The 47,025-nt window shown below is 71.6% G+C and carries 41 protein-coding genes, 1 tRNA gene and 1 pseudogene; 19 read left to right on the top strand and 24 right to left on the bottom strand.

Annotated features, from left to right (window positions below):
* Positions 1 to 108 precede the first annotated feature (108 nt).
* Both IG62_RS0129100 and IG62_RS0129095 read right to left on the bottom strand, forming a co-directional pair.
* Positions 109 to 1,212, bottom strand: a complete 1,104-nt coding sequence (locus tag IG62_RS0129100; protein WP_037839578.1) for an aminopeptidase P family protein — start codon at positions 1,210 to 1,212, stop codon at positions 109 to 111.
* Between the two features lie 196 nt (positions 1,213 to 1,408).
* A tRNA-Thr gene (locus IG62_RS0129095) sits at positions 1,409 to 1,482 on the bottom strand.
* 180 nt (positions 1,483 to 1,662) lie between these two features.
* Here IG62_RS0129095 and IG62_RS0129090 point away from each other — a divergent pair.
* The 3 genes from IG62_RS0129090 to IG62_RS0129080 all read left to right on the top strand — a co-directional run bounded on the left by IG62_RS0129090 (position 1,663) and on the right by IG62_RS0129080 (position 4,249).
* On the top strand, positions 1,663 to 2,799 hold the full coding sequence (locus IG62_RS0129090) for an ABC transporter ATP-binding protein (protein WP_030809689.1): 1,137 nt from the start codon (positions 1,663 to 1,665) through the stop codon (positions 2,797 to 2,799).
* 221 nt (positions 2,800 to 3,020) lie between these two features.
* On the top strand, positions 3,021 to 3,437 hold the full coding sequence (locus IG62_RS0129085) for a hypothetical protein (RefSeq protein ID WP_030809687.1): 417 nt from the start codon (positions 3,021 to 3,023) through the stop codon (positions 3,435 to 3,437).
* Between the two features lie 83 nt (positions 3,438 to 3,520).
* Positions 3,521 to 4,249, top strand: coding sequence for a nucleotidyltransferase family protein (locus tag IG62_RS0129080; protein WP_030809685.1), 729 nt, complete (start codon positions 3,521 to 3,523; stop codon positions 4,247 to 4,249).
* A 211-nt stretch (positions 4,250 to 4,460) separates the two neighbouring features.
* Here IG62_RS0129080 and IG62_RS0129075 read toward each other — a convergent pair whose 3' ends face one another.
* The 8 genes from IG62_RS0129075 to IG62_RS0129040 all read right to left on the bottom strand — a co-directional run bounded on the left by IG62_RS0129075 (position 4,461) and on the right by IG62_RS0129040 (position 12,118).
* Complete coding sequence (locus tag IG62_RS0129075; RefSeq protein ID WP_158795138.1) at positions 4,461 to 4,799, bottom strand: hypothetical protein; 339 nt, start codon at positions 4,797 to 4,799, stop codon at positions 4,461 to 4,463.
* A 172-nt stretch (positions 4,800 to 4,971) separates the two neighbouring features.
* Positions 4,972 to 6,603 (bottom strand): DoxX family protein, encoded by a 1,632-nt coding sequence (locus IG62_RS0129070; protein WP_078872311.1) that lies wholly within the window; start codon positions 6,601 to 6,603, stop codon positions 4,972 to 4,974.
* A 210-nt stretch (positions 6,604 to 6,813) separates the two neighbouring features.
* The gene (rlmB, locus tag IG62_RS0129065; protein WP_030809678.1) at positions 6,814 to 7,767 is read right to left on the bottom strand and encodes a 23S rRNA (guanosine(2251)-2'-O)-methyltransferase RlmB; all 954 of its coding nucleotides are present in this window, start codon (positions 7,765 to 7,767) and stop codon (positions 6,814 to 6,816) included.
* 128 nt (positions 7,768 to 7,895) lie between these two features.
* Positions 7,896 to 9,290 carry a cysteine--tRNA ligase gene (gene cysS, locus IG62_RS0129060; protein WP_030809675.1) on the bottom strand — a complete coding sequence of 465 codons (1,395 nt, stop codon included), beginning with the start codon at positions 9,288 to 9,290 and terminating at the stop codon, positions 7,896 to 7,898.
* 142 nt (positions 9,291 to 9,432) lie between these two features.
* Entirely contained in the window at positions 9,433 to 9,837 is a 405-nt protein-coding gene (locus IG62_RS0129055; protein ID WP_030809672.1) for a PPOX class F420-dependent oxidoreductase, read from the bottom strand.
* 140 nt (positions 9,838 to 9,977) lie between these two features.
* Complete coding sequence (ispF, locus tag IG62_RS0129050; RefSeq protein ID WP_030809669.1) at positions 9,978 to 10,496, bottom strand: 2-C-methyl-D-erythritol 2,4-cyclodiphosphate synthase; 519 nt, start codon at positions 10,494 to 10,496, stop codon at positions 9,978 to 9,980.
* Positions 10,483 to 11,229 carry a 2-C-methyl-D-erythritol 4-phosphate cytidylyltransferase gene (gene ispD, locus IG62_RS0129045; RefSeq protein ID WP_030809666.1) on the bottom strand — a complete coding sequence of 249 codons (747 nt, stop codon included), beginning with the start codon at positions 11,227 to 11,229 and terminating at the stop codon, positions 10,483 to 10,485. The genes ispF and ispD overlap by 14 nt, the downstream gene beginning before the upstream one ends.
* Before the next feature lie 406 nt (positions 11,230 to 11,635).
* The gene (locus IG62_RS0129040; RefSeq protein ID WP_003953493.1) at positions 11,636 to 12,118 is read right to left on the bottom strand and encodes a CarD family transcriptional regulator; all 483 of its coding nucleotides are present in this window, start codon (positions 12,116 to 12,118) and stop codon (positions 11,636 to 11,638) included.
* 782 nt (positions 12,119 to 12,900) lie between these two features.
* Here IG62_RS0129040 and IG62_RS0129035 point away from each other — a divergent pair.
* Positions 12,901 to 13,542 (top strand): hypothetical protein, encoded by a 642-nt coding sequence (locus IG62_RS0129035; RefSeq protein WP_030809663.1) that lies wholly within the window; start codon positions 12,901 to 12,903, stop codon positions 13,540 to 13,542.
* Positions 13,543 to 13,688: 146 nt separating this feature from the next.
* Here the strand turns inward: IG62_RS0129035 and IG62_RS0129030 are convergent, their stop codons facing one another.
* Positions 13,689 to 14,369: a response regulator transcription factor gene (locus IG62_RS0129030; RefSeq protein ID WP_006603892.1), complete on the bottom strand. Its 681-nt coding sequence runs from the start codon at positions 14,367 to 14,369 to the stop codon at positions 13,689 to 13,691.
* Positions 14,366 to 15,634 carry a sensor histidine kinase gene (locus tag IG62_RS0129025; RefSeq protein WP_030809659.1) on the bottom strand — a complete coding sequence of 423 codons (1,269 nt, stop codon included), beginning with the start codon at positions 15,632 to 15,634 and terminating at the stop codon, positions 14,366 to 14,368. The genes IG62_RS0129030 and IG62_RS0129025 overlap by 4 nt, the downstream gene beginning before the upstream one ends.
* A 388-nt stretch (positions 15,635 to 16,022) precedes the next feature.
* On the opposite strand from IG62_RS0129025, the gene phoU reads away from it, so the two are divergent.
* Positions 16,023 to 16,700 (top strand): phosphate signaling complex protein PhoU, encoded by a 678-nt coding sequence (phoU, locus tag IG62_RS0129020; RefSeq protein WP_030809656.1) that lies wholly within the window; start codon positions 16,023 to 16,025, stop codon positions 16,698 to 16,700.
* 430 nt (positions 16,701 to 17,130) lie between these two features.
* On the opposite strand, the gene IG62_RS0129015 is transcribed toward phoU, so the two are convergent.
* A complete protein-coding gene (locus IG62_RS0129015) occupies positions 17,131 to 17,379 on the bottom strand; it encodes an SCO4226 family nickel-binding protein (RefSeq protein WP_030414360.1) in 249 nt (82 codons plus the stop codon).
* Between the two features lie 197 nt (positions 17,380 to 17,576).
* On the opposite strand from IG62_RS0129015, the gene IG62_RS0129010 reads away from it, so the two are divergent.
* The gene (locus IG62_RS0129010; protein WP_051798746.1) at positions 17,577 to 18,014 is read left to right on the top strand and encodes a DUF7144 family membrane protein; all 438 of its coding nucleotides are present in this window, start codon (positions 17,577 to 17,579) and stop codon (positions 18,012 to 18,014) included.
* Between the two features lie 1,684 nt (positions 18,015 to 19,698).
* On the opposite strand, the gene IG62_RS0129005 is transcribed toward IG62_RS0129010, so the two are convergent.
* Together IG62_RS0129005 and IG62_RS0129000 are read right to left on the bottom strand one after the other, a co-directional pair.
* Positions 19,699 to 20,946, bottom strand: coding sequence for a hypothetical protein (locus IG62_RS0129005; protein ID WP_030809651.1), 1,248 nt, complete (start codon positions 20,944 to 20,946; stop codon positions 19,699 to 19,701).
* A 160-nt stretch (positions 20,947 to 21,106) separates the two neighbouring features.
* Positions 21,107 to 21,442 carry a winged helix-turn-helix domain-containing protein gene (locus IG62_RS0129000; protein ID WP_234326799.1) on the bottom strand — a complete coding sequence of 112 codons (336 nt, stop codon included), beginning with the start codon at positions 21,440 to 21,442 and terminating at the stop codon, positions 21,107 to 21,109.
* Between the two features lie 215 nt (positions 21,443 to 21,657).
* Here IG62_RS0129000 and IG62_RS0128995 point away from each other — a divergent pair, with 215 nt between their 5' ends.
* From IG62_RS0128995 to IG62_RS0128975, 5 genes are all read left to right on the top strand, one after another.
* A complete protein-coding gene (locus tag IG62_RS0128995; RefSeq protein WP_158795136.1) occupies positions 21,658 to 22,728 on the top strand; it encodes a sigma-70 family RNA polymerase sigma factor in 1,071 nt (356 codons plus the stop codon).
* Positions 22,725 to 23,537, top strand: coding sequence for an HNH endonuclease (locus tag IG62_RS45365; protein WP_078872307.1), 813 nt, complete (start codon positions 22,725 to 22,727; stop codon positions 23,535 to 23,537). Before IG62_RS0128995 ends, IG62_RS45365 begins: the two co-directional genes overlap by 4 nt.
* 173 nt (positions 23,538 to 23,710) lie before the next feature.
* Complete coding sequence (locus tag IG62_RS0128985) at positions 23,711 to 25,156, top strand: ATP-binding protein (protein WP_234326798.1); 1,446 nt, start codon at positions 23,711 to 23,713, stop codon at positions 25,154 to 25,156.
* Between the two features lie 250 nt (positions 25,157 to 25,406).
* A complete protein-coding gene (locus IG62_RS0128980) occupies positions 25,407 to 25,646 on the top strand; it encodes a helix-turn-helix domain-containing protein (RefSeq protein ID WP_030809639.1) in 240 nt (79 codons plus the stop codon).
* Between the two features lie 427 nt (positions 25,647 to 26,073).
* Positions 26,074 to 27,309, top strand: coding sequence for a tyrosine-type recombinase/integrase (locus IG62_RS0128975; protein ID WP_030809636.1), 1,236 nt, complete (start codon positions 26,074 to 26,076; stop codon positions 27,307 to 27,309).
* A 78-nt stretch (positions 27,310 to 27,387) separates the two neighbouring features.
* On the opposite strand, the gene IG62_RS0128970 is transcribed toward IG62_RS0128975, so the two are convergent.
* Positions 27,388 to 28,149: a phosphoglyceromutase gene (locus IG62_RS0128970; RefSeq protein WP_030809633.1), complete on the bottom strand. Its 762-nt coding sequence runs from the start codon at positions 28,147 to 28,149 to the stop codon at positions 27,388 to 27,390.
* 248 nt (positions 28,150 to 28,397) lie between these two features.
* Here IG62_RS0128970 and IG62_RS0128965 point away from each other — a divergent pair, with 248 nt between their 5' ends.
* The 3 genes from IG62_RS0128965 (at position 28,398) to IG62_RS0128955 (ending at position 31,608) form a co-directional block, all read left to right on the top strand.
* Positions 28,398 to 29,798, top strand: coding sequence for an MDR family MFS transporter (locus IG62_RS0128965; protein WP_051798745.1), 1,401 nt, complete (start codon positions 28,398 to 28,400; stop codon positions 29,796 to 29,798).
* Between the two features lie 62 nt (positions 29,799 to 29,860).
* Positions 29,861 to 30,040: a hypothetical protein gene (locus IG62_RS0128960; protein WP_030809626.1), complete on the top strand. Its 180-nt coding sequence runs from the start codon at positions 29,861 to 29,863 to the stop codon at positions 30,038 to 30,040.
* Positions 30,041 to 30,219: 179 nt separating this feature from the next.
* On the top strand, positions 30,220 to 31,608 hold the full coding sequence (locus tag IG62_RS0128955) for an alpha/beta hydrolase family protein (RefSeq protein ID WP_234326797.1): 1,389 nt from the start codon (positions 30,220 to 30,222) through the stop codon (positions 31,606 to 31,608).
* Positions 31,609 to 31,671: 63 nt separating this feature from the next.
* Here the strand turns inward: IG62_RS0128955 and IG62_RS0128950 are convergent, their stop codons facing one another.
* From IG62_RS0128950 to mshA, 3 genes are all read right to left on the bottom strand, one after another.
* Positions 31,672 to 32,550 (bottom strand): class I SAM-dependent methyltransferase, encoded by an 879-nt coding sequence (locus tag IG62_RS0128950; protein ID WP_051798743.1) that lies wholly within the window; start codon positions 32,548 to 32,550, stop codon positions 31,672 to 31,674.
* Between the two features lie 221 nt (positions 32,551 to 32,771).
* Positions 32,772 to 33,359, bottom strand: coding sequence for a YbjN domain-containing protein (locus IG62_RS0128945; protein ID WP_234326796.1), 588 nt, complete (start codon positions 33,357 to 33,359; stop codon positions 32,772 to 32,774).
* A complete protein-coding gene (gene mshA, locus IG62_RS0128940; protein ID WP_030809614.1) occupies positions 33,352 to 34,722 on the bottom strand; it encodes a D-inositol-3-phosphate glycosyltransferase in 1,371 nt (456 codons plus the stop codon). The genes IG62_RS0128945 and mshA overlap by 8 nt, the downstream gene beginning before the upstream one ends.
* Positions 34,723 to 34,910: 188 nt before the next feature.
* Here mshA and IG62_RS0128935 point away from each other — a divergent pair, with 188 nt between their 5' ends.
* Positions 34,911 to 35,735 carry a class I SAM-dependent methyltransferase gene (locus IG62_RS0128935; RefSeq protein ID WP_030809611.1) on the top strand — a complete coding sequence of 275 codons (825 nt, stop codon included), beginning with the start codon at positions 34,911 to 34,913 and terminating at the stop codon, positions 35,733 to 35,735.
* Between the two features lie 29 nt (positions 35,736 to 35,764).
* Here the strand turns inward: IG62_RS0128935 and IG62_RS0128930 are convergent, their stop codons facing one another.
* The gene (locus IG62_RS0128930; protein WP_030809608.1) at positions 35,765 to 36,652 is read right to left on the bottom strand and encodes a helix-turn-helix transcriptional regulator; all 888 of its coding nucleotides are present in this window, start codon (positions 36,650 to 36,652) and stop codon (positions 35,765 to 35,767) included.
* Between the two features lie 184 nt (positions 36,653 to 36,836).
* On the opposite strand from IG62_RS0128930, the pseudogene IG62_RS42435 reads away from it, so the two are divergent.
* Positions 36,837 to 37,843: pseudogene (locus IG62_RS42435) on the top strand (aldo/keto reductase).
* 13 nt (positions 37,844 to 37,856) lie between these two features.
* On the opposite strand, the gene IG62_RS0128920 reads toward IG62_RS42435, so the two are convergent.
* From IG62_RS0128920 to IG62_RS0128910, 3 genes are read right to left on the bottom strand one after another with little or no spacing between them, the layout of a single operon-like run.
* Entirely contained in the window at positions 37,857 to 38,309 is a 453-nt protein-coding gene (locus tag IG62_RS0128920; protein WP_030809605.1) for an NUDIX hydrolase, read from the bottom strand.
* A complete protein-coding gene (locus tag IG62_RS0128915) occupies positions 38,306 to 39,595 on the bottom strand; it encodes a CHAD domain-containing protein (RefSeq protein WP_030809603.1) in 1,290 nt (429 codons plus the stop codon). Before IG62_RS0128915 ends, IG62_RS0128920 begins: the two co-directional genes overlap by 4 nt.
* The gene (locus IG62_RS0128910; RefSeq protein WP_030809600.1) at positions 39,579 to 41,861 is read right to left on the bottom strand and encodes an RNA degradosome polyphosphate kinase; all 2,283 of its coding nucleotides are present in this window, start codon (positions 41,859 to 41,861) and stop codon (positions 39,579 to 39,581) included. Before IG62_RS0128910 ends, IG62_RS0128915 begins: the two co-directional genes overlap by 17 nt.
* 416 nt (positions 41,862 to 42,277) lie before the next feature.
* On the opposite strand from IG62_RS0128910, the gene IG62_RS47425 reads away from it, so the two are divergent.
* Both IG62_RS47425 and IG62_RS42430 read left to right on the top strand, forming a co-directional pair.
* Positions 42,278 to 42,445, top strand: a complete 168-nt coding sequence (locus IG62_RS47425) for a hypothetical protein (RefSeq protein WP_158795135.1) — start codon at positions 42,278 to 42,280, stop codon at positions 42,443 to 42,445.
* A gap of 426 nt (positions 42,446 to 42,871) precedes the next feature.
* Positions 42,872 to 43,861 carry an ATP-binding cassette domain-containing protein gene (locus IG62_RS42430; RefSeq protein WP_051798741.1) on the top strand — a complete coding sequence of 330 codons (990 nt, stop codon included), beginning with the start codon at positions 42,872 to 42,874 and terminating at the stop codon, positions 43,859 to 43,861.
* Here IG62_RS42430 and mshD read toward each other — a convergent pair.
* Positions 43,821 to 44,741: a mycothiol synthase gene (gene mshD, locus IG62_RS0128895; RefSeq protein WP_078872306.1), complete on the bottom strand. Its 921-nt coding sequence runs from the start codon at positions 44,739 to 44,741 to the stop codon at positions 43,821 to 43,823. The genes IG62_RS42430 and mshD overlap by 41 nt on opposite strands.
* 218 nt (positions 44,742 to 44,959) lie before the next feature.
* Between mshD and IG62_RS0128890 the strand changes: the two genes are divergently transcribed.
* Positions 44,960 to 46,786, top strand: coding sequence for a bifunctional metallophosphatase/5'-nucleotidase (locus tag IG62_RS0128890; protein WP_051798739.1), 1,827 nt, complete (start codon positions 44,960 to 44,962; stop codon positions 46,784 to 46,786).
* The last annotated feature ends 239 nt before the right edge of the window (positions 46,787 to 47,025 follow it).

Raw genomic sequence — 47,025 nt, 5'->3', positions numbered from 1 at the left:
AGATGTGTATAAGAGACAGCCCCCCAACCGTTGATGCCCACCGAACCTGAGATCGCAGACCGACGGGGCCCGGTCCCGCCCCTACGCCGCCGGGCCCCACCCCTCCCCCTACCGCACCACCGCCATCCCCCTCGCCGTCTCATTCAGCCGTCGGCCGCCCGTCTCCGTGCACGTCACGATGTCCTCGATCCGCACCCCGAACCGCCCCGGCAGATAGATCCCCGGCTCGATCGAGAAACACATCCCCGGTACGAGCGGCAGATGTTCGCCCTCCACCAGGTACGGCGGCTCATGCGTGGTGACCCCGATGCCGTGCCCGGTCCGGTGGATGAAGTACTCGCCGTACCCCGCGCTCTTGATCACCCTCCTGGCCACCCGGTCGACGTCCTGGCAGGCGATGCCCGGCCGCACCGCCTCGAAGGCCGCCTGCTGCGCCTCCCGCACGATGTCGTGCACCTTGCGCTCCTCGGCGGACGGCTCGCCCACGTGAACGGTGCGCGACGTGTCCGACCCGTACCCGTCCTTCAGCCCACCGAAGTCGAGCACGACCATGTCGCCGTCCTCGATGACCCGCTCCCCCGCCTCGTGGTGCGGATTGGCGCCGTTGGGGCCCGACCCGACGACCGTGAAGTCCACCTGGCTGTGCCCGTGCTCGATCAGCAGCCGGGCCAGGTCCGCGGCCACCTCCGACTCCCGCCGCCCCTCGAAGCGAACGCCCAGGATCTTCTCGTACGTGGCGTCCGCGGCCGCCCCGGCCGCCGCCAGCCGCGCCACCTCGTGGGCGTCCTTGACGGCGCGCAGCATCGGCAGCACCTCCGTCAGCGCCGCGTACCCCGCCCCCGGCACCGACCGCTGGAGGCCCAGCAGATGCAGCGCCCAGGTCGCGTCCGACACCCCGTAACGCCCCTCCGGACGCATCCACTCGGCGAGCTCCGCATACGGGTCCGCACCATCACTCCACCCGGAGACGTCCAGCGCGGCCGCCCCGACGGAGTGCTCAGCATCCGGCTGCTCCAATACGGGCACCAGCAGCCGCGAACGCCGGCCCGGCTCGATCAGCAAAGCCGTCAGCCGCTCGGTGACCGCGGGCGGCCGGTAGCCGCACAGCCACACCAGATCCGGCCCCGGCGTCACCAGCAGCCCGGCCAGCCCGGCAACGGCCGCCGCCCGCCCCGCCCGCTCCAACCGCCGCTCGTAGTCCTCATGCGTCATCGAAGTCACCATGCCGGCGAACTTACGCCGCGAACCCCACCACCCCACCCCAAACCCGCCGCAACGAGCGACTCCTCGACGCCCCCGGGCCCCCACCCGACCGACTCCGGAAGCACCCCCCGACGAAACACACGAAGCCCCAGGCCACCACCGGCCCGGGGCTTCGTCCCGTTCATCCCTGTTCATTCACACTCAGAGCCCCCTGTCGGATTCGAACCGACGACCTTCGCTTTACAAGAGCGGTGCTCTGACCAGCTGAGCTAAGGAGGCGCGCCGGAAGAAGTGTACCCAGGCGCGCCGGGTGGCGGGTTCCTTAATTTGGTGGGGCTGGACTACTGACACGGAGGGCCGCCGCGGGTAGCGTCACGGGGAAGTCCGCATCAGTGGACTAAACCACTCCTTTTACTCGGATCGTCCGGCACGTTCCTGCCGGTGAAGGGACTCATCACCATGGCTACGGTCACCTACGACCAGGCATCCCGGATCTACCCGGGTTCCGACAAGCCCGCCGTCGACAAGTTGGACATCGCCATCGAGGACGGCGAATTCCTCGTCCTGGTCGGCCCCTCCGGATGCGGCAAGTCCACCTCCCTGCGGATGCTCGCGGGGCTGGAGGACGTCGACGGGGGCGCCATCCGCATCGGGGACCGCGACGTCACCCACCTTCCGCCCAAGGACCGGGACATCGCCATGGTGTTCCAGAACTACGCGCTCTACCCGCACATGACCGTCGCCGACAACATGGGCTTCGCGCTCAAGATCGCCGGCGTGCCGAAGGCCGAGATCCGGCAGAAGGTCGAGGACGCGGCGAAGATCCTGGACCTCACCGAGTACCTGGGGCGCAAGCCCAAGGCGCTGTCCGGTGGTCAGCGGCAGCGGGTCGCGATGGGCCGGGCGATCGTGCGGGAGCCGCAGGTCTTCCTGATGGACGAGCCGCTGTCCAACCTGGACGCGAAACTGCGCGTGCAGACCCGTACGCAGATCGCCGGGCTGCAGCGCCGGCTGGGGATCACGACGGTCTACGTCACCCACGACCAGGTCGAGGCCATGACCATGGGCGACCGGGTCGCGGTCCTCAAGGACGGGCTGCTCCAGCAGGTCGACTCGCCGCGGAACATGTACGACCGGCCGGCGAACCTCTTCGTGGCCGGGTTCATCGGCTCGCCGGCGATGAACCTCGTCGAGGTGCCGATCACCGACGGCGGGGTGAAGTTCGGCAACAGCGTCGTACCGGTGAGCCGGGAGGCGCTGACCGCGGCCGCCGACAAGGGTGACCGCACGGTGACCGTGGGCGTCCGCCCCGAGCACTTCGACATCGTCGAGCAGAACGGCGCCGCGGCGAAGTCGCTGTCCAAGGAGAGCGCGGACGCCCCGGCCGGTCTGGCCGTCACCGTCAACGTCGTCGAGGAACTGGGCGCCGATGGCTACGTGTACGGCACCGCGGAGGTCGGCGGCGAGATGAAGGACCTGGTCGTCCGCGTCAACGGCCGCCAGGTGCCGGAGAAGGGCACCCAGCTGCACGTCGTGCCGCGGCCGGGCGAGACGCATGTGTTCTCGACGTCGTCCGGGGAGCGCCTGTCCGACTGAGCCGGAGCCGGCAGCGGGCCGGAGTGTGAGTGGTGGCGGTGGCGGGTAGGACCCGGCGCCGCCACCGCTGCGTTCACAGCCGTACGGCGCCGCACCACTGGGGACAGAACGGGCTTTTCGTACCAGTGCGTCAACATCACTACTGGACCGACGAGGCATTACGTCGCTCGATAAGGTGACCAAATGTCGCCAAATCATCACTCCTCGCTACCATCACGACCGTGAACTCCGCAGCCCGCCGCATCGGCAGAACCCTCGCCCTCGTCCTCCCCGTCGTCCTCGTACTCTCCGGGACCCTCGCGGTCACCCGGGTCCCGTGGGCGACGACGGCCACCGACTCCCAGATGCTGACCGCGTCCTCCGGGAGCGCCTCCACCAAGGCCGACCCGGCCGCCCCGCAGGAGGCCCTGCGCAAGCGTCTCCTGGTGGAGCTCCAGGAGAAGGACCCCGGCGTCGCCCTCACCGACCTCCAGAAGGCGACCACCAAGCACCCCTCGCTCGCCAGGCACTGCGCCTCGATCGCACGTGACCTCGGCCGGGCAGCGGTCGCCAAGTACGGTGCCGCGCACCGCGCCCAGGCCTACTCCCGCCCGGTCTGCGACACCTCCTTCGCCACCGGTGTCGCGGCCGCCCAGTGACCGTTCCCGCCCCGCCCGGCCAATGACCGCTCCCCGCCCCGCTTAGCCACCGACCGTTCCGCGCACCCCATAAGGTGCGAAGCATGACAGGCGCCCAGCATTCGTACCCCACGCAGGCCGTGGTCCTGGCCGGCGGCCAGGGCTCACGTCTCCGCCCGTACACCGATGACCGCCCCAAGCCGATGGTCGAGATTCCCGGCACCGGAACCCCGATCATCGGCCATCAGCTGAACTGGCTGGCCGAAGAGGGCGTGACGGACGTCGTCATCTCCTGCGGCCACCTCGCCGAAGTGCTCCAGGAGTGGCTGGACCACGCACAACTCCCCCTGCGCGTCACGACGGTTGTCGAGACCGAGCCGCTGGGCCGCGGCGGTGGCCTCAGGTACGCGGCCGGCTCGCTGCCCCGCCCGGACGAACCCTGGTACGCCACCAACGGCGACATCTGGACCCGCTTCCCGCTGCGCGAGATGGCGGCCTTCCACCACGAACGCGACGCCGAGGCCACGCTGGCGCTGGCCCGCCCCCGCCTTCCCTGGGGAATCGTGGAGACCGACGCGTTCGGGCACGTACTGGACTTCATCGAGGCGCCGCCCTCCCCGTACCTCATCAACGCCGGCGTCTACGTCTTCTCCGCCGCCTTCACGGGCCTGCTGCCGGTACGCGGCGACCACGAGCGCATGACCTTCCCGCGCCTCGCCCGCGAACGCCGAATGGCCGGCTACCCGCTTCCGCACGGCGCGTACTGGCGCGCCATCGACACGGCCAAGGACCTCACCGAGGCCGCCAAGGAGCTGAGCGCGCAGGGCCGTTGAGGGGCTCACGGGCGGCCCGGTACGCCGCGGCTGACCCGCGCGGTGCCCTCAGGCAGCCTGAACGCCCCTGAGTGGCCGCTGCGGCCCTCAACGCCCGCCGGTCGACTTCCGGGGACTCCGGATGCTCCCCCTCACCGCGTACGGGCCCCTGACGGCCGTACGCGGCGCCCTGCGGGGCCCTGGGCAGCGGTTCGGGGCGGGCCGGCGCGACTCAGCCGTTCGCTTCGGACCAGGCGTGGAACGCGACGGCCCAGGCCATGATGTCCTGCGCCTTCTTCGCCGAGACCTTCACCGTTGTGCTGTCTCCGTCCGCCGCACAGACCACGACAGACAGTGCGCCGGTCTTCTTCTTCAAGGCGAAGGCGAACACGCCGGTCACGAAGAGCCGGGTCACGGTGACCCGCTTGCCCGTGCCGTCGATGGTCTGGACGGTGGCACCCCTCGCGGGGGCCCGCCACTGGTTGACCCTCAGGGTCCCGTCGCCGTCGAGGGATATCGGTGCACCGCGCGGCGGCCGAGGTGGCTTCGGAGCGGGCTTCTGAGACGACATGGCGGGCCCCATTCGCTGGTCGGTCAGCAAATGATGCCCGCGCCGCACAACCCCTGCGCCGATATTGCCGATCCGTGATCGCGGCCCCATATACCGCCGCCCACCTCCCGGAGGGGGTGGGCGGCGGCAGAAACCCAGGGGGCTGGGCGGCAAGGGGCCCCTGGCCAGAAGCTCAGCCCAGCAACCCGCCCAAGGTGCTCCCGCGGCCCCCGGAGTCCCCGGAGCCGGCCGAGCCCGTGGAGCCCGTGCCGGTCGTGCCGCCGCCGGTGCCGCCCGCGGAGGGGGCGTGGGACGGGACGGAGGGACGGGACGGGACGGTCTGCTGCGGGGCGCTGGTGGTCGCGCCGGGCTGCTGCGAGAGACCGGTCGTGGCGCCCGTCGAGCGGCCGGTACCCGGCGTGGACGCGGACGGGCGGGGCTTGTGGGCCTTGTGCGAGGCGCCCGCGGACGGCGTGCCGGCGCGGGAGGCGCCGCTGCCGGGGTGGTGCCGGCCCGGCCGGGTGGTGTTCTTCCCGGGGCGGGGCAGGGGCGAGCCGGGCAGGTTGTTGATCGCGGGCTCACCGGGCCTCGGCACGGGCGTGACCGTCGCGGACCGTACGGCGCCGCCGAGCAGCGAGCCGATGAGCAGGGTCAGGCCGGCCACCATCGTGGTCATCATCGCGCCGCGGCGCAGTACCCGGCGGCGCAGGTCGGCGACCTCCACGCGGGGCCCGAGCCGCCGCCACGCCTCGCCGGCCAGCCGGCCGTCCATGGAGTAGACGGGGGCGCCGGCGATGATCAGCGGGCTCCAGGCGGCGAGGTAGATGATGTCGGGCGCGTCGTAGGCGGGGACCGTGCGCCAGCTGACGGTCATCAGCAGTGCGGCGGAGAGCAGCGCACCGATCGACGCGGCGAGCCGCTGCCACAGTCCGCAGATGGTCAGGACGCCGACGACGACCTGGAGGAAGGCGACGGTCAGGCCGGCGCCCACGGGGTGGGCGACGGCGAAGTCGCGCAGCGGTACGGCCAGCGCCCACGGGTCGAGCGACAGCAGCCACTTGACCATCGAGCCGCGCTCCCCGCCGTCGAAGTAGACGGGGTCGCAGAGCTTGCCCATGCCGGCGTAGACGGAGATCAGGCCGAGGAAGATCCGCAGCGGGAGGAGGACGACGCCGAGGTTCATCCGGCGGCCCGGGTAGTAGGCGTGCCGGACGGAGTCGGCGCCACGACGGCGGGACCCGGTGTCGTACGGGTCCCGGGCCTCGAAGTGGTCGTCGTCGTAGCCGTCCTCGGCGGGGCCGCGGCCACCGTAGGCGTTGCGGTAGGGGGGCTCGCCGTTGTTGTCGGCGTAGGCGCTGCCCACGGGGCGTACGCCGCGCAGCAGGGTGCGGTCGGATTGGGCGGGGCCGCGCTGGCCGATCACGGTCGTCTGGGCGGGGGCGGACTCGTCGAGCCGGACCCGCGGCAGGACCTGAGTCGTGCCGACGTCGTCGCCCGGGCCGCCGTCGAGGCCGATGCCCGCGTTGCGCACCGCGTGCAGGAGTTGGGTGGTGGCGCCGGCCGTGCCGCCCGGTGTGGTGCGGCCGCTCCACACCACGGGTGCCCGGCGTCGGGCACCGGAGGACGGTGCGCGGACGGCGGGGATGCGCGCGGTGTCGGCCATGGCGTCACCCGCCGCGGGCGCGGCGAGCTGTACGCGGAAGCTGGCGTGGTTGACGATGACCTGCGCGGGATCGCACGGCACCTTGACCGAGCTCAGGCCCGGCTCGTCATCGAAGCCCGGCGAGCGTCCCCCCGTAGGCGTGCGGGGTGTTCTGGTGTCCACGCTCATCTAACCGAGTGACCCGCGGTTAAGACACTGCCTTGACCGGGTCGATCTGTCCGAGACCCGTCAAAAGATCACGGGATGCGGGATGAGCGCCCAAAAGGCCCACGGAGGGTCAGGTTGTGCCCCAGGGTGGCCGGGGACGGGACGCGCAGGCGCGGGCCTGGGGGCGGATACGCAGACGTACACGCCCCCGGGCCACGGGCCCGGTCAGGCGCGCCGGCGGGCCGCCTCCCACAGGACGACACCGGCCGCGACACCGGCGTTCAGCGACTCCGCGCCGCCCGGCATCGGGATCCGGACACGCACGTCGCAGGTCTCGCCGACCAGGCGCGACAGGCCCTTGCCCTCGCTGCCGACGACGATGACGACCGGGCCGTCCAGGACGTCCAGGTCCTGCAGCTCCAGCTCGCCGTCCGCGGCCAGGCCTACGACGGTCAGACCGGCCTTCTGGTACGACTCCAGGGCGCGGGTGAGGTTGGTGGCCCGGGCGACCGGGGTGCGGGCGGCGGTGCCCGCGGAGGTCTTCCAGGCGCCGGCCGTCATCCCGGCGGCCCGGCGCTCCGGCACGACCACACCGTGGCCGCCGAAGGCGGAGACGGAGCGGACGACCGCGCCGAGGTTGCGCGGGTCGGTGACCCCGTCCAGCGCGACGATCAGCGGGTCCTCGCCGGCGTCGAAGGCGGCCGCGGCGAGGTCCTCGGGGTGGGCGTAGTCGTACGGCGGGATCTGGGCGACCAGGCCCTGGTGGTTGAGGCCGTTGGTCATCCGGTCCAGCTCGGGGCGCGGCGCCTCCATGAGGTTGAGGCCGCGCTCGGTGGCGAGCTGCAGTGCCTCGCGGACCCGCTCGTCGCTGTCGATGAACTGCTGGACGTACAGCGTCGTGGCGGGCACGCCCTCGCGCAGCGCCTCGACGACCGGGTTACGGCCCACGACCAGCTCCGCGGTGCCCTTGGCGCCGCCGCGGCGGGGGGCCGGACGGCGTGCCGCGGCGTGCTTGGCCTTGGCGTTGGCCACCCGGTTCTTGACGTGTCCCTTGCGCTCGGAGGCGGGCGGGGTCGGGCCCTTGCCCTCCAGGCCCCGGCGCCGCTTACCGCCGCTGCCGACCTGGGCGCCCTTCTTGTTGGACGTGCGGCGGTTCCTGCGCTGGCTGTTGCCGGCCATGGGTCACCTGTTTCTTCACTGCTCTCGACGTCTCGCGACGTGGAGTGGGTACGTACGTATGGAATGAGTGTCGCCCGTGTCCGCCGGGAAGGGCGAATCCGGCGGCCCGCCCGCCGGCGCGACGGGGGTCAGGACAGCGACCAGCGCGGGCCGGAGGGGGTGTCCTCGATGGCCAGGCCGGACTGCTGGAGCTGGTCGCGGATGGCGTCGGCGGTGGCGTAGTCCTTGCGCGCGCGGGCCGACTGCCGCTGGTCGAGGACGAGGCGGACGAGGGAGTCGACGACGCCGTGCAGGTCCTCGCCGCGGTCGGTGTCGCCGCCGGACCAGCGCTCGTCGAGCGGGTCCAGGCCGAGCACGCCGAGCATCGCACGCAGCTCGGCGAGCCGGGCCACCGTCGATTCCTTGTCGTCGGCGGTCAGCGCGGAGTTGCCCTGGCGGACGGTGGTGTGCACGATCGCCAGCGCCTGCGGGACGCCCAGGTCGTCGTCCATCGCCTCGGCGAAGGCCGGCGGGACCTCGGCCGCGGGCTCGACGACGCCGGCCTTCTCGACGGCCCGCTGGACGAACCCCTCGATCCGGGCGAATGCCGCCTCCGCCTCGCGCAGCGCGTCCTCGCCGTACTCGATCATCGAGCGGTAGTGCGGGGTGCCGAGGTAGTAGCGCAGCACGATCGGGCGCCAGCGCTTGACCATCTCCGAGACCAGCAGGGAGTTGCCCAGCGACTTGGACATCTTCTCGCCGCCCATGGTCACCCAGGCGTTGTGGGTCCAGTACCGGGCGAAGTCGTCCCCGTACGCCTTGGCCTGCGCGATCTCGTTCTCGTGGTGCGGGAAGACGAGGTCGACGCCGCCGCCGTGGATGTCGAAGGCGGAGCCCAGGTACTTGTGGGCCATCGCCGAGCACTCCAGGTGCCAGCCCGGACGGCCGCGGCCCCAGGGCGTCTCCCAGCTGGGCTCGCCCTCCTTGGCGGCCTTCCACATGGCGAAGTCGCGGGCGTCGCGCTTGCCCGTCTCGCCCTCGCCGGACGGCTGGCGGAGTTTGTCCAACTCCTGGTTGGAGAGCCGGAGATACTCCGGGAAGGACGCGACGTCGAAGTAGACGTTGCCGTCCGCGGCGTAGGCATGGCCGCGCTCGATCAGGCGGCGCATCATCTCGATCATCTCGGGGATGTGGCCGGTGGCGCGCGGCTCGTAGGTGGGGCGCAGGCAGCCGAGGGCGTCGTACGCCTCGTTGAAGGCGACCTCGTTCTCGTAACCGATCGACCACCACGGGCGGCCCTGCTCGGCCGACTTTGCGATGATCTTGTCGTCGATGTCCGTGACGTTCCGGACGAACGTCACGTCATAGCCGCGGTACGCGAACCAGCGGCGCATGATGTCGAAGTTCAGCCCCGACCTGATGTGCCCGATGTGCGGGGCAGCCTGCACGGTCGCACCACACAGGTAGATCGAGACGCAGCCCGGCGTGAGCGGGGTGAAGTCGCGAATCTGCCGGGCGCTGGTGTCGTACAGGCGAATCGTCACGGAACCAGGGTAGTCGGAACCTGGCAGTGCCCCGCGACGCATCGGCCACGGGGACACAGAACCGTCATATCCGTCCGATTTGCCGGAAGTAAGGCCTGAAGTCGAGGCTGCTCGCGGTCGCTTCCGTCCTCCACGGGCGGCGTCAGATACTGCCGACCACCTTGCGCGGCGTGATCCGGACCACCACGCGCTCGGCGTCCTCGCCGGCCGCCGGGTTGAACTCGGCGTAGGGCTTGCCGGTGTACTTCCGCGACAGTTCGTCGATCAGCTGCTGCCCGCCCTCGGTCGTCAGCGACGCCGTACCGCGGATCTCGGCGTACGTATAAGGGGCGTCGAAGGGCTGGACGACCACGGAGACCCGCGGGTCGCGGCGGAGGTTCTTCTCCTTGCGGCGGCCGACCGTCGTGGAGATCAGCAGGTCGTCGCCGTCCCGCTTGACCCATACCGGCGAGAGCTGGGGGCTGCCGTCGGGCTGGATCGTCCCCAGCGTCACGAAGACGGGGGTGTCGAGGAGCTTCTTGAGTTCGCCGGACAGGGTGGCAGTCACGAGGGGTCCTTCCCGCAGGCCGTTCCGAGGGACACGAATACCCCGATCCTGCCTCAACACCCGTGCGCCGCCCGGCATTCCGCCGGCCACCGCGGGTCCGGCCGCCCGCTGGGGAGCCGGCCGGACCCATACCTTCCGTATTACGCCGTGCGGAAGACGATCGCGGTGGCGACCGCCGCCAGGCCCTCGGCGCGGCCGGTCAGCCCCAGCCCGTCCGAGGTGGTCCCGGAGACCGAGACCGGCGCGCCGACGGCCGCCGAGAGCGCCTTCTGGGCCTCGTCGCGCCGCTTGCCGACCTTCGGGCGGACGCCGATGACCTGCACCGCGACGTTGCCGATGGTGAAGCCCTCGGCGCGGACGATCCGGGCGGCCTCGGCCAGCAGGGTCACCCCGGAGGCGCCGGACCACTCGGGACGGCTCGTCCCGAAGTGCGCGCCCAGGTCGCCGACGCCGGCCGCCGAGAACAGCGCGTCGCAGGCGGCGTGCGCGGCCACGTCGCCGTCGCTGTGACCGGCCAGCCCGTAGCCGTCGCTCTCCGCGGCGTCCCACAGGAGCCCCGCACACCACAGCTCACGGCCCTGCTCAAAGGCGTGCACGTCGGTGCCGATGCCTACGAGGGGGACGAGCGGGCCGACGGGGATCTGCTCAGACGTAGCCATCGGTGGCCCTCCTCCGGGCGAGTACGGCCTCGGCCAGGACCAGGTCCAGCGGCCGGGTCACCTTGAACGCCTCCTCGTGACCGGGGACGACCACGACCGGTACGCCGAGCCGCTCCGCCAGTCCGGCGTCATCGGTGGCGCCCTCGCCCTCCACCACGGTGTCGTGCGCCTTGCGCAGCATCGCGAGGTCGAAGCCCTGCGGGGTCTGCACGGCGCGCAGCAGGGACCGCTCGGGGGTGCCGACGACCGGCTCGGGGGTGCCCTGGGGCTGCGGCTCGACCTGCTTGACGGTGTCGGCGAGCGGCAGGGCGGGGACGACGGCGGGCGCTCCGGCGCGTACCGCCGCGATCACCGCGTCGACCGTGTCGACCGGGACCAGCGGGCGGGCCGCGTCGTGCACCAGCACCACGTCGATGCCCTCGGGCAGCGCGGCCAGGCCGAGCCGTACGGATTCCTGGCGGGTCTGCCCGCCCGGGACGACGACGAGCTCGGTGCGGTCGGCGAGCGGGTACTCGTGCAGCAGGCGGTCGACCTCGGTGGCGCCGTCGGACGGGGCGACCACGACGATGTGGGAGACGGCCCGGGAGGCGGCCATCGCGCGGACGGCGTGCACCAGCATGGGGGTGCCGCCCAGCGCGCGCAGCGCCTTGGGGGTGCCGGGACCAAGCCGGACACCGCGGCCGGCGGCCGGGATCACCACGGCGGTGCGGATCGGGCGGGTGGGATCTGACATCGATGGCTCCGGAGTCCGGGGCGAGCCCGGAATTGGGGCAGACAGGTTTGTTTCCTCGGACGGGGTGGGTATGGCCTGGGAGAACCCCGGCCCGTAAGAGCTGGGGGAGTGCCGGGTGCGACGCCTTGACCGGACCCTTCCGTGACATCGGTCGGGGCAGCTGCCCGGACTCGGCACACCTGGGTGGGCCCGGCGTTACGCCGGCAGCCCGCCTTTCACGGCCCGGCCCGTTTCACCGCCGGTCCGTCACAGCGCGATATTCACAGCAGGAATCACCGTCAGCGTTCACAGCCAGATATGCCGCAGCGCCCGGCAACAGACCCTCCACAGGGGACGGTCGTCACTCGGGCACCGCGGCATTGCTACGTCGCTCGTCGCTGCGTCGGCGGGGTGCCGGACAGCGTCGTCAGGACGCGAGGACCTCGTCGAGCAGGGCCTCGGCCTTGTCTTCGTTGGTGTTCTCAGCGAGGGCGAGCTCGCTCACCAGGATCTGGCGGGCCTTGGCGAGCATCCGCTTCTCACCTGCGGAGAGTCCGCGCTCCCGCTCGCGCCGCCACAGGTCACGCACAACCTCGGCGACCTTGATCACGTCGCCGGAAGCAAGCTTCTCAAGATTTGCCTTGTAGCGACGGGACCAGTTCGTGGGCTCTTCGGCATACGGTGCGCGCAGCACCTCGAAGACCCGGTCCAGCCCGTCCTGACCAACCACGTCGCGTACGCCGACGAACTCCGCATTGTCCGCTGGCACACGAACAGTCAAGTCGCCCTGGGCGACCTTCAGCACCAAGTAGGTCTTGTCCACGCCTTTGATCTGGCGAGTTTCGATGGCCTCGATCAGCGCGGCCCCGTGATGGGGATAGACCACGGTGTCGCCAACCTTGAACGTCATGTGACAGGTACCCCTTCCGTGGCTATCCATGCTAACACGGGAACGGACCGTTCTGAATGGCGTTTTCGCAGGTCAGGGCATATCTCGGGGCTTGACAACAGCGACCGGAACGTGCTTCGAGGGGGTCCAGGATGCGGGTATTCGCAGGTCGGAGGGGCTTCTCGGGTGAGCGGAAACGTGCCCGTCACGCGCCCGGGAGCCCTTGATCGACAGGTCGAAAGTACCGTTTTGCACGGATCCGCATGAGCGAGTTCCGCTACTCCGTTCGGCTGCTCAGGGCCTCTCCCGACCGATTCCCGAATTGATCACCGTCCGGCGGTCGAACGATGTGATCAATTCCGCGGGGCCTTCACATTCCCTTCGAATACTCCTTTTCGGCCGGGGAAAGTGGCGCGGATTCGGCGGGCCGGGACCCGAACGGCCGCCCGGGATATTCCGACGTGTTGTCGGTGTCCCTTCATCGCGGTTGTCGTCGGGTGTTCCGCGCCCGCGTGAGTGTTCCGCACGGGCGGCTGCGGATTCCCGCCCCTTCGCCGGCCGGGGCCCCGAACCACGGCCGTCGATCCCCGGGCCGCGCGCAGCCTGAGGGCCCATGATCCCGCTGGGGGCGGGTCGGGTGCGGCGGCGCGGGGACGGCTCGGTAACCTAGCGGCGCTGACACACCCTTAGGGCGGCTTTACGTGCCCGTCGTCATGACGCGTACGCAAGCCCGCCCCAGCCGTCCATCCGCGACCGGGCACGAACGTTCGGCCGCCGTAGCTCGTCAAGGAGATGCCGCCGCCGTGAGCCGCAGCCTTCGACGCGGCGTCCTCGCCGCCACCGTCCTTTCGCTCTCGATCGCCTCGCTGTCCGCCTGCGCGGCCGGGAACGACGCCCAGACGCTGCAGGTCAAGCCGGACAACGCCGCGACCTCCGCGGGCGACATCAAGATCCAGAACGCGTCCGTGGTCACCCAGCCCGACCTGAACGCCAAGGGCCCGGCCGTGGTCACCGCGACGGTCTTCAACAACGGCGCGACGGACCAGAAGCTGACCGCCATCTCCGTCAACGGCACCGGCCAGTCGGCCAAGCTGACGCCGGCCGGCGGCTCCGCGGGCGCGATCACCGTGCCCGCGGGCGGTTCCGTCGTGATCGGCGGCCAGGGCAACGCCTCGGCCGTGCTGGCCAGCGGCCGGGAGGCCGTCCAGGACGGCAACCTCCAGCCGCTGACGTTCAGCTTCAGCTCCGCCGGCAAGGTGAAGCTGGGCGCGTACGTCGTCCCGGCGAAGGACTACTTCCAGGGCTACGGGCCGGCCGTGGTGCCGCAGCCGTCCGGCTCGGCCTCGCCGTCCGAGTCGGCCTCGCCGTCGGAGTCCGGCAAGCCCAAGGCCGGAGCGAGCTCCCTCTCCCCCAAGCCGTCGGCCTCGGTGCACGGCGCGCACTGAGCCACGGCCCTCAAGGGGCCCGGACAACGCGTCAGGGGCGCCCATCCCCCCGGATGGGCGCCCCTGACGCGTACTCCGGCACGCCGCCGCGCGCACCTGCGTGCGGCGGCCACCGGCGCCCCCGAGAGGGTGTCTCTACGGTGTCTCTACGGCTCGAACTTGTAGCCCAGCCCGCGGACCGTGACGAGGTAGCGCGGCGCGCCCGGGTCGGGCTCGATCTTGGCCCGCAGGCGCTTGACGTGCACGTCGAGGGTCTTGGTGTCGCCCACGTAGTCGGCACCCCAGACCCGGTCGATCAGCTGCATGCGGGTCAGCACCCGGCCCGCGTTGCGCAGCAGCATCTCCAGGAGGTCGAACTCCTTCAGGGGGAGGTCGACCTTGCCGCCGGAGACCGTGACGACGTGGCGGTCCACGTCCATCCGGACCGGGCCGGCCTCCAGGGCCTGCGGGGTGACCTCCTCCGGCTCGCCGCGGCGGCGCAGCACGGCGCGGATGCGGGCGACCAGTTCGCGGGAGGAGAAGGGCTTGGTGACGTAGTCGTCGGCTCCTATCTCCAGGCCGACGACCTTGTCGATCTCGCTGTCCTTGGCGGTCACCATGATGACCGGGACGTTGGAGCGGCCGCGCAGCTGGCGGCAGACCTCGGTGCCGGGCAGGCCCGGCAGCATCAGGTCCAGCAGGACGAGATCGGCGCCGTTGCGCTCGAACTCGTCGAGTCCGTCAGGGCCCGTAGCCGCGATGGCTACCTCGAAGCCCTCCTTGCGGAGCATGTACGACAGTGCATCGCTGAACGATTCCTCGTCCTCGACGACGAGCACTCGGGTCACGGAAGGACCTCCGGGGCTGGGTGGGCAGGGAGCGGATCGTTGAAGGTCTCGTACGGGCGGTCCTCGTCGTCGAGGCCCTCCGCGGAGAGGTCGTCGGGCCGTTCGCGGTCGCGTACGGCCCCGGCTTCCGGGAGACGCAGGGTGAAGGTGGAGCCCTGTCCCTCAGCGCTCCACACCGTGACCTCCCCGCCGTGCGAGGCGGCCACGTGCTTGACGATGGCGAGGCCGAGGCCGGTCCCGCCGGTGGCGCGGGAGCGCGCCGGGTCCACGCGGTAGAACCGCTCGAAGATGCGGTCCCGGTCCCTTTCGGATATCCCGATGCCCTGGTCGGTCACGGCGATCTCGATCAGGTCGCCACCGGGCGCGGAGATCCGCCGGCCGGCGATCCCGACGCGGGTGCGGGCCGGGGAGTAGTTGACGGCGTTCTCGACGAGGTTGCCCAGGGCCGCGGCGAGCTGGCCGCGGTTGCCCCAGACGCTCAGCTCGGCCGTCCCTCCGGTGGCCATGGTGATCTGCTTGGCGCCGGCCTGCTGGCGGCAGCGGTCGATCGCCTCGGCGACGAGCTCTTCGACGCGGACCGGCTCGGCGTCCTCCAGCGGGTCGTCGTTCTGGACCCGGGAGAGGTCGATCAGCTCCTGGACGAGGTTGGTCAGGCGGGTGGCCTCGTTCTGCATCCGGCCGGCGAAGCGGGTGACCGCCTCGGGATCGTCACTGGCGTCCATCACGGCCTCGGAGAGCAGCGACAGCGCGCCGACCGGCGTCTTGAGCTCATGGCTGACGTTGGCGACGAAGTCCCGGCGGACCGCCTCTATGCGGCGGGCCTCGGTGAGGTCCTCGACCAGCAGCAGGACGAGCCGGGAGCCGAGCGGGGCGACCCGGGCGGAGACCGCGAGCGCCTCGCCGCGGCCGGTGCCCCGGCGCGGGAGGTCCAGCTCGACCTGGCGTATCTCGCCGTCCCTGCGGGTGTCCCGGGCCATCTGCATCATCGGCTCGACGGCGAGCTTGCCGCCGCGGACCAGCCCGAGCGCGTACGCCGCGGAGCTGGCCTTGACGACCGCGTCGGCCTCGTCGAGGACCACGGCGGAGGAGCGGAGCACCGACAGGACGGTGTCGACGCCGGGCGGCAGCACCGCGTCCGTGTGGAGCGAGGAGCGGGTGGGCTTGGCCTGGTCGCGCTCGCTCCAGCGGAACGCCAGCATGGCGAAGACACCGGTGCACAACCCGGCGATCGCTGCCACTGCGGCGACGGCCGCATCCACGTTCATGACTCCAGAGTATGTGCCGGGTCCGACACTCCCCCAGCCTCGCGAGCCGCTGCTCGGACAGCCGTCGCCCAGAGTTCACCGTGGCGTCCGCACGGGTTCACTCCGGATGCCGGCGCCGGGCGGGCGGCCGCCCCGGAGGCGGTGGCCGGTCGCCCAGAGTTCACCTTGGCGTCGGCACCGGTTCACCCCCGGTGGCACCGCAGGTCGCGATCCGGCCGCAGGGTGAGGGTGCGGTCCGGGTGACGGGCCGGTGCCGCCCGGGAGTGGACCCGCGCGGACACGGACCGTGAGAGCGTGGACACCGGACCACCGCCGGGACCCACCGCCGCACTCCCCCCACCCCACGCGACACACGACACCCGACACTCGACGCGAGAGAAGGACACAGATGCGGGACGCGTACCACGAGGAGCTGGATTCGATCGGCGAGGGCCTGGTCGAAATGGCCCGGCTCGTCGGCTCCGCGATCGGGCGCGCCACCACGGCGATACTCGACGCGGACCTGAAGCTGGCCGAGCACGTCATCGCCGGCGACGAGAAGGTCGACGACCTCCAGCGCGACCTGGAGGCCCGGGCGATCGCCCTGCTGGCGCGCCAGCAGCCGGTCGCCACCGACCTGCGGATCGTCGTCACCTCGCTGCGGATGAGCGCCGACCTGGAGCGCTCCGGCGACCTGGCCCAGCACGTGGCCAAGCTGGCCCGGCTGCGCTTCCCGGAGACGGCCGTGCCGCGCGATCTGCACGCCACCATCCTGGAGATGGGGCAGCTGGCGCAGCGCCTGATGGCGAAGGCGGCCGAGGTCATCATCACCAAGGACGTCGACCTGGCGCTCCAGCTGGAGCAGGACGACGACGCGATGGACCTGCTGCACCGCGCGCTCTTCCAGCACCTGATGGACGACCGCTGGAAGCACGGCATCGAGACGGCCGTGGACGTGACCCTGCTCGGCCGCTACTACGAGCGCTTCGCGGACCACGCGGTGTCCGTCGCCAAGCGGGTGGTCTACCTCGTCACCGGTGAGCACGCCGACGAGATCGCCCCGCCGACGCCGGTCGAGGGCGCGTAGATCCGTGCCGCCGGTCGGGGCGCGTGGAGCTGCCGGGCCGGCCGGGGGCGCATAGGCCCGCGGCCCCCCCGGTACGCCTGCCTGTGCGCCACCGTGCGCCGTTGCGGTGTGCCTCCACGCGCCGTTGACGCGCCTCGGCGTGCGGGCATGCAATGGCGTCAGGTGACCCCTAGGAGGCAATGCATGGCACTCATGGCGGACTCTCCGAACCCCGCGTCCCCGCACACCCCGACGGTCGGCGACCGTCCGCAACTCCCGCTGCTCGCCGGGTGCAGCTGCGGTCCCGGTTGTAGCTGCGGCTGCCAGTCGGGCGGCGCCTGCCAGTGCGGCGGCGGCTGCTAGCGGCCCGTCACGACGGACTTTCGTCACGACAGCACGGCGCCACCCGGGCCCCGGCCGGCAGCGATACCGGCCGGGGCCCGTTGTGCGGTCACACGCTGAGCGTCAGCCGGTGGACCTCGTCCGCCTTGTGTCCGGCGCGCTCGTGGATGCGCTGGACGGCCTCCGCCGAGGGCGCCTCCGACAGGCAGAACACCTCACCGGAGTCGGTGTCGGCCCAGGCGTGCTCGAACGTCACGCCCTCCTCGCCCTGGATGTCGAGGTCCGCCTGGTGCGCCTCTCTGAGCTGATCGGCCGTGAGGCCCTTCATATTGCGATGGATGTCCATGAACTTGGGCATCGCTCTCATCCTTCCCGTCGCGGATGAATACCGCCTGCCCCACCCCCGGCACCCCTCCTGTCCGCCCCATCCCTTCCATGCTGCCCCCGCCCGCCCCGGACGTCCCCCGGGACGCCGCCCGCGCCTCGCCCCAACGGCTCGCCCCAACGGCTCGCCGCCGGTTGCGCCGCCGTCCTCCGCCCGGCGAGATGGGACGCATGGAGTCGAGTCAGCCCCCACCGGAAACCCGTCGCGTACCGCCCGCCGAACGGTCCCACTGGGTCGCGTTCGCCGGCATCCTGCTGATGCTGAGCGGCCTGTTCGACCTCATCAACGGTTTCGTCGCCCTGCTCGACAAGGGCTACTACTCCACGACCGCCAACCACGGCAACCGCCTGCTGATCTTCGACTTCGCCGTCTGGGGCTGGGTGTGGATCGTCACCGGCGTCGCCCAGGTCCTGGCGAGCCTGGGCGTCTTCCTCGGGGCGCGGGCCGCGCGGATCACCGGCATCGTGCTGGCCTCCGCCTGCCTCGTCGGCCAGCTGATCTTCCTGTCGGCGTTCCCGTACTGGTCGATCTTCGTGATGGCCATGTCGCTTTTGGTCATCTACGGCCTGGTCACGGTCCCCCGGCGCCTGCCGGGGGAGCGCGTCTGAGGACACCCGTACGCAAACAAGCCCCCTACCCGCGCGAAAACCGCAGGTAGGGGGCTTGATCGCGCGGGCTTACTTCTTCTTGCCCTGGGTCTGGAGGGCCCGTTTTTCGCCCCTGGTCAGCGGGCCGCGCACACCAACTGACCTGCGGTCGGGCGGTTGTTGTTGGTCGTTGCCTGTCGTCCTCGGTCGTGCTCGGAGGGCCCAGAGAGGGCCCGGCCGGGAGCCCGATCTGCCGCTATCGATAGCGGCCCGACTCGCTAACGTTAGCAGCCCCGATAGCGGTCAAAACGGTCGCTGACCAGCGCGATAGCGGATAGCAACTGCCGCGACGGAACGCCCGAAAACGGGCCTGGACGCCCTTGTGCCCTCTGCGGGGCCTCGCTATCAGGCTGGCCACTCCGGCCCGCCAGCGCTATGCCTACGAGGGGCTCACACGCGCCCGGGTCGAGGCGGCCATCGAAGCACCGGAAGGCACCACCGAACGCAACGAGAGTAGTCACAGACTGATGGAGGAAGGTGGTGGAGGCACCGGGACCTGATGGAGAACTCCACCAGACGGTCCACCACCCACCTCCACCGGCCCCCAACTGCGCAAACGACACATCGATGGACCTGGTGGCCCTGATGGAGGCGTCCTCCAGCGGCCCCAGAAGCCCGGCTTTCGGGTGCTGGCCCACGCGAGATCACCCGCCGCCAGCCCCGGCGAACATCTCCTCGCCCGCGCGGCAGGGAAAAGAGCAAAGAAGGACCGCCCTTCGGGCGGACGACTCATCGGCCGCCCGCCCGAGATGCTTCCTCCGCGCCGCACGCGACCGCGGCGCCACCAGATGCGGCTCAGGACGGCTTTTCACCAGGGGGCGCCCGGTGAAAAGCCGTCCTGCTGTGCCTTCCCAGGGGCGGCCGGCAGACGTGGGCGTGTGCCGGCCGCCCCTACCGCTTCGAGTGGCGCGCCAAGGCTTTTCAGGGGGGCGCAGCCGCAGCTCTCTGAAAAGCCGTCTCCAGCCGTCCTAGAGAGTTGAGGGAAAACAGCGTCCGCAGCGTCCGCCGGGCTGCTCGCACCCTTCCTGAGCTGCACTGTTCCCGCGGACGCTAAACAAATCGTTTAGCGTCCGCCAGCGTCCGCAGCGTCCGGTCACGCTCCCCTACTAAGAGCCGCCTTGGGGCTGGTCAGGACCGCTCTTAGCAGGGGCTGGGTCGCGGACGCTGCGGACGCTGGCGCCGGGGGAAGATGCCACGCCCGTCGGGGGCAGGGTGGTTTCTTCATCCGTCGACGAGTGCCAAAGAAGCTGGAACATGCGGGGGCAGTCCTACCCTCGTACAAGCAAGAAGAGCACGCCGGGCCGTGGTGCTCTTCTTGTTTGTGCGCGGTAGGGCCGCATGTGCGCCGCGGCGCCTCAGCACGCACAGCGGCCGTCGCGCGCGAGCGGAGCGAGCTGCCAAGGGTCGCGCGGCCTTCGGCCGCTCCTTTTATCGCTCTGCGTAGCCGATGCATCAGTACACGACGTTGCTAGGTCTAGCAGCCCGGGTTGCTAGACCTAGCACCCTCGCTAGCAGCTCCAACGCACCCTGAGCAGGTACCTAGCATCTAGCAGCTGATACGCGAGAACCCCGATTTCGCCAGGAAATCGGGGTTGCGGGCAGGAGCCCAGTCGCTAGGCCAGCAGCACCAAGACGCAACGGAGAGTCACTGAGGCAGGAATCCGGGCTTCTCCTGTCCAAGCTGCCGAAGGTGGGCAAGGTACTCCTGAGCAGCGGGCTCGGACGCGTAACGACGCTTCATCTCAGCAGCCAGTTCACGGCTGGTCATGATGAGCGAGGGGACCGACTGGCGTTCACCCTCAAGGGCGCGTTCGCCCATGATGAGCGCCTGGTCGAGGTCGCCCTCGCGGGCAGCGGTGACGCCCAATGTGACACGGGCCTCTGCGTTGCGCATGGGCATCCGCTCCATGCCGTCGAAGTCCGTGCCCGCGCGGAGTACCTCCTCCGCCAGCGTCCGGGCGAGCTTGTCCTCCCCCACCAGCCGATAGCAGTCCATCGCGTAGAAGTCGAACTTGGCCGGGTCTACGACGAAGTGGTTGTCGAGGTTCTCGGGATGCGGCATCCCCTCCAGCAGCCGGCGCCCCTTATCGAGAGCCACCTCGACCTGGCGGCGGTCTCCCAGCCGAGCCCATGCCTTCGCCTCTTGTGCGGCAAGCTGTACAGCGACGCCGTGGTGCGCCGCCAGTTCGCCCCCTGCCTGTGCCGCCGTGACAACACCGCGGTAGTCGCCGGTAGTGAGAGCGAACCACGCGCGCATCTCATGGGCCCATCCACCGATCTCGGCGTGTTCAGCCTCGGTAGCGAGCGACAGCGCGGCTCGCCGAGTCGACTCAGCGGCATGGCGGTCGCCCGTGTCGTACTCGACGCAGCCAACCAGGAGCGCGAGCCAGCCGGAGAGCGCAAGCACTTCCCGGTGCTGTGCGAGCGTGAGGCTCTTGGAGTGGAGCTCCACGACGCGACGCAGCCACTGCCGCCCCTCAATGAGGAGCTGCTCGCTCGGCATGTACGGGTACTCCGAGCAGAGACGATCTGCCGTCATGCGCAGAGCATCGAGCGTGGCAGCGTCTACGTCGGAACGGTTGAGGCGACTCACAATCTCCAGCGTCTCCATGCCGCTGGCGGCGAGAATCTCGCTATTGCCGTCCCGGCGTGCCGGCGCGGGGAAAAGCGCGTGCGTCACGGTGCCGAACACGGCTGCGAGGAGTGGACGGTAGAACTCGTTCGGGATCTGCCCGGACTCCCATCGCTTCCACTGGCGAATCATGCTGTCGTCGCCGGGGAGCTCTTCCGTGGCGTGGGCCCGGAGCGCCCTCACGGCATCCCGCTGTGACCAGTCGCGAGCTGCCCGCTCGGCTGCGATGCGTCGCGCCCATGCGGGCCTGTCGTCGCTCATGCGCCCTCCTCCGAGTGCCTACGTGCCGAGTCTCGCGCGGGAACCGTGGGGACAGGCAAGGGGACAGCGAGGTGACACCGGACATGTCCCCCGCTCTACTCCACTGCCCCCTTGGTGTCACTTACTTCACGTGCCCTGTTCCTCGCATGCTGGTTGCAGATCACGCACCACTTGGGACGGAGCGACCTTCGAGCGCTGCGACCCGTTCAGTCAACGCCTGAATCTGGGAGCGGAGTTCTTCGATGTCGTCGTGCACGTCGTTATTCGCGCTGGAACCGTCGCTCACGAAGTTTCCGAGGTTGCCGGCCGAGACGATTAGCCCCTCGGTGCGCAGTGCAGCCAGCCCGTTCTGGATGGTCTGGCTCGCGTACCCGAATCGGTCCATGAGCTCTCGCTGCGACGGCAGGCGGTCGCCCGGCTTCATCTTCTTGATGTCCTCGCGGAGCGCGTCCGCTACCTGCACAGCCTTCGGCTTGGGCCCTCCTGTGACAGTCATGCTCTGAGGGTACCCACCACAGCGAACTAGAGCGCAGCACCGCACGGGGGTTGTGCATCACAGCAGACTAGTGCAGGCTAGTCAGCAGCGGGGCGCCCAATCCGGGGCGTAACTTCCGTGAAAAAGCCCTGGTCAAAGCCAGGGTTTCGACAGGGAGCGGCGCTAGCCGCCAAGCACAGACACCGCTCCCCGACCCACGAAGGGGCACTTCCATGATGCCTGGAATCGTTGCGAAACGGTCCACCGAGCAGGGCACGACGCTGCGTGCGGCCCGCGTTGCGCGGGGCTGGAGTGTGGCGCAGCTGGTGATGCGGATGCGGCAGGTCGCGTTCGCGCAGGGAATCGAGCTGGCGAGCAAGGCGAACGCCGTCGAGACCTGCGTCCGGAACTGGGAGCGCGGCAAGTACGTACCGAACGCCGTCTACCAGGGCATCCTCATCGAGGTCTACCAGATGACCCGCGAGGAGCTGGGGCTCCCCGAGGAGCGTGTAGCGCAGGCCATCGACGCGGAACGCTGGGGCCGGATCTTCGAGAAGTACCACGTGTGGACCCTGCGCCGGATCCGCTTCAGCGTGCAGGATCACGCGCTCGCGGAGGACCTGGCGAGCGAGGTGTTCGAGCGCATCGGCAAGAATCTGCACAACCTCCAGACCGAAGACGACGCCCTGCACGGCTACCTGGCCGTCCAGGTGCGTTGGGTGATCGCGGATCACCTGAGGTCGAAGCGGGTGCAGCGTGAGCTGCTGGCACTGCCGGCGGACGAAGACATGCCGCGCCATGACCCGGTTGCGACGGACGCCCTTTCTCAGCCGGAGACGTTCGTGTTGGACCGCGCCGACCTGGAGGGGATGCTCGGTCTGCTTCCCGACCAGCAGCGGTCTGTGGTGGCCTTGCGCGTCTTCCACGGCCTGAACATGAACCAGATCGCGGTACAGCTCGGCATGTCGCAGTCCACCGTGTGGAGGCGGTACACGGAAGGTATCGCCACTCTGCGCCGCCACCTGGAAGGCGGTCAGGCGCCGGAGCCGGTCACGGCCGAACGGGAGTGGACGGTGCAGGCTCGTGCAGCCCTGTTGGCGGCAGCCTCCAGCGGTCGGCGGTTCACCATCCGGGACCTGATCTACCAGTACGGGGCGCCGGAGCCGGACACCTACTTCCAGTGGCGTCCGCTCTTCGAAGAGCTGAAGGACGACGGCGTCATCCAGCGGGCGGGCTACGCGCACGGCAAGCGTCAGGCGTGGATCGGTATCGCCGAGGAGCCGGCCGCCATGGCGGTTGCAGCATGAGCTACCCCAAGCCGCACCTGAATGCGGCCCGTCGCCGGGCGAGGAAGCGCACCCTCGCCCGGCGGGACGGGGCCCTGTGCACCTACTGCCGCATCCCGTTCACCGACCTTCGGCAGGCCACCATGGATCACGTCGTGCCGCTCTCGCTGTACCGCACCTGGCGGGCGGCGGATCTGGTCCTCGCCTGCCGGCCGTGCAACACGGCCAAGAGCAACCGACTCCCGCTGCTGATGGCGCTGCTGCTGTGCGCCACGGTCGACCGTGACGCGGAAGTCACGCAGGTCAGCTCCCAAATGCCCCCCGTCGCAACGCCTGTTGTGACGACCGTGACGCCTCGGTGCGTCACGCTCCTTCGGGAGCTTCCGGCTGGTGTCCGTGAACACCTGACCCGCCGCCGTGAACACTCGGCGGACGGCGTTCACGGACGGCCGATCGGTGCCGTTCATGAACAGCCGATCGGAGCTGTCCGTGAACACTCGCGTGAACACGTTCACGGCTCGATCGGGGAGGCGTTCACGCCCGACTGGGCGTTGCTGGCCCGACTCGCCCACGCCCGACAGACAGCCGACCGATCGACCGCGGCGAAGGCTCTTCAGGAGCGCACGCCCCTTGGGCGTAAAGGGGAGCAGGCACCCGACCGTACGCCGAATCGATCGATGTGTGACCTGCCCGTACGCACCGCCGCCTCGGCCGTGCGGGGGCGTACGGATCGACCGTACGCAGGTGTGCGCATCGGCCGTACAGGTGCGTGCGGACCGGATGCTCAGACGCGTACGAGTCGGCCGACCGATGAGGCGGTGTGCGCATGACGACCCGAACCGATCGACCCGTCAACGGCCACGCCCAGCCTGGCAAGAGTCGACCCAACCCGGCCGCCACGGCCGCGCCCCGATCGACTCGCGGCGCGAACGATGGCGAGGGGAAGAAGCCGTCGGCTGCCTCCCGGCTGGTCGGTCTCGCCCGTGAGGGGTACCGGTTCGTGATGTCCACCGACGGCCGCCCCTACGCAGTCGCCCTGGACGGGGCGAACCTCGCCCTACCGATGCGGGGCAAGGCGGGCCTGCGCCAGCGCCTCGCGCGGCTGTACGCGGACACCTACGACGGCGAGGTTGCTTCGCAGTCCGCCCTCGCCGACGCGATGACGGTGCTGGAAGGCATCGCCGACGCGGACGACCCGGTACCGGTGAGCCTGCGGGTGGGCAGTGCGCCTGCCGGCGGCATCGTGGTGGACCTGGGCACGGCCGACGGCCGCGCGGTGACCGTGACCGAGACCGGCTGGGAAGTTGTCGAACGCTCCCCGGTGCTCTTCCGCCGCTCCGGTGCCATGGGACCGATGCCGACCCCGCACCTGGACGGCGACGGTCTGGCCAAGCTGCACGCGCTGCTGAACATGGACGCACCCACCTTCCGCCAGCTCGCCGCTTGGCTGGTCGCTGCGTGGATCCCGCACATCCCGCACCCGGTGCTGACGTTCAAGGGCGAGCAGGGCACGGGCAAGTCCAAGACGGCCGAGATGGTGGTGAACCTGATCGACCCGTCGCCAGCCAGCAAGCGCAGCCAGCCGCGGGACATCAAGGCGTGGGCGGCGCAGGCGTTCAACTCCTGGGCGCTGTGCCTGGACAACGTCAGCACCATTCCGCCGTGGCTATCGGACACCCTGTGCAAGGCGGTGACCGGTGACGGCATCGTGGACCGGGCCCTGTACACCGATGACGACGTGGTGGTGCTGACCTTCCGCCGGGTGCTGGCCATGACCACCATCGACGCCGGTGCCCTCGCCGGAGACCTCGCCGAGCGGCTGCTGATGCTGGACTTGCAGTTGATCGAGGAGGACCGGCGCCGGACCGAGGAAGAGCTCAACGCCGCGTTCGAAGCGGTCCGCCCAGCTGTACTGGGAGCTCTCTTCGACCTGCTGGCCTGCGTCCTGGCCGTCCTGCCGTCCATCAAACTGGACACCCTGCCGCGCATGGCGGACTTCGCCCGGGTGCTGGCGGCCGTCGACCAGGTCATGGACTGGCACACGCTGGACGACTACCTGGCCACCTCCGCGAACGTCGCCACGGACGCGCTGGAGGGCGACCCGTTCGGCGCCGCCATCGCGGCCCTGGTCGACCGGGACGGCGAATGGTGCGGCACGGCCGCCCAGTTGCTCGATGCCCTGCCCATCCCGGGCCTGGTCCGGCCGCAGGGCTGGCCCAAGGACGCCACCCGCGCCGGCGGCCGGGTCAAGCGCCTCGCGCCGCTGCTGCGGTCCATCGGGATCACCGTGGACGACACGCAACGTAGCCGGGACCGGCACCGGCACAAGCTGCTGATCCTCTCCCGCGCACCCGACGCACAACAGCCAGCGTCCGCGTCCGAGCAAGCCTCTCTCTGGCCTGAGGTGGCCCCCATCGGGCAGGCAAGAACGCCACCTGACCAGCCCTGACGTAGCCGGAACACCCACCGGGCCGGGCCGCACACCAGCGGCCCGGACACGTCGAAGCTGCGGACGCTACAGCCGTCCAGCGTCCACAGCGTCCGCACCAGCGTCCACACCCCTCACCCGCACTGGCCTGCGGCAACGCGGCCGTGCGGACGCTGGAACGCTGCGGACGCTGAAATACACCAACTCTCCAGGACGGCGACCGGCACCACTCCCACGCACCGCACCACGGACACGAGGAGTCACCCCAGCCATGGCCACCGACAAGCCCACCGACCGGCGCGCCGTCCTGCGCGACGGGCTCCCGGACCGCTACCTGACCCCCGAAGACCTCGCCTCGATGTTCCGCCTGCCGAGCGTCGAGACCGTCTACGCCTGGCGCCGCAAGCGCGTCGGCCCGCCGGGCTTCCGCGTCGGTAAGCACCTCCGGTTCGACCCGGCCGCCGTCCGCGAATGGGTGACGCAGCAGACCACCCTCACCGACGCCGCCTGACCCTCTGCCGCGGGGAGAAAAGTCACGCTCAGTGCAGGGAGGCAGCGGGGGAGGCGCCAGGGAGGCAGGGAGTTCTCCCTGACCGCCTCCCCGGCCAAACTCCCCCGCCTGACCAGCGCATAAGGCCTCTCAGGGAGGCAGGGAGGCACCTGCTCAGCAGCCCCGAAAAGGGCTCCAGAAAGCCTCTCCGGCCCCCGCCCCTGCCTCCCTCCCCGGCCCAAGTGATTGCTACCGGTAGCGACCCCACCCGCTACCGGTAGCACCCCCGCTAGCACCCCAAACCCCCACCGACCAGGCCCGCAGCAAGTAGCAGGCCCGGCCCGGCACACCCCGAAACCAGTCGAGCGGGTGCCCCGGTACCCGCTGGCCCCCTGCTACCGGCCGCGCACTGCGGCCGTCACTCGCCTCTGAAGGGACTTTCCTCACCATGGCAGGCAGCATCCAAGACCGCTGGTACAAGACCGTCACCGACGCCGACGGCAGGAGCGTCCGCGTTAAGACCGACCGCCACGGCACGGGCATGCGCTATCGGGCCCGCTACTTCACTCCCGACGGGAAGCGGAAGGCCAAGTCCTTCCCTGATGGGCAGAAGCGCCTCGCTGAGCAGTGGCTGAGCAGCATCACGGCGGACGTGGCCCGCGGCGACTTCATCGACCCGAACGCATCGCGTACGACGTTCCAGGACTTCGCGGAGAAGTGGCTCACGGGTCAGAGCGGCGACCCGAATACCCGGGCGTCGATGGAGTCTCAGCTCAAGCTGCATGCTTTCCCACGAATCGGAGCACGTCAGTTGGGGTCGTTCCAGCCGAGTCACATCCGTGAGTTCGTGACGCAGCTCGAAGCATCGGGTATGTCCGGTGCGTACGCGCGTGTGATCTTCTCCAACGTCCGCGCCGTGCTCTCCGCGGCTGTCGAGGATGGGTGCCTGCGCCGGAACCCTTGCAACTCGCGCACGGTGACGCCGCCCGTGATTGGCACGCGTCGCGTCGTCCCCTGGCCGCCGGAACGCGTCTTCGCGATGCGCGCCGCCATGGTCGAGCGCTTCCGGCCCATGGTCGACGTGGGCGCCGGCTGCGGCCTGCGGCAAGGAGAGATCCTTGGCCTGTCCGTCGATGACCTGGACTTCGAGGGCGGCACCCTGCACGTGGTGCAGCAACTGAAGCTGAGCCTGAGCACGCCTGTGTTCGCACCGCCCAAGGGCGGCAAACTCCGCGACGTGCCCCTTCCCGACCCCGTGGCAGAAGCGCTCAAGGAGCACGTCAAGCGCTTCCCGCCGGTCAAGGTCACGTTGCCGTGGCTGCGAGCGAACGGCCAGCCCGTGACCAGGCAGCTCATCTTCAGCGGGCCCAACGGCGGGCACGTCTGGCGTACCTCGCTGAACGAGGACCACTGGAAGCCCGCTCTCGCAAAGGTCGGGGTCATCCCGACGGCCAAGAGCCGGGAGCACGCCGCCGCTCGCGAGCACGGCATGCATGCCCTACGTCACTTCTACGCGTCCGTTCTGCTGGACGCCGGGGAGAGCATCAAGGCTCTTGCGGAGTACCTCGGACACTCCGACCCGGGTCTGACCCTGAAGGTGTACGCGCACCTCATGCCCAGCAGCCGGGAGCGCGCCCGGAAGGCTCTCGGGCTCGCGCTCCGGCCGCAAGATCCGAGGCACTGAGGGCCCAAAGTGGGCCCAGGCCGTGAAAACGCCCCCGACCCGCGCCGTAAGCGCAGGTCGGGGGCATGATCACGAAACTTACTTCTTCTTGCCCTGGTTCTTCACGGCCTCGATGGCGGCCTTGGCGGCCTCCGGGTCGAGGTAGGTGCCGCCGGGGGTGACCGGGCGGAAGTCGGCGTCCAGCTCGTAGGAGAGGGGGATGCCGGTGGGGATGTTCAGGCCGGCGATGTCCGCGTCGGAGATGCCGTCGAGGTGCTTGACCAGCGCGCGCAGGCTGTTGCCGTGGGCGGCGACCAGGACCGTCTTGCCGGTGAGCAGGTCCGGGACGATGCCGTCGAACCAGTACGGCAGCATGCGGACGACGACGTCCTTGAGGCACTCGGTCTGCGGGCGCAGCTCCGGCGGGAGCGTGGCGTAGCGGGGGTCGTCGAACTGCGAGAACTCCGCGTCGTTGGCGAGCGCCGGCGGCGGGGTGTCGTACGAGCGGCGCCAGAGCATGAACTGCTCCTCGCCGAACTCGGCCAGGGTCTGCGCCTTGTCCTTGCCCTGCAGCGCGCCGTAGTGGCGCTCGTTCAGGCGCCACGAACGGTGCACGGGAATCCAGTGGCGGTCGGCGGCCTCCAGGGCCAGCTGCGCGGTGCGGATGGCGCGCTTCTGGAGGGAGGTGTGCACGACGTCGGGGAGCAGGCCGGCCTCCTTGAGCAGCTCTCCGCCGCGGACCGCCTCCTTCTCGCCCTTCTCGTTGAGGTTGACGTCCACCCAGCCGGTGAACAGGTTCTTCGCGTTCCACTCACTCTCGCCGTGGCGGAGCAGGATCAGCTTGTACGGTGCGTCGGCCATGCCGTCGAGCGTAATCGAAATCCGGATACCGCCTTGCCCAGGTCCAGGACCTGGTCTTCCGCGTGACGTTTGACGCTTTTCGTCAAATGACTGGTGGCCGGGACCGGGTGATATGTAGGTTGCGCATACGGCGGGCGCCACTTACACATCGTCACTTACGCGTCCGGCTGGGAGCCGATCGCCGTCCGCCATGCACCCACCACACGACACATCACACGGCACCGCACCGCTCGGGGGAGTTCACTGTCATGCCCACGCCCACTTCGCCCTATGCGTCCCGCCCGGGCCGGTGGTCCGCCCTCCGGCGGGCCGCCGTCGACAGCGTCTCCGGGCTGCCACGGCAGTTCTGGTGGCTGTGGACCAGCACCCTGATCAACCGGCTGGGCGCGTTCGTCGCGACGTTCCTGGCCCTCTACCTCACCGTCGAACGCGGCTACTCCGCCTCGTACGCGGGCCTGGTCGGCGCGCTCTACGGGCTCGGCGGGGTGATCTCCTCGGTGGGCGCGGGGGTGCTGACCGACCGGCTCGGGCGGCGGCCCACGATGCTGATCGCGCAGCTGTCGACGTCGGTGTCCGTGGCGGTGCTCGGCTTCATGGAGGACCCGGTCGCCATCGCGGTGGTGGCCGGCGTCGTCGGTATGGCGACGAACGCCTCCCGCCCCGCCGTCCAGGCGATGATGGCCGACATCGTCGCCCCCGAGGACCGGGTGCGCGCCTTCTCGCTCAACTACTGGGCGATCAACCTCGGCTTCGCCGTCTCCTCCACCGCCGCCGGCCTCATCGCACAACACGGCTATCTGGCCCTCTTCCTGGGCGAGTCGGCGCTCGTGCTGACCTGCGCGCTGGTGGTCTTCGTCAAGCTCCCCGAGTCCCGGCCCTCGGCCGACACCGCGGCCGGCCCGCAGGACCCCGCCGGCCGGGGCGCGTCAACCGCACCGGTCTCCATGCTGACCGTGCTGCGCGACGGCCGTTTCATGACCGTCGTCGGCCTCAACCTCCTGCTGGCCCTGCTCTTCCAGCAGGCCTACGTCTCCATGCCGGTCTCGATGGGCCGGGACGGCTTCTCCAGCGCGGACTTCGGCGCCGTCATCGCGGTCAACGGCATCCTGATCGTCCTCCTCCAGATCCCGGTGACCCGCTTCATCGAGCACCGCAGCCCCGCGACGCTCCTCGTCGGCTCGGCACTGCTCGCCGGCTACGGCTTCGGGCTGACCGCGCTGGCCGGCTCGGTCGCCATGTACGCGCTCGCGGTCGCCGTCTGGACGCTCGGCGAGATCATCAACTCCCCCACCCAGATGGGCCTGGTGGTACGCCTCTCCCCCGTACACGGCCGCGGCCGCTACCAGGGCATGTACGCACTGTCCTGGTCCATCGCCTCCCTGACCGCCCCCCTGATCGGCGGCACGGTCATCGACCACTACGGCGCGGACACCCTCTGGGCCGGCTGCGCGGTGGTCGGCACGGTGGCGGCCCTGGGCTACGGCCTGCTGCTACGGAGCCTCCCGGCCCGGACGGCCACGACCACCGCTTCCCCTTCCTCTTCCGCTTCCCCTTCTGCTCCTCCGGCTCCGGCTCATGCTTCTGCTTCCGCTTCTGACTCGAACGCCGCACCGGCGGGTGCTCCGGCGACGGGGGAACAGGTTGCGTAACGGCGGGCCGGGGCGCCGGAAACCCGTCGCTCTGCCCGCCCTCCGGGGCTGGCCTCGCGGCCATGTCACACGCCGAAACCGCGGTCCGGTGCAAGACGTCGTACGTCTGCCTCCCCTGCCGGGCCTCCTACAAGCAGCCGTACCAGGGCGACCACGAACGCCGGTGCCCGCGCTGCGCCCAGCCGTTGATCCACGTCGGTTCCGCGTTCACCCGCGCTCTGGTGCGCTGCGAGGTGCCGTGACCCGACGCCGGGCGACGAGGCGCGCCGGGCCCCCGGCCACGCGATGTTCGTGGTAGCCCCACCCTCAAGAGACGTGGCTGCACGGTCGAGCCAGGCGCGGCGTTTCGGGACGCTGGTGGTGTGTACGGGCGGGCCGGCGAGCGGTCCGATTATCCGGCGGAACGGACGGGGAGTTGGGCATGGGCACGGGTGCGGGGCGACGGGGGGCGCGGTGGCGCGCGGCGGTCGGGGTGCTGGTGATGGGTGGGGTGCTGGTGGCCGGAGGGGCGGCCGCGTCGGCAGGGACGACGGCGGGGGAGCCGTCCACCACGACGCGGACAGCATCGGGGGAGCCGTCCACCACGGCGGTGGCGCGTTCCGGCGGGGTCGGCGCGCATCGTTCGGCGGCGGCCATGGCCCTTCCCGCGCCCACCGGTCGTCATCAAGTCGGCACGGTGGCCCTGCATCTGATCGACCGTCGGCGGCATGATCCGTGGGGCGGTGGGACGCCGGGGCACCGGTACCGGGAACTGATGGTCAGCGTCCGGTATCCGGCCGGAGCGGGGGCCGGGCAGTACCCGCGTGCCGCGCAGCTGACGCCGCGTGAGGCGGCCGCGTTCGACCGGATGAACAGCTTCTCGGAGCACGTGCCGCCGGGGAAGGTCGCCTGGCAGGCCACCCGGACCGCCGCGCACACGGGGGCGCCGGTGGCGGCGCGGCGGCCCGGGCAGCGGCTGCCGGTGGTGCTCTACTCCCCTGGCGCCGGCGATCCGCGCGGGTTCGGCAGCACGCTCTGCGACGAACTGGCCTCCCGCGGATATGTGGTGGTCACCGTCGACCACACCTACGAGGCGCCGGCGGTGGAGTTCCCGGGCGGACGGGTGGCCCGCAGCGTGATGCCGGCGGAGATCGCCAAGGCCAAGAAGACCGGGCGGATGACGGAGCTGCTGCGGAAGGTCGCCGCGGTGCGGGTGGCCGACACCCGGTTCGTGCTCGACGAGTTGGGCCGGCGGGGGGACGCCTCCCCGTTGCCGCGCGGGCTGCGCGGGGTGCTGAACCTGGGCGCCGTGGGGATGTTCGGGCAGTCGGCCGGCGGGTTCACCGCTGCGCAGACGATGCATGACGACCGGCGGATCCGGGCCGCGGCGAACCTGGACGGGGTGATGGGCTACACCCAGCGGGACGACGACCCGTCGAACCCGTCGACGGTCGGCCGGGACGGTGTCGACCGGCCGTTGCTGCTGATGGGCATGGACGGCGACACCCACCACACGGTGGCCTCCTGGGGCGCGGTCTGGGAACACAGCCGGGGCAGCGACGGCGCCTGGCTGCGCGACCTGATGCTGCACGGCAGCCGGCACGCGACGTACACGGACGCGGAGACGCTGATCCCGCAGGTCGCCCGGCAGGTGGGGCTGTCCCGGGCCGAGGTGACGAAGATGATCGGGTCGGTGAGGCCGGCCCGGGCGGTCGCGGCCCAGCGGGCGTACGTCTCGGCGTTCTTCGACCGGTGGCTGCGCGCACGGGGCGACGGCGGTCTGCTGGACCGGCCGTCGGCGCGCTACCCGGAGGTGCGGTTCGTACCGTAAGCGCACCTCAGCTGCCCGGCCGGTCCGCAGGGACCGGCCGGGCAGCTCCTCTTCCCGGTCCGCTCACTCCGGCGACGACGCGTAATGCACGGTCTTCGCCGTCAGCAGGAACAGGTCCGGGCGCCGGTCGACGCCCGCCGGGTCGGCGGGGTCGAGGAGCCGGTCCAGGGTCGCGAGGTCCTCGGCGTCCAGGTGGTCGGCGAGGGTGTCCCGGCAGCGCTCCAGGGACCGCCGTACGAACTGCCGGGTGCCGTCCGCCAGCGGAGCCGGACGGTCCACGAGGAAGGTCCGGCTCCGGGCGCCGGTGAGCCCCGCGGCCCGCAGCATGCCGGGCCAGTCCTCGACCACCGCCACCGAGCCGGGCAGTTCGTCCCGCATCCGGCCGAAGCGGAGCGCGGTCGCGCCGTCGAGGCGTTCCTGCAGGCCGGGGCGGCCGAAGCCCAGGTCGCGCGGCAGCCAGCGGGGCGGCAGACCGCCCTCGACGATGGCGAGGACGCCGCCGGGGGTGAGCAGCCGGGCCAGCCGGTTCAGGGCGTCCTGCTGGTCGCCGACGTGGTGCACGACCTGACCGGACCACACCAGGTCCGCCGGTCCCAGGTCGGCGAGGCCGGCCGGGAATTCGGCGACCTTGGTCCGCAGCGCTACGCCGAGCCGCTCGGCCCGCTCCCGGGCGCGGACCAGCAGCTCCGGCGTGCCGTCCACCGCGGTGACCTCGGCCTGCGGGAACAGCGCCGCCAGCCGGCAGGCGGCGACGCCCGGGCCGCTGCCGATGTCCAGGACGCGGCGCGGGCTCAGCTGCTTCAGCTCCTCGAACGCCTGGCGTACGTAGGGGCTGTGGATCTCGCCCTCCAGCTCCAGCAGATCGGCCATCGCGGCCCAGTCGAAGTCGTCGCCGTGGCCGAGGTTGTGGCCGTGGTGGTGCCCGTGGTTGTCGCCACTCATCGCTTCCGTCCCTCCGGTTGGTGTGGGGTCAGCCGTCCACGGCCCGACGATGCGACCCCGCCATACGGAAGGGCAACCTTTGTTGCCATTCCCGCAAGCCGACCGGGTCTCGGTGGTCACACACGGGCAGCGAAGCGGCCAGGCACGCCCCCGCTCAGCCCTCCCCCACTCACGGGCAGAGGGCGAGCGACGGCGAGCAAGCCCCGCGGCGGGACAGCCGGCTACGTGGGCTGCTCGCCCTTGCGCGTGAGATGCGCGAACGCTTCCAGGTTCCGCGTCGACTCTCCCCGCGAGACCCGCCACGCGTACTCCTTGCGGATCGCGGTGGCGAAGCCCATTTCGAGGAGGGTGTTGAAGCTGCCGTCGGCGTTCTCGAGGACGGTGCCGAGGATGCGGTCCAGCTCGTCCGGCGTGACCGCGACGAGCGGCAGCTTGCCGACGAGGTAGATGTCACCGAGCTTGTCGATCGCGTAACTCACGCCGTAGAGGCGGGTGTTGCGCTCCAGGAGCCAGCGGTGCACGGTCTCGTGGTTCTCGTCGGGGCGGCGGACGACGAAGGCGTTGATGGACAGGGAGTGCCGGCCGACGATGAGCGAGCAGGTCGTCGACAGCTTGCGGGTCCCGGGGAGCTTGACGACGTAGGCGCCGTCGGACGGGGACTCCCAGTCCAGGCCGGCGTCGGCCAGCGCCGTCTCGATCACCCGTCGCGCGTCCGCGGGGCCTGCCTCCGCGACGGGGCGTCCGTCGTCCACCGGTCGTACGTCGTCCACCGGTCGCGCGTCGTCAGCCTGGGGCAGGTCGTCAGCCATGGGCCGATCGTAGGTGACGCCGCCGCTCCTGCATCGCCGCGGTGTAGACGTCGCCGGTGGCCGCGGCGGCGGTGTCCCAGCCGAAGGACTGGGCGTGCCGGGCGGCGTCGGCGCCCATGCGGGTGGCGAGGTCCGGGTCCCGGAGGAAGCGCTGCAGGGCGCGGGCGTAGTCGGCGGGGTCGTGGCCGGTGACGAGGAAGCCGCTGACGCCGTCGCGGACGGCCACCGGCAGGCCGCCGACCGCGGCGGCGATGACCGGGGTGCCGCAGGCCTGGGCCTCGATGGCGACCAGTCCGAAGGACTCGCTGTACGAGGGCATGACCAGGACGGAGGCGGCGCGGTACCAGTCGGCGAGCTGTTCCTGGCCGACCGGCGGGCGGAACCGCACGAGGTCGGCGATGCCGAGCCGGGCGGCGAGCTTCTGCAGTCCCTCGGGCTTGGCCAGGCCGCTGCCGCTGGGGCCGCCGACGACCGGTACGACGAGCCGGGAGCGCAGCGAGGGGTCCTCGGCCAGCAGGGCGGCGGTCGCGCGCAGCAGGATGTCGGGGGCCTTGAGGGGTTGTATGCGGCCGGCGAAGAGCGGGATGACCGCGTCCTGGGGAAGGCCGAGGCGGGCGCGGGCCGCGGCGCGGCTCTCGGCGATGCCGTCGCTCGTCGGCCGGAAGCGGTCGAGGTTGACGCCGGGGTGGACGACCGCGACCCGGCCGCGGTCGGCGTCGTAATGCCGGATCAGCTCGTCGGCCTCCTCGGCGGTGTTGGCTATCAGGCGGTCGGCGGCCCGGACGACCTGGGTCTCGCCGATGACCCGGGCGGCCGGCTCGGGGGTGTCACCGACGGCCAGGGCGGCGTTCTTGACCTTGGCCATGGTGTGCATGGCGTGCACCAGCGGGACGCCCCAGCGCTCGGCGGCCAGCCAGCCGACGTGGCCGGAGAGCCAGTAGTGGGAGTGGACCAGGTCGTAGTGGCCGGGGCGGTGGCCGGCCCAGGCCTGCATCACGCCGTGGGTGAAGGCGCACAGCTGGGCGGGCAGGTCCTCCTTGGCCAGGCCCTCGTAGGGGCCGGCGTCGACGTGACGGACGAGGACGCCGGGGGCGAGGTCGACGGCGGGCGGGAGGGTGCCCGTGGTGGCGCGGGTGAAGATCTCCACCTCGATGTTGATCGAGGCGAGCTTCTTGGCGAGCTCGACGATGTAGACGTTCATGCCGCCGGCGTCGCCGGTGCCGGGCTGGTGCAGCGGGGAGGTGTGGACGCTGAGCATCGCCACCCGGCGCGGGCGGCGCGCGCCCCCGGGCAGACGCAGCCGCGACGGTCCCGGGAACGGCCCATGGGGACGGCTGCGGAGCCGGGACACATATGGGCTCACGTCGAGCTACCTCCTAGCCGGGGCGCGGCGGCACGCCACCGACCTGCTGCAACAACACATCCGGGCCATCCATTTCCGTCCGGCGGCCCATCGTCGTACTTTGCCAAAGTGTGACCGTTCGGTGCACGTGACCGATCGCACGTGACCGCGGGGCAAGGAGGTCTCCGGCTCCCCATACTCTCGAAGCCATGCCCCGCCGCCCCGCCCCCGCTCACCCCGCGCCGACCCGGCCCGTCGGCAGCGCGACCCGCGGGACCACCAACCCCAACCGGCTGCGCCGGATGGACCGCTGGATAGCCGCGGAACACGGCGCCGCGCTGCGCCGCTCGGCCGACCCGGTCGCGGTCGACCTCGGCTACGGCGCCGCGCCCTGGACCGCGGTCGAGCTGCTCGGCCGGCTGCGCACGGTGCGCCCCGACGCCCGGGTCGTCGGCATAGAGATCGACCCGGCGCGGGTGGCGGCCGCCCGCCCGTACGAGAAGCCGGGGCTGGACTTCCTGCACGGCGGCTTCGAGGTGCCGCTGCCCGGCGACCGGGGGCGGGCGCCGGTCCTGATACGGGCCGCGAACGTGCTGCGGCAGTACGACGAGGACGAGGTGAGGGCCGTCTGGCGGCGGCTCTGCGCGCGGCTGGCCCCCGGTGGGCTGCTGGTCGAGGGCACCTGCGACGAGATAGGGCGCCGGCACGTCTGGGTGGCGCTGGGCCCCGAAGGCCCCCGCACGGTCACCTTCGCGGCCCGGCTCGGCACCCTGGAAACCCCCTCCGACCTGGCCGAACGCCTCCCCAAGGCGCTGATACACCGCAATGTGCCGGGCGAGCCGGTGCACGCCTTCCTGCGCGACTTCGACCGGGCCTGGGCGGCCGCCGCCCCGCTGGGCGCACTCGGTGCCCGGCAGCGGTGGCGGGCCGCTGTGGCGTCCCTCGCGGCGGACTGGCCGCTGGCCGGTGACCCGCGGCGGCGGCGCCAGGGCGAGGTCACCGTGCGCTGGGAGGCCCTGGCGCCGCGCGGGTAGCGCCCGCGCGCATCAGGCCCGGACCGCGGTCACACCGCCAGCGGCCTGGCCTCCGGCTCGCGGGCCGCGGCGGGCCGGGCCGCCAGCTCGCGCAGCCGCCGCTCGGTCGTCGAGCCGCGCGGGGCGGTGTACGTGACCAGCGCCTGGTCCGGGTCGGTGGTCAGCCGGAAGCTCTCGAAGGTGATCTCCAGCTCGCCGACGTCCGGGTGCCGCAGGCGCTTGGTGCCGCGCAGGCACTCGTGCACCGACTGGGCCTCCCAGAGCCGCCGGAAGTCCGCGCTGCGCGCCAGCAGTTCGCCCACGACCTCGCAGATCCGCGGGTCGTCCGGGTGCCGGCCGCTGTCGGCGCGCAGATTGCCGACCACCTCGACGGCCTTGTCCTCCCAGTCGGGGTGCAGCGCGCGGGCCGCCGGGTCCAGGAAGACCAGCAGTGCGGTGTTCCGCCGGTCCGGGGCGAGCGCGTCCAGGTCGAAGGCGATCCGGCCGCCGAGCGTGTTCCAGGCCAGGATGTCCAGGCCGCGGCCGAGGACCATGGCCGGGACGGTGCTCGCCATGGCGTCCAGCAGCTGCCGGATCTCCGGCCGTACGGTCTGCCCGGGGACCGCCCGGGGCGCGCAGTCCGCCTCGCTCCGGCGCCGGGGCACGGCGATGTTGCGCAGGTACGTCACCTCGCCGCCGGACAGCCGCAGCGCCCGCGCGATGGCGTCCAGGACGGAGTCGGAGATGGCGGGCGCCCGGCCCTGCTCGATGCGGGTGTAGTAGTCGACGCTGATGCCGGCGAGCTGGGCGACCTCCTCGCGCCGCAGCCCGCGCACCCGGCGGCGGCCGATCCCGCTCGGCAGGCCCAGGTCGGCCGGGTCCAGCGCGGCGCGGCGCGCCTTGAGGAACGAGCTGATCTCGATTTCCGCGTGCAGCATCCGTCCAGTATGCGCGCGGCGCCGCATGGGTGGTTCCGCCGGACCCGGGCTGCGACGGGCCTGGTCCGCTCCGGCCGGCCCCAGCAGTCTGGTGCGCACGCACTCACCGATGCACCCGTATCCGGCGGCAGGCAGATGTCCACCGGTGCGGGCGCGCATCCGCAAGAACGGACAGGGGCAGCTCATGCAGCGCAGGATCCTCGGCGGCACCGGCATCTCGGTCAGCGAGTACGCGCTGGGCACGATGATGTTCGGCGCCTTCGGCAACACCGACCACGCCGACTGCGTCCGCATCGTGCACCGCGCGCTGGACGCCGGCATCAACTTCGTGGACACCGCGGACATCTACTCCGCGGGCGAGTCCGAGGAGATCGTCGGCAAGGCCCTCAAGGGACGCCGCGACGACGTCGTACTGGCCAGCAAGTTCTTCAACCCGATGGGCCCGGACGCCAACCACGGCGGCGCGTCCCGGCGTTGGATCGTGCGCGCCGTGGAGGACAGCCTGCGCCGGCTGGACACCGACCACCTCGACCTCTACCAGGTCCACCGCCCCGACCCCACGACCGACATCGACGAGACCCTGTCCGCGCTCTCGGACCTGGTCCGCTCCGGCAAGGTGCGCGCCATCGGCACCTCGACGTTCCCCGCCGAGCAGATCGTCGAGGCCCAGTGGACCGCCGAGCGCCGCGGCCACGTCCGGTTCCGTACCGAGCAGCCGCCGTATTCGATGCTGGCGCGCGGGGTGGAGAACGCGGTGCTGCCGACCGCGCAGCGCTACGGCATCGGCGTGCTGACCTGGGGCCCGCTCAGCGCCGGCTGGCTCTCCGGCCGCGATCTGTCGGCCAGTTCCCGGGCCGCTCTGGAGTCGAGGAAGTTCGACCTGTCGGTCCCGGAGAACGTCCGCAAGGCCGAGGCGGTCCGCGCCCTGTCCGAGGTCGCGTCCGACGCCGGCCTGCCCCTCCCCCACCTGGCCACCGCTTCGTCCGCTCGCACCCGGCGGTGACCTCGGTCATCATCGGCCCCCGCACCCTCGACCAGCTGGAGAGCCTGCTGGACGGCGCCGACGTCACCCTCGGCGCGGACGTCCTGGACCGGATCGACGCCATCGTCCCCCCGGGCACCGACCTCAACCGCGTCGACAACTACTACCTGCCCCCGGCCGTCACGGACCCCGCCCTGCGCCGCCGTTGACGCGGTCCCGCGCTCAGGCCAGATGCAGTGCGGCGAGCAACGCGTCGATCAGTGGCCGGTCCCGTTCCTGGGTGAGGCGGTGGCGGGCCTCCTCCGGGGGGAGCCATACCAGGCGGTCGACCTCGGTGGTGGGGGTGAAGGCGCCGCCGAGCGCTTCGGCGGCCCAGTAACGGACCTGCTTGGGGCGCCCGTTGGCGACGTAGTACGCGGTCGGCAGGGGGGCGCCGGGGCGGCAGTCCATGCCGGTCTCCTCGGCCACCTCGCGGACCGCTCCGGCCAGGGCGTCCTCGCCGCGCTTGAGTTTGCCCTTCGGGTGGGACCAGTCGTCGTACTTGGGCCGGTGGACGAGCGCGATCTCCAGGCCGTGCTCGACGGACGGGCGGCGGCGCCACAGCACACAGCCCGCGGCCAGCACCGGCTTGCGGGCGTCCGGCTTACGGGCCGGTGGCTCCCCGGGTCCCGTCATCGCTCCACCCCCTTCAGGGCCTTCTCCCGGGACAGCCAGACGCGGCCGAAGGCGTAGCGGGCCGCCTCGACCTGGTGGCGCTGGTCGGCGTGGAGGACGCCGAGGGCGTAGGCGGTGGCCGGGGCGATGCGGGGGGTGCGGGCCGCGGCGGCGGCTGCGGCTGCGGCCTCGGCGGCGTCACGGTGGCCCTCCAGGAGCAGGGCCGCCTCCGCCAGGCGGGGGTCGGCGTACTCGGGGACGAGTACCTCCTGGGCGTAGCGGCTCAGCCGGAGCAGCACCCGGACCTGGTGCCAGGGCGCGTCCTGGCGGGCGCCGTCGGCCAGCGCCTCGGCGTTGTACGGCTGTCCGGCGCGGACCAGGGGCAGCGCGCCGACCGCCTCGGCGAGCCGGCGCGCGGACTGCTCGGCGAGCGGCGGCAGCGCCTCGGCGGCCGGGACGTCCGCGGCCGCGCGGGTCAACGGCACCTCGGAGGCGAGCACGGCGACGGAGTCGGCGACGGCGTGGAAACGGGACGAGCCCAGGACCTGGAGCGCGGCGGAGTGGGCGCGGGTGCGGGCGAGGGTGAGCTGGCGGTCCAGCAGTGCCCCGGCCCGCGCGGCGCCGGCGGCGAGGACGGCATCGGCGTCCGGGACGGCGGTGTCGGGGTCGGGGGCGCCGGGGCCGGTGTCCGTACCGGAAGCCTCCGTCTTGCGGGGGCCCGTGGAGCGGGCCCCGGCGGGTGGTTCGGCGCGGTCGGGCCGTAGGCCGCGGCCGGTGCGCGGGGCGCGGTCGGTGCGTTCGGGGCGGTCGGTGCGGCCGGTCAGCCGCGTCAGGGCGGCCATCAGCCGGTCGCGGCGGGCCGCACAGGCCTGTTCGCGGGCCAGGGTGCCGGACAACCAGCCCAGTTCGGCGAGGAGTTGGTCGGCCCAGGCTTCTTCGGTCAGCGGCCGGAAGGTGTGCAGGGTGGCGCTGATCCGGCGGGCGGCGCGGCGCAGCCGGCGGGCGGCCGCGCCGGCGCCCTCGGCGTCCGGGCCGCTCTCCCGGTGAAGCCGCAGACTGCGCAGGAAGTCCGCGGACTGCTGGTGGAGGTAGCCGGCGAGCACGTCCTCGGCGGTGCGCCCGGCGAGGTGCGGGCCGGCGGCGGGTCCGGTGCCGGCCGCGGCGTCGTCGTACGGCCCCGGTGGACCGTACGGTCCGTAGGGTCCGTCCACCACCGCGGCACGGGCGCCGGCCGCCCCGCCGGGCTCGCATCCGGTGCCGAGGAGCCCGGCCGGCCCCCCGGTCCGCTGGTCAGGTCGCTGGGCCACGCCGGCGCCTCCGGGCGTCGATGAGCATTTCCTGTACGTTGCGCAGCGGCGCGCCGTCCGCGTCCACGGAGCGCCGGGTCCAGTCGCCGTCCGGGCCCAGGTGCCAGGAGGACGTGGTGTCCGAGGTACCGGTCTCCAGGAGCCGGTTGAGGGAGGCGCGGTGGGCCGGGTCGGTGACCCGGACCAGCGCCTCGATCCGCCGGTCGAGGTTGCGGTGCATCATGTCGGCGCTGCCCAGCCACACCTCGGGCTCGCCGCCGTTGCCGAAGGCGAAGATCCGGGAGTGTTCCAGGAAGCGGCCGAGGATGCTGCGGACCCGGACGTTCTCGCTGAGGCCGGGCACTCCCGGGCGCAGCGCGCAGATGCCGCGCACCCAGATGTCGACCGGCACGCCGGCCTGCGAGGCGCGGTAGAGCGCGTCGATGACGGCCTCGTCGACCATCGAGTTGACCTTGATGCGGACGTACGCGGGCCGGCCCGCGCGCTGGTGCGCGATCTCCTTGGTGATCCGCTGTATCAGGCCGTCGCGCAGGGACTTGGGGGCGACCAGGAGGCGGCGGTAGGTCTCCCGGCGGGAGTAGCCGCTCAGCCGGTTGAAGAGGTCGGAGAGGTCGGCGCCCACCTGCGCATCGGCGGTCAGCAGCCCGAGGTCCTCGTAGAGCCGGGCCGTCTTGGGGTGGTAGTTGCCGGTGCCCACGTGGGAGTAGCGGCGCAGCATGTCGCCCTCCTGGCGGACCACGAGGGAGAGCTTGCAGTGCGTCTTCAGGCCGACCAGGCCGTAGACGACGTGGCAGCCCGCCTCCTCCAGCTTGCGGGCCCACTTGATGTTGGCCTGTTCGTCGAACCGGGCCTTGATCTCGACCAGCACCAGGACCTGCTTGCCGGATTCCGCCGCGTCTATCAGGGCGTCGACGATCGGCGAGTCACCGGAGGTGCGGTAGAGGGTCTGCTTGATGGCGAGGACCTCGGGGTCGGCCGCGGCCTGCTCCAGGAACGCCTGCACGGAGGTGGAGAAGGAGTCGTAGGGATGGTGCAGGAGGACGTCACGGGCGCGCAGCGCGGCGAAGATGTCGGGCGCCGAGGCCGATTCCACCTCCGCGAGGTCGCGGTGGGTGCCGGCGACGAACTTGGGGTACTTCAGCTCGGGCCGGTCCAGCGCTCCTATGCCGAACAGCCCGGTCAGGTCCAGCGGGCCGGGCAGCGGGTAGACCTCGGCGTCGGAGATCTTCAGCTCCTGGACGAGCAGGTCGAGCACCGCGGGGTCGATGGACTCCTCGACCTCCAGCCGGACCGGCGGGCCGAACCGCCGCCGCATCAGCTCCTTCTCCAGCGCCTGGAGGAGGTTCTCGGCGTCGTCCTCCTCGACCTCCAGGTCCTCGTTGCGGGTCACCCGGAACATGTGGTGCGCGCGCACCTCCATGCCCGGGAACAGCTCCTCCAGGTGGGCGGCGATGACGTCCTCGATGGGGACGTAGCGCTGCGGGGAGGCTTCGAGGAAGCGGGAGAGCAGCGGCGGGACCTTGACCCGGGCGAAGTGGTCGTGGCCGCTGACCGGGTTGCGGACGACGACGGCCAGGTTCAGCGAGAGGCCGGAGATGTACGGGAACGGGTGCGCAGGGTCCACCGCCAGCGGCGTGAGCACCGGGAAGATCTGCTGCCGGAACAGGGTGAACAGCCGGGCCTGCTCCTTCTCGGTCAGGTCCGGCCAGCGGATCAGATGGACGCCCTGGTCGGCGAGGTCGGGGGCGATGTCCTGCTGGAAGCAGGCGGCGTGCCGGGCCATGAGCTCGCGCGAGCGGGTCCAGATCAGGTCCAGCACCTCGCGGGGCTGGAGGCCGGAGGCGGAGCGGGTGGCGACGCCGGTCGCGATCCGCCGCTTGAGTCCGGCGACCCGGACCATGAAGAACTCGTCGAGGTTGCTGGCGAAGATCGCCAGGAAGTTGGCGCGTTCGAGCAGCGGGGTGGCCGGGTCCTCGGCGAGTTCGAGCACCCGCTCGTTGAACGCCAGCCAGCTGCGTTCCCGGTCCAGGAAGCGGTCGGCGGGCAGCTCCGCGCCGTCCACGCCCACCACGCCCTGGTCCACGTACGCGTCCGGGTCGGCGTCGAGGTCGGGTTCCAGGCCCGGCACCGTCCCCCGGACCGCGTGCGGCCGGTGCGCGGCGATGGAGCCCACGGAAGGCTGGGCCGAGGGGGCCGGGGCCTGTGGGGGCCTGGTGGCCGGCATCTCGGGCTGGACCTGTGCCTGAGCGCTGGGCTGCTGGTTCATGGCCTTATTCTTCCGCGTTCCGGGGGTTCCAGGCGCGTCAGGAGGTGGCGGCGCGAGACGGAGCCTCGGGTGGGGGAGGTTCGGCACAGCGGGCTGCATTCAGCGATGCTCGCAACCGACCTTGAATCAGCGGTAACGCGGATGTGGCGCAGAAGCAAGCGGGACGCTACGGCGCGGGGCCGGGGGCGGGCCGCGGCGGCACCCGGCGGCGGGCGGTGCCGGGGCCACTTTGTCACCGCGCCGCCACTCTGTCACCGCCACCGTGACACATGAGAAATGCCCTCAGCCTCAATTAAGCAAGACCTCATGCAATTCGACGGGAAGCGCCGGCTTCCTCGCGTAAGGTTTTCCGTGTCGCAGCAAAAGGACTGCGAAGGAAAAATGCAAAAGGAATTCACAGAGTCGAGGAGAAATCCATGAGCTTCCGCAAGGTCGTTGTCGCCGTCCCCGCCCGTCGCGCCGAGCCGGCCCGCCGCGGCGTCCCCGCCCGCCCGGCCCACCACTGCGGCCACGGCGACGTCGTCGTCAGCCACCGCGGCGGGTCGCGGACGACCGCCTCCGCCCGCCGGGTGATCGGCGGCTGACGCACCGTCGGTGACGGGCCCCGGTGCTGCGCCGGGGCCCGTCCCGGGTCGCCGTGACCGGACCGGCGCACGCCCGGAAACACCGGGGAAAGGCACCGGAAAGGCAGAGAAAGGGCCGAGAAAGGGCCGGGAAAAGGCCGGGAAAGGTCAACGAAAGACCGGGCGAAGAGCCGGGAAGAGCGGGAATGACGACGACGTACACGACGGAGGAAAATCGCGGCCGCGGCCGGGCGGTCCGGCGGTCCTTCCGTGCTTTCTGGCCGCTGCTCGAAGGGGACCGGCGCTGGCTGGCGGTGATATGCGGCTGTGTGGTGCTCGCCTCCCTCACGGAAACCGCGGCCATTCTGCTGTTCAGCGAATTGACCGATCACGCCCTGCAGAAGGGCTCCCTGGACGCGTTCTGGGGGCCGGCCGCCCAGTGGCTCGGTGGCCGTCCTCGGCGCACTGATCGGCTACCTCGGCAACTCGCTGGCCGTGTGGGTGGCGGAACGCTTCGTGCTGCGACTACGGGCCCACGTCATCCTCGACAGCCGGCCCGCGGTCACCGACCCGCCGGCCCGGACCGTCCCGTCGTGCCGCAGGGCCCGCGGGGTGGTCGCCTTCGAGGAGGTCACCTTCCGCTACCCCGCCCCTGGCGCCGCGGAATCCGGGGCCGCCACCACGGACGCCCCGGCCGGCGCCCCCGCCCTGGACGCCGTCTCGTTCACCGCCCGGCCGGGCGAGCTGGTGCTGATCACCGGCCCCAGCGGCGCCGGCAAATCCACCGTCGCCCGGCTGCTGCCCCGCTTCTACGACCCGCAGGCCGGGCACGTACGGCTGGACGGCGCCCGGCTCGACGCCCTGCCGCTGGACTTCCTGCGCGAGAACGTCACCCTCCTCCCGCAGCAGACCCTCGTGCTGCACGGCACCATCGCCGAGAACATCGGCTGCGGGCGGCCCGGCGCGGGGGAGGACGAGATCGTCCGGGCGGCCGGGGCCGCCGCCGCGCACGACTTCATCACCGCGCTCCCCGACGGCTACCGGACCCGGATCTCCCCCGGCACCGCCCAGTTGTCGGGCGGGCAGCTCCAGCGCCTCGCGATCGCCCGCGCCCTGCTGCGCGACGCCCCGGTCCTCGTCCTCGACGAGCCGACCGCCGGACTCGACGCGCTCTCCGCCCGCCGGGTGATCGCCCCGCTGCGCCGGCTGATGTCCGGCCGCACGACCGTGCTGATCACCCACGACCTCCAACTGGCCCCGGACGCCGACCGCATCCTGGTCCTCGACCGCGGCCGGCTGGTGGAGTCCGGCCGGCACCCGGAACTGCTCGCCCGCGCCGGGACGTACGCCCGACTGCACGGGTCAACCTCCCCGCAGCCGGCCCCGGTTGGCCGGCTCAGGTCTCCGACCGGTACATCAGGTCCGTCTCGTGCGTGACGAACCCCATCCGCTCGTAGACGCTCACCGCCGCCGCGTTGTCGGCGTCGACGTAGAGCATCGCGGTCGGCAGCCCCTGCCCGGCCAGGTGGCGCAGCCCGACCGAGGTGAGCGCCTTGCCCAGGCCGCCGCCCTGGGCGCCCGGCCGGACACCGAGGACGTAGACCTCACCCAGGCCCTCCTCGGCGTGCACCTTCGTCCAGTGGAAGCCGACCAGCCGGCCGCCCTTCTCGGCCAGGAAGAAGCCCTTGGGGTCGAACCACGCCTCGGCCTTGCGGTCGTCCAGGTCACGCTGGGCGAGCGAGCCCTGCTCGGGGTGGTGCGCGAAGGCCTCCGCGTTCACCTCCAGCCAGGCCGCGTCATCGGTGCCCGGCTGGAAGGTCCGTACGGTCACGCCCTCGGGCAGTACGGGCTCGGGCAGCTCCAGGTCGCCCAGCGAGCGCCGCATCTGCCGCAGCTCGCGGAACATCGTCAGGCCCAGGGTCTGCGCGAGGTGCCGGGCGGCCGGGTGCCCGCCGTGCGCCCAGACCCGCAGCCGGCGCCCGGACAGCTCCAGCAGCTCGGTGCCCAGCGCCCGGCCGTGCCCCCGGCCGCGGTGCCCGGCGTGCACCACCAGCTCGGCGGCCGGCGCCTCCACCGGGTCGGTGTCCTCCAGCTGGCCGTAGCCGACCAGCAGCTCCTCGCCCGCTTCCCCGTGCGCGTACACCAGCACATGCGCGACACCCGGGCGCTTGCCGCCCCGCAGCTGCAGACGTCCCTGTTCGGACACCGCGGGCTGCCCGTCGGTGCGCGCGGCCCGCTCGATCAGCTCCAGAACGGCCTCGGCCGTTTCCGGCGCGACCTCGTCGACCACCTGGATCCTGCGGCCGGTCCGGCCCATCTCCTGTGCAGCGTCAGTCATGTGTGCAGCGTACGACCCTGCCGGGGTCCCGCAGCGGCATCAGGGCTCGGCCGCCCCGATCTGCCCGGCACGCCACACCGGTGCCGCCCGCCGGTCCGGCGCTCACCGGCAACCGTCCCGTAACCCGGCACCCCTGTTGCGCTACGCGCGTCAACAATAAGCTGCGGTCCGCTCAGGACCATCCAGGAGGGGAACCCATGCCAGCGACACCGCAACGGCGCCGCGCCATCAGCAGATTGAGGACCGGTTCGGCCGTATTGGCCGCCGCCGTCGGGATCGGCGTCACCGTCGCCGCCCTGCCGGCCGGGGCGGACACCGTGCACCCGGACCGCACCGGTCACACCGGCCGCACCGTCGACGTCCAGCTGCTCTCCTTCAACGACTTCCACGGCAACCTCGAACCGCCGCAGGGCTCCTCCGGCACGGTCGAGGAACTGCAGCCCGACGGCACCAGGAAGAGCGTGCCGGCCGGCGGCGTCGAGTACCTGGCCCAGTCCCTGCGCACCGCCCGCAAGGGCCACCCGTACTCCGTGACCGCGGCCGCCGGCGACCTGGTGGGGGCCAGCCCGCTGCTCTCCGGCCTCTTCCACGACGAACCGACCATCGAGGCCATGAACAAGCTGGGCCTGGACGTCACCTCCGTCGGCAACCACGAATTCGACGAGGGCCGGGCGGAGTTGACCCGCCTGCAGAACGGCGGCTGCCACCCCAAGGACGGCTGCTATGAGGACGGCAAGAAGTTCGCCGGCGCCGGCTTCCCGTACCTGACCGCCAACGTCACCGACGAGAAGACCGGCAAGCCGCTGCTCAAGCCGTACACCGTCTGGCGGCACAAGGGCGTGAAGATCGGCTTCATCGGCGTGACCCTCGAAGGCACCCCGGACATCGTCAGCGCCAACGGCGTCAAGGGCCTGAAGTTCCACGACGAGGTCGAGACGATCAACAAGTACGCCAAGGTCCTGAACAAGCAGGGCGTGAAGGCGATCGTGGCCCTCATCCACGAAGGCGGCCTGCCCGCCTCCACCTCGTACAACTACAACTGCGACAGCCCCGGTCCCGGCGACGGCATCTCCGGCCCGATCACCGAGATCGCCAAGCACGTCACGTCCAAGGTCGACGCCCTGGTCACCGGCCACACCCACCAGGCGTACTCCTGCACCATCCCCGACCCGTCGGGCCGGCCGCGCACCGTCACCTCCGCCGCGTCCTACGGCAAGCTCTACACCGACACCGAGCTGACCTACGACCGGCGCACCCACGACATCGTCCGCACCAGCGTCAAGGCGCCCGGTGCGGTCAACCACGTGGTCGACCGCAATCGGCCCAAGGCCGCGGACATGACGTCCCTGATCGCCCGTTGGAACAAGCTGGCCGCACCGGTCGCGGCCCGCCCGGTCGGCCACATCGCCGCCGACATCGCCGGCCGCGGCGCGGACGCCCCCGAGTCCCCGCTCGGCGACGTCATCGCCGACGCCCAGCTCGAAGCGACCAAGGCCGCCGACAAGGGCGGCGCCCAGCTCGCCCTGATGAACCCCGGCGGCATCCGCTCCGACCTCGCCTACCCGGCGTCCGGCTCCGAGGGCGACGGCGTCGTCACCTACGGCGAGGCGTTCACCGTCCAGCCCTTCACCAACATGATGAACGTCATCGACCTCACCGGCGCCCAGCTGCTGACCGCCCTCCAGCAGCAGGTCAGCGGCCCCAACGAGGCGTCCCCCAAGATCCTCCAGGTCTCCGCGGGTCTCACCTACACCCTCGACATGACCAAGAAGGGCGCCGACCGCGTCGTCAAGGACTCCGTCAAACTGAACGGCTCCGCCCTCGACCCCGCCAAGACCTACCGCGTCGCGATGAACGAGTTCCTCGCCGGCGGCGGGGACGGCTTCGCCGCCTTCAAGGACGGCCGGAACAAGTACGTCGGCCCCTCCGACCTGGACGCCTTCACGGCGTACCTGACGGCACACTCGTCGGCGTCCTCCCCGCTGAATCCGCCTGCGGCGGACCGCATTCACGTAGTGAGGTGACTCCCACGTAGCTGGCTGTACCGCCGCGGGGGTTTCTCGCCGTTGCGCTTGGCGGCGCCTCCCACGTAGCCGTCTGTCCCGCCGCGGGTCGTCTCGCCGTTGCGCTTTGCGGCGCCCCCGCACGTAGCCGTCTCTCCCGCCGCGGGGCGTCTCGCCGTTGCGCCTGCGGCGGGCTGGGTTTGTTGTGGGTGCGGTGACGGGCCTCCGGGGCCTTGTTCGTGGACTGCTGGCGCTTTACG

Source organism: Streptomyces sp. NRRL S-337 (assembly GCF_000720175.1).
Taxonomy (GTDB): Bacteria; Actinomycetota; Actinomycetes; order Streptomycetales; family Streptomycetaceae; genus Streptomyces; species Streptomyces siderophoricus.
Note: the sequence above shows the minus strand (reverse complement) of the source record. Positions and strands in the feature narration are given on the sequence as shown.

What these genes read in the sequence shown, in the direction of transcription:
- IG62_RS0128960 (WP_030809626.1), top strand. Translation starts at nt 29,861, where the DNA reads ATGTCACACGCCGAAACCGCGGTCCGGTGCAAGACGTCGTACGTCTGC.
- IG62_RS0128910 (WP_030809600.1), bottom strand. Translation starts at nt 41,861, where the DNA reads ATGAACCAGCAGCCCAGCGCTCAGGCACAGGTCCAGCCCGAGATGCCG.
- IG62_RS0128980 (WP_030809639.1), top strand. Translation starts at nt 25,407, where the DNA reads ATGGCCACCGACAAGCCCACCGACCGGCGCGCCGTCCTGCGCGACGGG.
- IG62_RS0129000 (WP_234326799.1), bottom strand. Translation starts at nt 21,442, where the DNA reads ATGACTGTCACAGGAGGGCCCAAGCCGAAGGCTGTGCAGGTAGCGGAC.
- phoU (WP_030809656.1), top strand. Translation starts at nt 16,023, where the DNA reads ATGCGGGACGCGTACCACGAGGAGCTGGATTCGATCGGCGAGGGCCTG.
- IG62_RS0129010 (WP_051798746.1), top strand. Translation starts at nt 17,577, where the DNA reads ATGGAGTCGAGTCAGCCCCCACCGGAAACCCGTCGCGTACCGCCCGCC.
- IG62_RS0129040 (WP_003953493.1), bottom strand. Translation starts at nt 12,118, where the DNA reads ATGACGTTCAAGGTTGGCGACACCGTGGTCTATCCCCATCACGGGGCC.
- IG62_RS0129025 (WP_030809659.1), bottom strand. Translation starts at nt 15,634, where the DNA reads ATGAACGTGGATGCGGCCGTCGCCGCAGTGGCAGCGATCGCCGGGTTG.
- IG62_RS0129100 (WP_037839578.1), bottom strand. Translation starts at nt 1,212, where the DNA reads ATGACGCATGAGGACTACGAGCGGCGGTTGGAGCGGGCGGGGCGGGCG.
- IG62_RS0129075 (WP_158795138.1), bottom strand. Translation starts at nt 4,799, where the DNA reads ATGTCGTCTCAGAAGCCCGCTCCGAAGCCACCTCGGCCGCCGCGCGGT.
- IG62_RS0128955 (WP_234326797.1), top strand. Translation starts at nt 30,220, where the DNA reads ATGGGCACGGGTGCGGGGCGACGGGGGGCGCGGTGGCGCGCGGCGGTC.
- IG62_RS0129090 (WP_030809689.1), top strand. Translation starts at nt 1,663, where the DNA reads ATGGCTACGGTCACCTACGACCAGGCATCCCGGATCTACCCGGGTTCC.
- mshD (WP_078872306.1), bottom strand. Translation starts at nt 44,741, where the DNA reads ATGGGCCGGACCGGCCGCAGGATCCAGGTGGTCGACGAGGTCGCGCCG.
- IG62_RS0128970 (WP_030809633.1), bottom strand. Translation starts at nt 28,149, where the DNA reads ATGGCCGACGCACCGTACAAGCTGATCCTGCTCCGCCACGGCGAGAGT.
- IG62_RS0128950 (WP_051798743.1), bottom strand. Translation starts at nt 32,550, where the DNA reads ATGAGTGGCGACAACCACGGGCACCACCACGGCCACAACCTCGGCCAC.
- IG62_RS0128920 (WP_030809605.1), bottom strand. Translation starts at nt 38,309, where the DNA reads ATGACGGGACCCGGGGAGCCACCGGCCCGTAAGCCGGACGCCCGCAAG.
- IG62_RS47425 (WP_158795135.1), top strand. Translation starts at nt 42,278, where the DNA reads ATGAGCTTCCGCAAGGTCGTTGTCGCCGTCCCCGCCCGTCGCGCCGAG.
- IG62_RS0129080 (WP_030809685.1), top strand. Translation starts at nt 3,521, where the DNA reads ATGACAGGCGCCCAGCATTCGTACCCCACGCAGGCCGTGGTCCTGGCC.
- IG62_RS0128945 (WP_234326796.1), bottom strand. Translation starts at nt 33,359, where the DNA reads ATGGCTGACGACCTGCCCCAGGCTGACGACGCGCGACCGGTGGACGAC.
- IG62_RS0128935 (WP_030809611.1), top strand. Translation starts at nt 34,911, where the DNA reads ATGCCCCGCCGCCCCGCCCCCGCTCACCCCGCGCCGACCCGGCCCGTC.
- ispF (WP_030809669.1), bottom strand. Translation starts at nt 10,496, where the DNA reads ATGGCTACGTCTGAGCAGATCCCCGTCGGCCCGCTCGTCCCCCTCGTA.
- IG62_RS0128890 (WP_051798739.1), top strand. Translation starts at nt 44,960, where the DNA reads ATGCCAGCGACACCGCAACGGCGCCGCGCCATCAGCAGATTGAGGACC.
- IG62_RS0129005 (WP_030809651.1), bottom strand. Translation starts at nt 20,946, where the DNA reads ATGAGCGACGACAGGCCCGCATGGGCGCGACGCATCGCAGCCGAGCGG.
- IG62_RS0129015 (WP_030414360.1), bottom strand. Translation starts at nt 17,379, where the DNA reads ATGCCCAAGTTCATGGACATCCATCGCAATATGAAGGGCCTCACGGCC.
- IG62_RS0128975 (WP_030809636.1), top strand. Translation starts at nt 26,074, where the DNA reads ATGGCAGGCAGCATCCAAGACCGCTGGTACAAGACCGTCACCGACGCC.
- IG62_RS0128965 (WP_051798745.1), top strand. Translation starts at nt 28,398, where the DNA reads ATGCCCACGCCCACTTCGCCCTATGCGTCCCGCCCGGGCCGGTGGTCC.
- rlmB (WP_030809678.1), bottom strand. Translation starts at nt 7,767, where the DNA reads ATGGCCGGCAACAGCCAGCGCAGGAACCGCCGCACGTCCAACAAGAAG.
- IG62_RS45365 (WP_078872307.1), top strand. Translation starts at nt 22,725, where the DNA reads ATGAGCTACCCCAAGCCGCACCTGAATGCGGCCCGTCGCCGGGCGAGG.
- ispD (WP_030809666.1), bottom strand. Translation starts at nt 11,229, where the DNA reads ATGTCAGATCCCACCCGCCCGATCCGCACCGCCGTGGTGATCCCGGCC.
- IG62_RS0128985 (WP_234326798.1), top strand. Translation starts at nt 23,711, where the DNA reads ATGTCCACCGACGGCCGCCCCTACGCAGTCGCCCTGGACGGGGCGAAC.
- IG62_RS0128995 (WP_158795136.1), top strand. Translation starts at nt 21,658, where the DNA reads ATGCCTGGAATCGTTGCGAAACGGTCCACCGAGCAGGGCACGACGCTG.
- IG62_RS0128930 (WP_030809608.1), bottom strand. Translation starts at nt 36,652, where the DNA reads ATGCTGCACGCGGAAATCGAGATCAGCTCGTTCCTCAAGGCGCGCCGC.